The 57671-nt window shown below is 40.0% G+C and carries 54 protein-coding genes and 1 pseudogene (1 of these 55 running past the window's edge); 28 read left to right on the top strand and 27 right to left on the bottom strand.

What is annotated here, in order from left to right:
- On the top strand, positions 1-182 hold the end of the coding sequence (locus V6C71_12835; GenBank protein ID HEY9769358.1) for an iron uptake porin. 1522 nt of this gene lie to the left of the window's left edge; only the last 182 of its 1704 coding nucleotides appear in the window; the start codon falls outside the window, past its left edge; the stop codon is at positions 180-182.
- A gap of 73 nt (positions 183-255) precedes the next feature.
- Here the strand turns inward: V6C71_12835 and V6C71_12830 are convergent, their stop codons facing one another.
- From V6C71_12830 to trxA, 3 genes are all read right to left on the bottom strand, one after another.
- Complete coding sequence (locus V6C71_12830; GenBank protein ID HEY9769357.1) at positions 256-501, bottom strand: hypothetical protein; 246 nt, start codon at positions 499-501, stop codon at positions 256-258.
- Between the two features lie 36 nt (positions 502-537).
- Positions 538-1620, bottom strand: a complete 1083-nt coding sequence (gene aroB / locus V6C71_12825) for a 3-dehydroquinate synthase (protein HEY9769356.1) — start codon at positions 1618-1620, stop codon at positions 538-540.
- A gap of 147 nt (positions 1621-1767) precedes the next feature.
- Positions 1768-2085 (bottom strand): thioredoxin, encoded by a 318-nt coding sequence (gene trxA / locus V6C71_12820; protein ID HEY9769355.1) that lies wholly within the window; start codon positions 2083-2085, stop codon positions 1768-1770.
- Between the two features lie 143 nt (positions 2086-2228).
- On the opposite strand from trxA, the gene fabG reads away from it, so the two are divergent.
- Positions 2229-2993 carry a 3-oxoacyl-[acyl-carrier-protein] reductase gene (fabG, locus tag V6C71_12815; protein HEY9769354.1) on the top strand — a complete coding sequence of 255 codons (765 nt, stop codon included), beginning with the start codon at positions 2229-2231 and terminating at the stop codon, positions 2991-2993.
- A 221-nt stretch (positions 2994-3214) separates the two neighbouring features.
- On the opposite strand, the gene V6C71_12810 is transcribed toward fabG, so the two are convergent.
- Positions 3215-3688 (bottom strand): GNAT family N-acetyltransferase, encoded by a 474-nt coding sequence (locus V6C71_12810; GenBank protein ID HEY9769353.1) that lies wholly within the window; start codon positions 3686-3688, stop codon positions 3215-3217.
- 376 nt (positions 3689-4064) lie between these two features.
- On the opposite strand from V6C71_12810, the gene hisG reads away from it, so the two are divergent.
- The 3 genes from hisG to V6C71_12795 all read left to right on the top strand — a co-directional run bounded on the left by hisG (position 4065) and on the right by V6C71_12795 (position 6998).
- Positions 4065-4691, top strand: a complete 627-nt coding sequence (hisG, locus tag V6C71_12805) for an ATP phosphoribosyltransferase (GenBank protein ID HEY9769352.1) — start codon at positions 4065-4067, stop codon at positions 4689-4691.
- Positions 4692-4828: 137 nt separating this feature from the next.
- Positions 4829-6673, top strand: a complete 1845-nt coding sequence (locus tag V6C71_12800; protein ID HEY9769351.1) for an ABC transporter ATP-binding protein — start codon at positions 4829-4831, stop codon at positions 6671-6673.
- Between the two features lie 145 nt (positions 6674-6818).
- Positions 6819-6998 (top strand): hypothetical protein, encoded by a 180-nt coding sequence (locus tag V6C71_12795; protein HEY9769350.1) that lies wholly within the window; start codon positions 6819-6821, stop codon positions 6996-6998.
- A gap of 21 nt (positions 6999-7019) precedes the next feature.
- Here V6C71_12795 and rdgB read toward each other — a convergent pair whose 3' ends face one another.
- From rdgB to V6C71_12780, 3 genes are all read right to left on the bottom strand, one after another.
- Positions 7020-7604 carry an RdgB/HAM1 family non-canonical purine NTP pyrophosphatase gene (rdgB, locus tag V6C71_12790; protein HEY9769349.1) on the bottom strand — a complete coding sequence of 195 codons (585 nt, stop codon included), beginning with the start codon at positions 7602-7604 and terminating at the stop codon, positions 7020-7022.
- A gap of 97 nt (positions 7605-7701) precedes the next feature.
- Positions 7702-9141 carry a phosphoglucomutase/phosphomannomutase family protein gene (locus tag V6C71_12785; GenBank protein HEY9769348.1) on the bottom strand — a complete coding sequence of 480 codons (1440 nt, stop codon included), beginning with the start codon at positions 9139-9141 and terminating at the stop codon, positions 7702-7704.
- 110 nt (positions 9142-9251) lie between these two features.
- Positions 9252-9659: a hypothetical protein gene (locus tag V6C71_12780; protein HEY9769347.1), complete on the bottom strand. Its 408-nt coding sequence runs from the start codon at positions 9657-9659 to the stop codon at positions 9252-9254.
- A gap of 211 nt (positions 9660-9870) precedes the next feature.
- Here V6C71_12780 and V6C71_12775 point away from each other — a divergent pair, with 211 nt between their 5' ends.
- From V6C71_12775 to V6C71_12760, 4 genes are all read left to right on the top strand, one after another.
- Complete coding sequence (locus tag V6C71_12775) at positions 9871-10698, top strand: photosystem II manganese-stabilizing polypeptide (protein HEY9769346.1); 828 nt, start codon at positions 9871-9873, stop codon at positions 10696-10698.
- A 746-nt stretch (positions 10699-11444) separates the two neighbouring features.
- Positions 11445-12221: an RNA polymerase sigma factor SigF gene (locus V6C71_12770; protein HEY9769345.1), complete on the top strand. Its 777-nt coding sequence runs from the start codon at positions 11445-11447 to the stop codon at positions 12219-12221.
- 104 nt (positions 12222-12325) lie between these two features.
- On the top strand, positions 12326-13093 hold the full coding sequence (locus tag V6C71_12765) for a hypothetical protein (GenBank protein HEY9769344.1): 768 nt from the start codon (positions 12326-12328) through the stop codon (positions 13091-13093).
- A 166-nt stretch (positions 13094-13259) separates the two neighbouring features.
- Complete coding sequence (locus V6C71_12760) at positions 13260-13856, top strand: PAP/fibrillin family protein (protein HEY9769343.1); 597 nt, start codon at positions 13260-13262, stop codon at positions 13854-13856.
- An 84-nt stretch (positions 13857-13940) separates the two neighbouring features.
- On the opposite strand, the gene pcrA is transcribed toward V6C71_12760, so the two are convergent.
- From pcrA to V6C71_12740, 4 genes and pseudogenes are all read right to left on the bottom strand, one after another.
- Positions 13941-16259 (bottom strand): DNA helicase PcrA, encoded by a 2319-nt coding sequence (gene pcrA / locus V6C71_12755; protein HEY9769342.1) that lies wholly within the window; start codon positions 16257-16259, stop codon positions 13941-13943.
- A 309-nt stretch (positions 16260-16568) separates the two neighbouring features.
- Positions 16569-16739, bottom strand: a complete 171-nt coding sequence (locus V6C71_12750) for a hypothetical protein (GenBank protein ID HEY9769341.1) — start codon at positions 16737-16739, stop codon at positions 16569-16571.
- Positions 16740-16857: 118 nt separating this feature from the next.
- A pseudogene (tnpA, locus tag V6C71_12745) lies at positions 16858-17139 on the bottom strand (IS200/IS605 family transposase).
- The gene (locus V6C71_12740) at positions 17121-17291 is read right to left on the bottom strand and encodes a hypothetical protein (protein HEY9769340.1); all 171 of its coding nucleotides are present in this window, start codon (positions 17289-17291) and stop codon (positions 17121-17123) included. The pseudogene tnpA (V6C71_12745) and the gene V6C71_12740 overlap by 19 nt, the downstream one beginning before the upstream one ends.
- 75 nt (positions 17292-17366) lie before the next feature.
- Between V6C71_12740 and V6C71_12735 the strand changes: the two genes are divergently transcribed.
- The gene (locus V6C71_12735) at positions 17367-18044 is read left to right on the top strand and encodes an SAM-dependent methyltransferase (protein HEY9769339.1); all 678 of its coding nucleotides are present in this window, start codon (positions 17367-17369) and stop codon (positions 18042-18044) included.
- 199 nt (positions 18045-18243) lie between these two features.
- A complete protein-coding gene (locus V6C71_12730) occupies positions 18244-18678 on the top strand; it encodes a DUF29 domain-containing protein (GenBank protein HEY9769338.1) in 435 nt (144 codons plus the stop codon).
- 62 nt (positions 18679-18740) lie between these two features.
- Here the strand turns inward: V6C71_12730 and V6C71_12725 are convergent, their stop codons facing one another.
- Entirely contained in the window at positions 18741-18893 is a 153-nt protein-coding gene (locus tag V6C71_12725; protein HEY9769337.1) for a hypothetical protein, read from the bottom strand.
- Between the two features lie 440 nt (positions 18894-19333).
- Here V6C71_12725 and V6C71_12720 point away from each other — a divergent pair, with 440 nt between their 5' ends.
- From V6C71_12720 to V6C71_12695, 6 genes are all read left to right on the top strand, one after another.
- Positions 19334-20068 (top strand): 15,16-dihydrobiliverdin:ferredoxin oxidoreductase, encoded by a 735-nt coding sequence (locus tag V6C71_12720; GenBank protein HEY9769336.1) that lies wholly within the window; start codon positions 19334-19336, stop codon positions 20066-20068.
- Between the two features lie 152 nt (positions 20069-20220).
- Positions 20221-20967 (top strand): phycoerythrobilin:ferredoxin oxidoreductase, encoded by a 747-nt coding sequence (locus V6C71_12715; protein HEY9769335.1) that lies wholly within the window; start codon positions 20221-20223, stop codon positions 20965-20967.
- 775 nt (positions 20968-21742) lie between these two features.
- Positions 21743-22261, top strand: a complete 519-nt coding sequence (locus tag V6C71_12710; GenBank protein HEY9769334.1) for a phycocyanin subunit beta — start codon at positions 21743-21745, stop codon at positions 22259-22261.
- An 87-nt stretch (positions 22262-22348) separates the two neighbouring features.
- Positions 22349-22837: a phycocyanin subunit alpha gene (cpcA, locus tag V6C71_12705; protein ID HEY9769333.1), complete on the top strand. Its 489-nt coding sequence runs from the start codon at positions 22349-22351 to the stop codon at positions 22835-22837.
- Between the two features lie 181 nt (positions 22838-23018).
- A complete protein-coding gene (locus V6C71_12700; GenBank protein HEY9769332.1) occupies positions 23019-23831 on the top strand; it encodes a HEAT repeat domain-containing protein in 813 nt (270 codons plus the stop codon).
- A gap of 110 nt (positions 23832-23941) precedes the next feature.
- Complete coding sequence (locus tag V6C71_12695; protein HEY9769331.1) at positions 23942-24586, top strand: HEAT repeat domain-containing protein; 645 nt, start codon at positions 23942-23944, stop codon at positions 24584-24586.
- A 14-nt stretch (positions 24587-24600) separates the two neighbouring features.
- Here V6C71_12695 and V6C71_12690 read toward each other — a convergent pair whose 3' ends face one another.
- Positions 24601-25803 (bottom strand): FAD-dependent monooxygenase, encoded by a 1203-nt coding sequence (locus tag V6C71_12690; GenBank protein HEY9769330.1) that lies wholly within the window; start codon positions 25801-25803, stop codon positions 24601-24603.
- Positions 25804-25958: 155 nt separating this feature from the next.
- On the opposite strand from V6C71_12690, the gene V6C71_12685 reads away from it, so the two are divergent.
- The 3 genes from V6C71_12685 to V6C71_12675 all read left to right on the top strand — a co-directional run bounded on the left by V6C71_12685 (position 25959) and on the right by V6C71_12675 (position 29192).
- Positions 25959-26468 (top strand): hypothetical protein, encoded by a 510-nt coding sequence (locus V6C71_12685; GenBank protein ID HEY9769329.1) that lies wholly within the window; start codon positions 25959-25961, stop codon positions 26466-26468.
- 227 nt (positions 26469-26695) lie between these two features.
- Positions 26696-28606, top strand: coding sequence for a penicillin-binding protein 2 (locus V6C71_12680; protein HEY9769328.1), 1911 nt, complete (start codon positions 26696-26698; stop codon positions 28604-28606).
- A 79-nt stretch (positions 28607-28685) separates the two neighbouring features.
- Positions 28686-29192 carry a GNAT family N-acetyltransferase gene (locus V6C71_12675; protein HEY9769327.1) on the top strand — a complete coding sequence of 169 codons (507 nt, stop codon included), beginning with the start codon at positions 28686-28688 and terminating at the stop codon, positions 29190-29192.
- A gap of 50 nt (positions 29193-29242) precedes the next feature.
- On the opposite strand, the gene V6C71_12670 is transcribed toward V6C71_12675, so the two are convergent.
- The gene (locus V6C71_12670) at positions 29243-30436 is read right to left on the bottom strand and encodes an RNA-guided endonuclease TnpB family protein (protein ID HEY9769326.1); all 1194 of its coding nucleotides are present in this window, start codon (positions 30434-30436) and stop codon (positions 29243-29245) included.
- A 51-nt stretch (positions 30437-30487) separates the two neighbouring features.
- Between V6C71_12670 and tnpA (V6C71_12665) the strand changes: the two genes are divergently transcribed.
- On the top strand, positions 30488-30889 hold the full coding sequence (gene tnpA, locus V6C71_12665) for an IS200/IS605 family transposase (GenBank protein ID HEY9769325.1): 402 nt from the start codon (positions 30488-30490) through the stop codon (positions 30887-30889).
- Between the two features lie 52 nt (positions 30890-30941).
- Here tnpA (V6C71_12665) and V6C71_12660 read toward each other — a convergent pair whose 3' ends face one another.
- From V6C71_12660 to V6C71_12650, 3 genes are read right to left on the bottom strand one after another with little or no spacing between them, the layout of a single operon-like run.
- Positions 30942-31094: a hypothetical protein gene (locus tag V6C71_12660; GenBank protein ID HEY9769324.1), complete on the bottom strand. Its 153-nt coding sequence runs from the start codon at positions 31092-31094 to the stop codon at positions 30942-30944.
- A gap of 8 nt (positions 31095-31102) precedes the next feature.
- Positions 31103-34225 carry a cyclic nucleotide-binding domain-containing protein gene (locus V6C71_12655; GenBank protein ID HEY9769323.1) on the bottom strand — a complete coding sequence of 1041 codons (3123 nt, stop codon included), beginning with the start codon at positions 34223-34225 and terminating at the stop codon, positions 31103-31105.
- On the bottom strand, positions 34222-35628 hold the full coding sequence (locus V6C71_12650; GenBank protein HEY9769322.1) for an MFS transporter: 1407 nt from the start codon (positions 35626-35628) through the stop codon (positions 34222-34224). Before V6C71_12650 ends, V6C71_12655 begins: the two co-directional genes overlap by 4 nt.
- Positions 35629-35977: 349 nt before the next feature.
- On the opposite strand from V6C71_12650, the gene V6C71_12645 reads away from it, so the two are divergent.
- A complete protein-coding gene (locus V6C71_12645; GenBank protein ID HEY9769321.1) occupies positions 35978-37165 on the top strand; it encodes a glycosyltransferase family 4 protein in 1188 nt (395 codons plus the stop codon).
- A gap of 97 nt (positions 37166-37262) precedes the next feature.
- Complete coding sequence (locus V6C71_12640; GenBank protein HEY9769320.1) at positions 37263-37802, top strand: NADPH-dependent FMN reductase; 540 nt, start codon at positions 37263-37265, stop codon at positions 37800-37802.
- A 183-nt stretch (positions 37803-37985) separates the two neighbouring features.
- Here the strand turns inward: V6C71_12640 and V6C71_12635 are convergent, their stop codons facing one another.
- From V6C71_12635 to V6C71_12595, 9 genes are all read right to left on the bottom strand, one after another.
- The gene (locus V6C71_12635; GenBank protein ID HEY9769319.1) at positions 37986-39371 is read right to left on the bottom strand and encodes a trypsin-like peptidase domain-containing protein; all 1386 of its coding nucleotides are present in this window, start codon (positions 39369-39371) and stop codon (positions 37986-37988) included.
- Positions 39372-39479: 108 nt separating this feature from the next.
- On the bottom strand, positions 39480-40280 hold the full coding sequence (locus V6C71_12630) for a serine protease (GenBank protein HEY9769318.1): 801 nt from the start codon (positions 40278-40280) through the stop codon (positions 39480-39482).
- 47 nt (positions 40281-40327) lie between these two features.
- Positions 40328-40852, bottom strand: coding sequence for a COP23 domain-containing protein (locus V6C71_12625; GenBank protein ID HEY9769317.1), 525 nt, complete (start codon positions 40850-40852; stop codon positions 40328-40330).
- 456 nt (positions 40853-41308) lie between these two features.
- Positions 41309-42664: a glutathione-disulfide reductase gene (gene gor, locus V6C71_12620; protein HEY9769316.1), complete on the bottom strand. Its 1356-nt coding sequence runs from the start codon at positions 42662-42664 to the stop codon at positions 41309-41311.
- A 188-nt stretch (positions 42665-42852) separates the two neighbouring features.
- Positions 42853-43356, bottom strand: coding sequence for a DNA starvation/stationary phase protection protein Dps (gene dps, locus V6C71_12615; GenBank protein HEY9769315.1), 504 nt, complete (start codon positions 43354-43356; stop codon positions 42853-42855).
- A gap of 100 nt (positions 43357-43456) precedes the next feature.
- A complete protein-coding gene (locus V6C71_12610; GenBank protein ID HEY9769314.1) occupies positions 43457-44230 on the bottom strand; it encodes a ZIP family metal transporter in 774 nt (257 codons plus the stop codon).
- 64 nt (positions 44231-44294) lie between these two features.
- Positions 44295-44822 carry a peroxiredoxin gene (locus tag V6C71_12605; protein HEY9769313.1) on the bottom strand — a complete coding sequence of 176 codons (528 nt, stop codon included), beginning with the start codon at positions 44820-44822 and terminating at the stop codon, positions 44295-44297.
- A 414-nt stretch (positions 44823-45236) separates the two neighbouring features.
- On the bottom strand, positions 45237-48740 hold the full coding sequence (locus V6C71_12600; GenBank protein ID HEY9769312.1) for an AAA-like domain-containing protein: 3504 nt from the start codon (positions 48738-48740) through the stop codon (positions 45237-45239).
- Positions 48741-48936: 196 nt separating this feature from the next.
- Positions 48937-49284, bottom strand: a complete 348-nt coding sequence (locus tag V6C71_12595) for a four-helix bundle copper-binding protein (GenBank protein HEY9769311.1) — start codon at positions 49282-49284, stop codon at positions 48937-48939.
- Between the two features lie 368 nt (positions 49285-49652).
- On the opposite strand from V6C71_12595, the gene V6C71_12590 reads away from it, so the two are divergent.
- A complete protein-coding gene (locus tag V6C71_12590; protein HEY9769310.1) occupies positions 49653-50234 on the top strand; it encodes an Npun_F5749 family FMN-dependent PPOX-type flavoprotein in 582 nt (193 codons plus the stop codon).
- 128 nt (positions 50235-50362) lie between these two features.
- Here V6C71_12590 and V6C71_12585 read toward each other — a convergent pair whose 3' ends face one another.
- The gene (locus V6C71_12585) at positions 50363-51469 is read right to left on the bottom strand and encodes an ATP-grasp domain-containing protein (GenBank protein HEY9769309.1); all 1107 of its coding nucleotides are present in this window, start codon (positions 51467-51469) and stop codon (positions 50363-50365) included.
- A gap of 128 nt (positions 51470-51597) precedes the next feature.
- On the opposite strand from V6C71_12585, the gene V6C71_12580 reads away from it, so the two are divergent.
- From V6C71_12580 to leuC, 4 genes are all read left to right on the top strand, one after another.
- A complete protein-coding gene (locus tag V6C71_12580; GenBank protein ID HEY9769308.1) occupies positions 51598-52038 on the top strand; it encodes a YraN family protein in 441 nt (146 codons plus the stop codon).
- Between the two features lie 804 nt (positions 52039-52842).
- On the top strand, positions 52843-53328 hold the full coding sequence (locus tag V6C71_12575) for a hypothetical protein (GenBank protein ID HEY9769307.1): 486 nt from the start codon (positions 52843-52845) through the stop codon (positions 53326-53328).
- A gap of 555 nt (positions 53329-53883) precedes the next feature.
- On the top strand, positions 53884-55734 hold the full coding sequence (ftsH3, locus tag V6C71_12570) for an ATP-dependent zinc metalloprotease FtsH3 (GenBank protein HEY9769306.1): 1851 nt from the start codon (positions 53884-53886) through the stop codon (positions 55732-55734).
- A gap of 211 nt (positions 55735-55945) precedes the next feature.
- Positions 55946-57349 carry a 3-isopropylmalate dehydratase large subunit gene (gene leuC, locus V6C71_12565; protein ID HEY9769305.1) on the top strand — a complete coding sequence of 468 codons (1404 nt, stop codon included), beginning with the start codon at positions 55946-55948 and terminating at the stop codon, positions 57347-57349.
- Positions 57350-57671 lie beyond the last annotated feature (322 nt).

Raw genomic sequence — 57671 nt, 5'->3', positions numbered from 1 at the left:
CTATTGATAATCTTCAAGAAGACAGCGAGCAATCTCTACATCTTGAGGCTTTTTATCAATATCAGGTCAACGACAATATTGCGATTACCCCTGGAGTAGTCTGGATTACTAAACCTGACGCCAATACTCGAGATCTTGATAATTTAGTGATGTGGACAATTCGGACTACCTTGAGTTTTTAGATAGTTTTCAAATAGTTTTTAAAACTGTCACGATCACAATCATTTGTCATTTGTTAGTAAGAATCACAATAGTTTAATGATCTTGAATTAAAGAAACTTCAGGTTGAGTTGGTGTCGGTGATTCGGGTTGAAACTGAAGCATAACCCAATTGATTATTCCTGATAAGAATGGCAGGGCAAAACAAACTACCAAAGCGATCGCTACCCAACGGAAAATAGCAGGTCTTTTTTTGCCTTCTGTAGGATAACCACAGCTAAGACATATTTCTGTTTCTGCTGCATTAAGAGTCCCGCAAACTTTACAAGGTTCTAGAGCCATAGATAACATTTAATATTTAACATTGAGCATTTAACATTATCCTAAAGCCTGTCTGATTATTTCTGGAGTTACTCGATCGCTAATAGTAACCTTGCCGATCGCTATAGGCAAAATAAAGCGAACTGTTCCTGCTTTTACTTTCTTGTCGCTTTTAATAGTTTCTAAAATATCTTCGATCTTTAACTCAGGCGGAATCTCTGTGGGCAATCCTGCTTTGGCAATCAAAGTATGTTGGTGATCGGCTTCTTGCTGAGTCCATAAATCCATTTCAACGGCAATTTTTCCGGCTGCCACCATACCAATAGCCACTGCCTCGCCGTGAACAAACTGCTTGTAGTGGGTTAAGCTTTCTACTGCATGACCAATAGTGTGTCCGTAATTAAGAATTGCCCGTAATCCTGCTTCTTTTTCGTCTTGGCTAACTACTTCGGCTTTTGCCTGACAAGAACGAGTAATGATGATCTCCAACAGTTCGTTACCGACATTATCTAAACTATCAAGGCGATCGCAGTGTTCTAGTTTGGTAAACAGATCCTCATCCCAAATCACTCCGTATTTAATTACCTCTGCCATTCCTGCCCGAAATTCTCTAACAGGCAAGGTTTTTAATAGATTTGGGTCGATCGCCACTAGTTTTGGCTGATAAAAAGCACCAATCAAATTTTTGCCTTGAGGATGGTTGACTCCTGTTTTCCCACCGACAGAAGCATCGACAATTGCTAACAAAGAGGTTGGTACTTGCACAAAATTTACGCCTCTCAACCAAGTTGCCGCCGCAAATCCCGTCATATCGCCAATAACCCCCCCGCCTAAAGCTATAAATGTAGACGAGCGTTCTAAATGATTAGCTTGTGCAGTGTCATACACCTGTTGAATCGACTCAAGGGTTTTATGTGTTTCCCCCGCGGGTATCAAATGAGTATAGGTTTCAAAGCCAGCCTCTTTTAGGGAATTGAGACAGGCATCACCGTAATGATTAAAGATTTCTGGGCTAGAAATAACTAATACTTTGTTGCCAATATTCAGTTGTTTGATTCGACTACCCAACTGCTTCAGGCTATTAGGGGCGATCGCGATCGCATAAGAATCTTGCGGTAAATCAACGGTTATATTAGGCATAATTGGCTGTCACTTATGAGTCAAAGATATTTAAACCAGTCTAAATTGGCAAGAGAAACAATTACAACTATCTCAGATTACTGTTTAAAGCGATATTAATAATTGACAAACAACAGTAGCAACTAATTACACCTAATGCCACTTTATTTAAACCAGGGTATTTAGATGCTGAATTAGCTGTTGTGCTTGCAATACACCTTCTATTCTTTCGGCTGGTTGACCGTCTTTAAAGAGAACTAAAGTTGGCAAAGCCTCTATTTGATACTTAGAAGCCAGATTTGGATATTTATCCGTATCAATTTTGACTACTTGAAGGCGATCGCGTAAATTAGCTCCTACCTGTTCTAAAATTGGAGTCATCATTTGACAAGGACCACACCAAGTTGCGTAGAAATCTACTAAAACAGGGATACTGGAATTTTCTAATAAATCTTCAAAACTGGAAAATTGCTTTTTAACTGCCATAGAGATCGCCTTGTATATAACTTATTGAGTTGCGAAGCGAAAATTAGTCTAAAGAGACTAGTTAGCCTATATGATAGCTAAGTCAGAAGGAAACTTTAGTAATTTTATTGAGTTTCTTAAGCATATGCAAGGAGGGGCAAGCTATGGAATTACTCCCGGAGAATTTACAGCATTTAAAAGAAAAGGTTGCAGTAGTTACGGGGGCTTCTAGAGGAATTGGTAAAGCAGCAGCTTTGGCGTTAGCTAATCAAGGGGCAAAAATTGTAGTTAACTATGCTCGCTCTAGTGATGCTGCCGAGGCTACGGTACAAGAAATTGCTCAGGCTGGAGGAGAAGCGATCGCTTTACAAGCGGATGTCTCCAAGAGTGATGAGGTAGACAATCTAATTAAAGCAACCCTTGATAAATTCGGACGCATTGACGTTCTCGTGAACAACGCTGGTATTACTAAAGATACTTTATTGCTGCGCATGAAGCCCGAACAATGGCAAGCAGTGATTGACCTCAATCTAACTGGGGTTTTCTTGTGTACCAAAGCCGTTAGTAAAACCATGCTCAAGCAACGCAGTGGCAGAATTATCAATATTGCTTCCGTTGCGGGACAAATGGGTAACCCAGGACAAGCTAACTATAGTGCAGCTAAAGCTGGGGTAATTGGTTTTACTAAAACTGTGGCAAAAGAATTAGCCAATCGTGGTATCACCGTTAATGCCGTTGCACCAGGATTTATTGAAACTGATATGACTAACGATCTTAAATCAGATGATATTATCAGCTTTATTCCCCTGGGTCGTTATGGCAAACCCGAAGAAGTTGCAGGAGCGATCCGCTTTTTAGCTGCCGATCCCGCAGCAGCCTATATTACAGGTCAGGTATTTAACGTTGACGGCGGTATGGTGATGGCTTAGATCGTTGTGGGTTTTATGGTTGGGAATAAATATGGTTCGTCCTAAAGGACAACGCGAAGCTTATACTGAAGTCACTCGCTTCGCGACGCGAAGGACGCGAAGCTAATCCTTTAGGGCTAGTCATGCACGGGCATCGTCCGAAGGTGTCCCTGAACGGATACACCATGCACGGGAATCATGCACGGGCTTTAGCTATTAGCTCTTGGCTTTTTAAGCAATTATCAATTGTCAATTGTTACTGGAAGTTGTTCTTGGATTCGTCGGGCTAAGTCTTCAGTAGATTTGGAGTTACATAACACCATAGTTGTGGTTTCGTTACGCTCAAAGCCAATCCGTTCGTAAAAGCTCTGTTGATGGGTGGTGGTCAAATAGACTCTTTCCACTTTGCTAACCAGAGGATGAGATAGGACTGTTTGCACCAGCTTTCGACCTAAACCCACTCCCTGATAATCTGGATCGATAACCACATCCCAAATAGCAGCGCGGTAAACACCATCAGAATTGGCTCTGGCAAAACCGATAAGGCGATCACCATCCCAGACAGTGACAACAGGATTGCTATTGGCGATCGCCAATTTGAGATCTTCTATGTTTCGTTCTCTTGCCCAAAAAGCCGCTTTAGCCAATAAATATTGCAATTGTCCGAAATCTACTTTCGATTGACCAGTACAGAACTGAATATGACTACAATCCATTGCAGTTGATACCTCCATCTAAATTCTTAAAGGAAAATACCCTAACGCTACACATTAAATAGGCTTAATTTGCTTTTATTGGGTGTGGTGCTAAACACAAATTATGTTTTCAGGGATTTTTCTATATTACTGCCATGATTGCCACATTTTAGCTAATTAGGCACGATTTGTATGGCTATTTCCTGACATTCGGTTTACTGTTGCTCGGAACAATTAACGTTAGAAACAATTACTTTTTTAATCTATATACACGATAAGCTATTTAAGGTGAAATCAAGTATTAGCAAAGAACACACTAGTTTAAGTTAAACTGACTACACCTCAAAAACTAGGAAAATAGCAATAAACAATTAACCATTAATAATTAATAATTCCTATGATTACTATTGCCTTACCTAAGGGCGCATTATTAAAAGACAGTATCGAATTATTTTGCAGCGTCGGCTTAGATTTTAGTGCCTTTTTGGATAAAACCAACCGCCAGCTACAGGTTGTCGAGCCGACTAATACTGCTAGAGCTTTGCTAGTAAGGGCGCAGGATGTACCCGTATACGTAGAGTATGGTCAAGCACAACTAGGAATCGTCGGCTATGATGTGCTGCGAGAAAAACAACCCGAAGTTGCTAATTTGACCGATCTTAAATTTGGCTATTGTCGCCTATCTGTAGCAGTACCTAAAACCAGCTCCTATCGACGCTCTGTTGAATTACCGCCCCATGGTAGAGTGGCATCTAAATTTGTCAACTGTGCTAAAGAACATTTTGATGGTATCGATCTCCCTGTAGAAATTGTCCCATTATCTGGCTCAGTAGAACTAGGACCAATTACGGGAATGTCTGAAGCTATTGTTGATTTAGTTTCTACAGGAAAAACTCTCAAAGAGAATGGCTTGATTGAAATCGATGTGCTGTATGAAAGCAGCGCGAGATTAATTGCTCATCCCTTAAGCTACCGTTTAAATCGCGATCATCTCAGCGGTTTATTAGAAAAGCTGAAAAATTAAATAGCTACTAAAACCGATAGATATAACATCCTCGCTACGATCAGTCATAATTTGTAATGAACGGTTTACTTAAATCAGCTAAGAGATAAGGGTCAAAACCCTATAGATATGCTCTGTCTCAGTTAAAAATAAATTTTATGACTGTCGCTTCTCCAAATCCAAAAACTAAAATTAAAAATCAAGACAATGACTGGCGATTATTTCTCAAGCTAATACCCTATGCTCGTGAAAGCAAAGGAACATTAATATTTTGTTTAATTTTATTAATACCGTTAGCAGTAGCAGGTTCAATTCAGCCTTTGATTATCGGTCAAGCTATATCATTGTTAAAAGATGAGCCAACCTGGAGTTTTATCGACGGAGTATCCAATGCGGAGGGTATTAATCTCTTAACTGGTTTGTTGTTATTAACAGTTTTAATCAGGCTAATGTTTGCTTCGGTTCAAGGCTACTTAGTCCAGAAAATTGGACAAGAAATTACTGCCGAAGTTCGACAAGATTTATTTACTCACGTGACTGCTTTAGCATCGAGCTTTTTTGATCGCACTCCCGTTGGTAGGCTGATTACCCGTATTGCTAGCGATGTAGAAGCTTTAGGAAATGTTTTTGCTAGTGGTGCAATTGGGATAGTGAGCGATTTTGTTTCTATTCTGGCAATTTTAGGGTTCATCTACGTCACTAACTGGAAACTAGCGTCTATTTTGGTTGCAATGCTGATTCCTGTCACGGTACTAATTATCTATTTTCAGCAGCAGTATCGCAAAGCCAACTACAAAGCTAGAGAAGAACTTTCAAAGCTCAATTCCATGCTGCAAGAAAATATTGCCGGAATTAATGTTGTTCAGTTATTTCGACGGGAAAAATATAACAGCGAAATGTACCGCTCAATTAATGAACGTTACCGCCTAGAGGTTGATAAAACTATATTTCATGATTCGGCTGTATCCGCAACGTTAGAATGGATTGCTCTAGTGGCAATCGCCGCAGTTCTTTGGGCTGGGGGTATTTTGGTGCTACAAGACACCATGACTTATGGAGCATTATCGGCGTTTATTCTGTATGCTCAACGGTTATTTAATCCTCTGCGTCAGTTTGCTGATAAATTCACCATGTTCCAGTCTGGATTTACGGCGATCGAACGGATTACTGAATTGTTAAACGAACCGATTGAAATTAGGGATAAAGTCATTTCTATCGCTGAAGGACACCGTACTTTATTAACAGAGACAGCTGATGATTCTGGGACAGCCAAAACTGGCGAAATTCGCTTTGAAAATGTTTGGTTTGGCTACAAAAGCGGTGAGTATATAATTAAAAATCTCGATTTCACGATCAAGCCTGGAGAAAAAGTAGCGTTAGTTGGTCCTACGGGTGCGGGAAAAAGCTCGATTATTCGTTTGTTGTGCCGTCTTTATGAACCTAGTCAAGGCAGAATTTTAGTAGATGGAATTGATATCAGAGACATTCCCCAAGCAGATTTACGACGCTATATTGGCGTAATCTTACAGGAAAGCTTTTTGTTTGCAGGAGATGTCAAACGAAATATCACCTTGGGCGATAATTATTCTCTTGAAGAAGTTAAACAGGCTGCTAAGTTAGTGAATATCGATCGCTTTATTGAAGATTTACCCGAGGGTTACAATACAATCTTGCGGGAGCGAGGCACAAACCTTTCTGGAGGACAAAAACAGCTTTTAGCTTTCGCACGGGTAGCCATTCGTAATCCACACGTCTTGATTTTGGATGAGGCTACTTCCAGCTTAGATGTCTCTACCGAAGCTTTGATTCAACAAGCTTTGGAACAGTTATTAATTAATCGTTCGGCAATTATTATCGCCCACCGCCTTTCGACAATCCGCAACGTAGATAAAATTTTGGTGTTAAAGCGAGGAGAACTAGTAGAATCTGGTAGTCACGATGAATTATTAGAAGCTGAAGGTTTGTATGCCAACCTTTATAAGTTACAGATGCTAGGTCAGTGATCGTATCAAGTTGAAGTCAGAAGTCAGAAGGGGCAAGGCAGTGCCTATGCCTTCTGCCGTTGCGTAGCTGCCGAAGGCATAGACATATCGCCCCTACAGGAGTTATTTAGACCAAACATGGAGTTAATCAAGAAAAGTTTTAATAATGCAAGGTAACATAATGATCGCCCTATCTTTATTATTTTGGTTTGCCCCTGTTGCTCTAACAATTCACCTGGCCATAAACCAAGCTGAATCTAATAGTTACAAGAAAAGACTGGGTTATATTTATGCTGGACTTTGGGCGATCGCTTTTCTCGGTTACGGCTGGCTATTTCTGAAGTAATCAGTAATAAATAATAAGTATTTATACTTGTTCGCTCAATTGTTTTAACTCAGGCATTAGTTGGGCAAATGCAACCCCCCGATGACTAACTTTTCCTTTGGTTGAAGCAGACATTTCGGCAAAAGTCTGTTGTTGCGCTGGGACAAAAAAGATTGGATCGTAACCAAAACCATTATCGCCACGAGGAGAATATAATATTTCACCTGGACATATCCCTTCAGTTTCTAAAACAATCTCACCATCAGGATTGGCGATCGCTACTGCACAGATAAATTTTGCCTGTCGGTTACTGGTATCATCTAATTCTTGCAATAAACGATTAATCCGAGCTTCGTCAGTCTGACCATAACGTGCCGAATAAATTCCTGGCGCACCATCAAGGGCATCTACCGCTAAACCCGAATCATCGGCGATCGCCCACTTTCCTACTGCCTTTGCTACTTCTGATGCTTTTAAACGAGCATTGGCGATAAAAGTAGTCTCCGTTTCTTCTATATCTATTACCGCAGGTTTTAATTCTAACTGCCAAGGCAAACCAGTTAGGTACTCCTGCATCTCTTGCAACTTACCAGGATTTCCTGTAGCAACCACCAGTTTTTTTGCCATGATTGATTTTGCTATTAATTAAAAAGACCATAAATATTGTAGGGGTAAGGCATTGCTTACCCCTACTGTTAAATGAGCGATCTTTGGAGATCGCCTATTAAGAGTTTGCCCAATCTTTCGCCCATTCTAAAACCTTGTGTACTTCTGGCATAGTGGGAGCTTGACAATAAAGGCGTAATACTGGCTCTGTACCACTAAAGCGAATTAGCAACCAAGTATTATCATCCAGCCTAAATTTATAGCCATCAACATCGAGACAATCGCTCACAGGCATTCCTGCAACTTCCTTGGGAGTCGCATTTTGCAAACGCTTCAATAACTTAGCGCGGACATCCATACTAGCTAGGGGAAGATCGATGCGATCGTAGTAAGCCGTAAAATTGGTTTTCTGCTGTAGCCGAGCATATATAGCCCCTAAATCTTCTCCAGACTCGACAACTGCTTCTAAGACATAAAGAGCTGATAACAAAGCATCCCGTTCGGGAATATGCGTACCGTAACCAATCCCCCCAGATTCTTCTCCACCGATCATCACTTCGGCGTTGAGCATTCTGTCGCCGATGTATTTATAGCCAATAGGTGTCTCATAGACAGAACGTCCATATATTTGAGCCAAACGAGGAATTAAATCTGAACCGCTGACAGTCTTGACAATTTCTCCTGTAAAGCCTTTACGTTCTGCTAGATGCTCGATCAAAATGGGAATCAATACTTGGGAACTCAGGAAATTACCTTCTGCGTCTGCACCAGCAATACGATCGCTATCTCCATCAAATACCAGCCCAACTCTGATGCTATCAGGATATTGGCTTGCTCCTGATTTAATCGCCTTAAAAAAGTCAGGGAGATATTTCGGCAGAGGTTCGGGCGCGCCTCCGTTAAACAGCGGATCTCGATCGCTATTGATCTCTTCTACCGCACAGCCTAAAAGACGTTCCAAACCAGTAGCTGCTGCGCCGTGCATTACGTCTACGTATACTTTTAATTTTCCTGAAGCGATCGCATTTTTAATGGCTGCAATATCTACTTTTTGCTGCAATCCTTGACAATAACTCGTCCAAGGATCGAATTTTTCTAGTTTTCCTGGTTTTTCAGCTTTGGGTACAGGCTGACCAATTTTCGCCTCAATCTGTTCGGTAATTTCTGGCGGCACAGAACCACCAAAAGCACTTTTAACTTTTAATCCTAAATATGCAGCAGGGTTATGAGATGCGGTCATCACAATTGCTCCAAGAGCATTATGAGCTTTTGCTGCCCAACTAAATGCGGGGGTAGGAGCAAAACACTCAGATAATAATACATCAAATCCCGCTTCTTGTAGTGCTTCTGCGGTCAGTTGGGCAAAATCTTCTGCCATAAAACGGCGATCATAGCCAACAATCACGGTACGATTATTAGCGGTATCTCCATAATTATCTGCTAAGACTTGAGCTGCTATCGGTGCTAGCATAGCTACTCGCTCAAAGGTAAAGTCAGCAGCAATTACCCCACGCCAACCGTCTGTACCAAATTTAATTGGATTAACAGTAAAAGCCATATAACCAAAAATTTAACAATTAAGAATAACACCTTCCAGATTAACCGTTTCTCTGAAGTTTGAACACTAAAAAAGAGTTACCGCCAAATTATCGATCTTCAACTCATTTTCTAAAGTTCTTCTGATTCAGTTTGCTGCGGGAAGCTAGCCTTTTTTTGAGGGTAATCAACTTTAGATTTGATGATTTCTATGTTTTGTAACAAATCTTTTAATTTCATTCTTTCTATGTACGGCCAGCCACCTTTTTCTTCTATATCTTTAACAAATTGATATAAATCGTTGCGAGTTTGAGGCAGTGCAGATTCAAAATACCTCACTCTAATTTGGCGATGGATTTGTTCTAAATCGCGTAACAAAGACAACAAAAATAAACTATCGTTCTGATGTTTCTCTGCCAAGGCACATAGATCTTTTGCGGTTTCTTTTAGAAGGCTATCTGAATCAATCGAGTTTATATCTTGGTCTTGAGTCATTTGCCATGTAAGAGTAAAAATGAACTTTTTGTCTACTTTAGCCAAAATTTACCATAATCATAAACCGATTAGCGAATACTTGTTGCTAAGTTAAGCACGTTGTTAAAAAGATATTTTTGAGCGATCGAATTATTGGTAGTCCTTATTTGGTAGAGTAGATAGCATCTATAAAAATGGCTAATTTCTTAAGAAGAGCCTATTTTCAACATCTTTCGCGCTCGATGTTAAATCTAAAATTGACAAAATGAAGTTGACTATGAGATACCGTACAATTATTGCCAGTCTTCTAGCATTATGCTTAGGAGTACTGAGTGCCTGTAGTAATTCTAGTGACGTAGGTAGAAACGAACTTACGTACGATGATATTGTAAATACTGGAATTGCTAATACTTGCCTAGAACTACCTAATAGCAGTCGTGGCACTATTCCTGTTAAAGCAGGTGAAAAATATACTATCCGAGACTTATGTCTGGAACCTAGGGAATACTTTGTTAAAGAAGAACCAGTTAGCAAACGCCAAAAAGCTGAGTTTATTCAAGGCAAATTATTAACTAGATACACCTCTACCCTCGATCAGATCCAAGGCATTATTGACGCCAACGATGATGGAACTTTAACCTTTACTGAAATTGATGGTATTGATTTTCAGCCTGCTACTGTTTTGTTACCTGGAGGCAAAGAAGTTCCCTTCCTCTTCACGATGAAACAATTTCAAGGTACTACCGTAGCAAATGCTAACAGTATCAATACCTCGACTGACTTTGAAGGTGAGTTTAAGGTACCTTCTTATCGCGGACAGGTATTTTTAGATCCTAAAGGTCGTAGTCTTGCTAGTGGTTATGATAATGCCGTGGCTTTGCCTGGACTAGCTGATGACGCAAGATTTTCTAACGCTAACGTAAAAGAATTTGTTTCTCGTAAAGGAAAAATGTCTCTTAACGTTACTAAGATAGATAGCGAAACGGGAGAAATTGCTGGGGTATTTGAAAGCGAACAGCCTTCTGCAACTGACTTAGGAGCAGAAGAACCAGAAGAAGTAAAAGTTCGCGGTATTTTCTATGGCAGAATTGAATCCAATGCTTAATAATCAATTAAATAAATATATGCTATTTAATTAAGCAGTCAATTCTAAATAAATTAGCAATTATTGGGGGCAAATGCCCCTTTTTTTATGCCTTTGAAAAGACACAGACTGTTCAATAAAAATTCAGGGTAAATCAAGCAAATAGATACCAAGAGTAAACTTAAAAATAATTTTTGCTCGATTTAGCGCTCAATTTAATCAAGCATATTACTCTATATTTGTCAGACTATTTTTTCAGCTTACTAGTTGAAAATTTTGTGTTCTAAGTGCCATAAAAGTAACATTTTAAATAAAATCAATAGTCAGTTTTTTTCTATATATAGCACTACGTATAAAAGTTAGGATAATTTTATTTGATTGCTACTTACTACTTACGAGCCAATAGTTGAGGACACGTCTTTTGAGGTTTCCTCAAAAGCTCGTGATGTCCGTTTTCTATCCTAATCTAATTTTCTACGGCTATAGTTCGATATTCTTCTCAAATTACATAGCTATCTACTATATATCTTTATATAATCTCAAATTACTATTAGTAAATCTACTTAGAATAGTGAGTGTTCTTACATAAAACTAAGTGTAATTCTGGTCTAGATTTAAACCTTATTAAATAAAAATAGTATAAATGCTGTTGTTTTATAGACCAAAGAAACAATAAGCTGTAATTGTTTCTGAACCAGCTTTATTCAAATCAAGTAAATTAGTAACTTTAAAATTATAAATTATTCTCTATCTAGGGACTAAATTTGATGACAACTTGTGTTAATAAAAATATAAAACTAGACAGTCTTTATCTATTCCAGCAATACCAAAAAACACCATTGACCAAGGTAAGAAATGAGATTATGGAGCTGAATTTTGGTCTAGTTAAAAAAGAAGCGTATCATTGGATAAGTCAATGTAATGAGAGCTTTGAAGACCTATTACAAGTTGGTTCAATAGGATTAATTAGAGCGATAGAACGTTTTAATGTCGAGAAAGGAAATGCTTTTAGTTCTTTTGCTATACCCTACATACGAGGCGAAATTCAACACTATTTGAGAGATAAAAGTTGTACTTTAAGGATTCCGCGACGTTGGTTAGAATTACGGCAACAATCGATCGCTTTTGTCCATGATTTTCGCGAAGAACATCATCGTCAGCCTACTAATTTGGAAATTGCTCAGTACTTAGAAGTATCTGTCAAAGAATGGCAAGATATTAAATTAGCGTATCAAAATCGTAAACCTTTGAGTTTAGATGTTTCGGTTAATAACGACTTAAATAGTCAGATCAGTTTATGCGATCTTGTTGCCGATCCTAAACATCGCAGCTTTCATTTAGTTTATGAAGATCGGGTTCGTCTTCAGCAAAGTTTGGCTGAATTAGAAGACCGTACTAGAAATGTTTTGGAGTTTGTTTTTTTACATGACTTGACTCAGAAGGAAACCGCAAAAATGCTTGGTATTAGCGTGGTAACCGTTTCTCGTCAATTAAAAAAAGGTTTGAATTTACTAAAGAAGTCTATGACACAAGAAACCCCTTAATTTTTAGGCTCTAGCTGATTTGAAAATCAACTATTATCTTGAAGTCGGAATTGTTTGGTTACAGATTAAATTAGGTAATCTTAATCGATACTTAGATAATTATTATGAATAAAGCTGTATTGTTGATATTAACAGGAACGTTAGCTTTGCTAACTCAAAGCTGTTCTTTTTTCGCTGACTTTGCTGATTCTAAAAAAGAACTAGATGAAAATACAGCTAAGCCTATTCCTTCGGAGATAAATGCCTCACAACAGGCTGAGAATCAAGAAGTGGAAGCAGAATTTACTGATTTAGAAGAGGAAGTTGAGCCTACTCAAGAAATTGTTAATCTAATTCCGGCAACTAATCCTGATGTTAGAGTTAGAAGTATTATTCGTGGTAGGAATGATCCTTTCTCCGTAGTCACTTTAAATCCACGCATCAAAATTGAGCCAAAAGAAGAAAAGCCTGCAAGTTCTCCAACAGTTCCTACCAATACGCCAAGCCAACCTGCTCAACAGACGAACCAGGACAACAATACAAATGCAGATTTGCCCCAACCCAAACCGCCAGTAGAGCCAACTTTGGCACAAAATGTCGTTGTTTCAGGGCTGTATCAAGCTAATGGTAGAACAAGATTAATTGTTCAAGCACCAGAAGAAAGCACGAGTCGTTATGTTGAGGTTGGGGAATACTTATCTAATGGTCAAGTATTAGTTAAGAGAATCGTTCAAAATCAGTTATCTTTACCCTTAGTTATTTTGGAGCAATCGGGGATAGAGGTATCTAAAACAATTGGTGAAACTTCAGAAGCGGCCAACGGAGATCTTAGTTCTTTGCCTGAAAAAACTCTGAGCAACAAAACTTGGGTATCTAGTATTTCTTTAAACTAGAATTGAGCCAACAGCAAGCATCTGGTTGAATTATTTAAAAACAAGCGATCGCGGAATCTTAATTTCCCTGGTCGTTTTTCTGTTTTTAAGATAATCATAAACTTAAATAAGTCGATAAAATATTATAGTTAGTCGGATTAGAATTGTTGATTTGGGACAAGGGATTATGAGTAAAAAAGCAGAATTGTTAGAAGCGATCGCTGGAAAGAATCGTGGTTTGCTGGTTAACGAAATTGATAATGTTCGAGTTCTCTCGGCAATTCAACGGTTAGAAGATGATAATCCGACTCAAAAACCTTTAGAAGCTAAGGATTTGCTTAATGGTGACTGGCGTTTGTTATATACTACGAGCAAAGGTCTTCTTGGTTTAGACCGTTTTCCCCTGTTTAAGTTGGGACAAATCTATCAATGTATTCGCGTCTCAGAAGCCAAAGTTTATAATATTGCGGAAATTATCGGCTTACCAATGCTAGAGGGATTAGTCAGCGTTGCTGCAACTTTTGAACCCGTTTCCGAAAACCGAGTTAACGTAATGTTTGAACGCTCGATTGTTGGCTTACAGCGTCTACTTAGCTACAACAGTCCAGCTAAACTTATTCAGCAAATTGAGTCTGGCAAAAAGTTTTTTCCCTTTGACTTCAAAATTGACCGTGGAGACCAAAAAGGCTGGCTAGATATTACCTACTTAGATGAGGATATGCGAATTGGTCGAGGAAATGAAGGGAATGTTTTTGTTCTTACCAAAGAAACTTTTCTTGACTAATTTTGCAGCAAGTAAGCAAAGAAAAACCCTTTGCCTTTTAATTCGTAACTAGGCAGAACCTAAAAATCTGCTATTTGAAGTCTATTAATCTTCCACTTTCTCCATCGGGGCGACTTTAGGAATGATCTTAGTTACTCCCATGCTCAGAAATTTGACGGCTAAAGTGGCTTTCTTGCCGCTTCCCAGAACATGAGTAATTTCTCCAGCGCCAAACTCAGAATGCAAAATGCGATCGCCCACACTCCAATCAATTTCTTGACCAGGGAGTGTTTTTTGAGCGCGAGTACGGCGGCGATAGGTACTAGCTACATTGATATTACTATTAATTAACTCCCCTGGAAGTTCCATTAAAAATTGGGAAGATACGGCAAGTTCTCTAGTTCCCCAAAGACGGCGTTCTCTGGTGTAAGTGAGAAATAGCTGTTCTTGAGCGCGGGTAACTCCCACGTAGCATAAACGACGTTCTTCTTCTATTTCTAAAGGATCGTTTAAAGTTCGGTTGTGGGGTAATAAACCCTGTTCCATACCTACTAGAAAAACTACAGGAAATTCTAAACCTTTAGCCGAATGAAGCGTCATCATCGAGACTTTTTGCTGTTCTTGGTCTAAACCATCTAAATCTGACGCAAGAGAGGCACTGGAGAGAAATGCATCTAAGCTAGTTTCTTCATTGTCTTCCTGAAACTGCTGCACTGCATTATATAGCTCATAAATGTTAGCAATACGGTTATCGGCTTCGTCTGTTCCCTGCTGCTGTAACTCTTTGACGTAACCCGACTGTTCGATGATATGACTCAATACTTCTGCCGCCGTCAGATTTTCTAGCTGATCTCTAGTCTCTTGAATCATCTGTGCAAACTGATTCAAGGATTTAGCAGCGCGTCCCCCCATAGTATTAACGGAGGTTTGATCGTTAACTATTTCCCAGAGGGGAATACCCATCTGTTGAGACGCATCCATCAGCCTGTCCATGGTTGTTTTACCGATACCCCGACGAGGACTATTGATAATTCGCAGCAGACTAACCGTATCTTCAGGGTTAACAATAATGCGCAGATAAGCGATCGCATCTTTAATTTCTTTACGGTCATAGAATTTCAAACCCCCCACAATATTGTAGGGAATATTATTGTGCAGCAGTAAATCTTCAAAAGGGCGAGACTGAGCGTTAGTACGATATAAAATCGCAAAATCGCCCCAGTCTATTTCAGGATTGTTTTCCTTAATTTGCTGCATCTGCTGCACGACAAACCGCGCCTCTTCTTGTTCTTCATCCGCTTTATACAGATATATTTGTTCTCCGACTCCTCGCGTAGGCTTAAGAACTTTATCAATCCTTTGGCTATTGTGAGCAATCAAGTGGTTGGCTGCTTGCAATATATTCTCGCGGGAACGATAGTTTTCTTCCAGCTTAATCATGGTGCGGGTATCTTCATCAGGTAAACCATCACCAAAATCTTTTTGAAAATCTAGCAAAATCGTAAAGTCAGCTAGACGGAAAGAGTAAATAGACTGATCCGCATCTCCGACCACAAAAAGCGATCGCCTATTCCAATTCCACTCACTTTTATTAGTCTCGCCATTAGTCGCCAGCAACCGAATTAAATCATACTGAATACGGTTGGTGTCCTGATATTCATCGACGAGAATATGCTGAAATTGCATATGCCAATAGCCCAGAATAGACTCATTCTGCTGAAATAACTTGACAGGAACCCAGATTAAATCATCAAAATCCAAAGCATTATTCGCAGCTAGCCGAGACTGATATTCATTATAAATTTCTGAGACGACTCGCCCGCGATAACCAGGCTCTTGTTTGGCAAAATCTTCGGGAGTCAAACCCTGGTTTTTGGCATTACTCACTGTGTAGCGAATCTTGCGGGGGTCAAACTTCTTGTTATCTAAATTTAATTCTTTAGTAACAATGTTCTTGAATAAACTCTGAACATCCGATTCGTCAAAGATCGAAAAATTGCGTTTCCAAGTACGTCCCCGCTCATCCTGATACTTATTAATATCGAAGCGTAATAGCTTGGCAAAAAGACTATGGAAAGTACCAATCCACAGCTTCTTAGTCGTTCTTTTATATACCCTGGACTTTAACGCCTTTTGTTCGTACTCAGTTAAAAACTCCAGCCGTTGTCCATGTTGTTGTAGGGCCAACTCTGTGGCAAAAATATACTCAATCCTTTCACGCATCTCCCGCGCAGCTTTATTGGTAAAAGTCACTGCCAAAATATGTTCTGGATCGACACCACGATTACGAATCAAATTAGCAATACGATAGGTTAAAGCTCTAGTTTTACCCGATCCTGCCCCTGCCACTACCAACATTGGGCCACAGTAATGTTCTACAGCAAGGCGTTGTGAAGGATTGAGATGGCTCAGAAAGTCAGTCATGGTGCAAGGATGTCCTAAAGGATTAGCTTCGCGTCAGGAATGAAATAGTTTATTCTACCTACGTTGTTTATGTTATCAACTATTCCCCACCCGATCTTAAAACTATTATCAGGTAAAAAAATTTATTAATGCTCAATCTAATCCCCAAATTAAATCCACCTCATAAAGGCGAAACTGCTCATCTGCACTCATCAAATAAATATTTTCGGCGATTACGCTCCAAGCGCTTGCCCTAAAGGATATGCCCGTGCATGATTTGCCAATCACGGATTCACGGATAAACCGCACTCCGCCCTTCGGTCTCGTAGCTTATCCTTTAGGACTAGCTGAGTCTTTAGGACTAGCCTCGCGTCGCACCCGAATGGGTGTAGCCGAAGGCATCGCCGTTGCTATTAAAATGCGGTCAAAAGGATCGCGATGATGTAATGGCAGTCGGTAGACTATAAATATGTGATAGTTGTTTGACCAACGGTCAGGCATATGCGAAGCGGTATCCTTTAGGAAGCCCTGTCGTTTTATATGCCCTAAAGGACGACGCGAAGCTAGTCCTTTAGGACGGCAGGGAACCTGACCAAAACTTTGGGATACAAGCCTCGCCCTACGCTACGCTGAAGGGCGACTTTCTTTTTCTAATATACTTTATTAAAACTTCGATGGGCGCACCTCCTACCGACACTGCAAAGTAGCTAGGACTCCATAATGCTTTTCCGCCTCTAGGTTTGGTAAATCCCGCTTGTCCATATCTACGACTGGATACACCTTTTAGAGCATTAACTATTTTAGAAACAGATAGCTTAGGTGGATACTCAATCAGGGCGTGGAGATCTTCTTTCTCTACATTCATCTCCAAAATTTGCATATTCATCTTTTTTGCCACATCATGAAACACTTGAAATAAGAAACCCGATAACCTGGATATTCTTGAGAATCTAAATGCTGATAGTCTAACCAGTTAGCTTCATTAATAGTCAATATTTGGTCATTTTGAGCAAATTTATGGCGATCAATTGGTAAATTCGACCAAATAAGCATAATAAATGCTGATTTGATCATTATGACTGTAATCACTAGTATAGAAATTTATCAGGCATGGAGAAGTAATACATTATGGTGATGAAACTAGACAAGGTAGTTCCCTTCGGGCGATCGCTTGATGAATATACTAAGATGTTCGATCTATCTTCTGAAGATCTGCAAAAAGGTATTTTAGGAGTGGGAGATGGTCCTGCTAGCTTTAACGCCGAAGGTACGGTAAAGGGATACAAAATTACTTCCATCGATCCGATTTATCAGTTTGATGGTGCAGAAATCAAACAAAGATTTGATGCAGTAGTAGACAATATTATCGAGCAGATAATTGCTACGCCCAACAATTGGGTGTGGAGCTATCACAAAAACCCTCAAGAGTTGAAGGTTAGCCGAATTAAAACCCTAGAAACTTTTCTTCAAGATTATCAACTGGGTAAGCAAGAAAATAGATATCAAGCTCAAGAATTACCTAATTTAGATTTTGCCGCTCAAAGTTACGATTTAGCATTGTGTTCCCATTTTTTGTTTTTATATTCCGAACAATGCGATTGCGATTTTCATGTAGCTGCGATCGAGGAAATGCTAAGAGTCAGCCAAGAAGTCAGAATATTTCCTTTATTAACCTTAATGCAGGAAACTTCTCCCTATTTGGATTTTGTCATCAACAAATTTAGTAATTTGGGATATTCAGCTTCAATAGTAAAAGTATCTTACGAACTTCAACCAGGAGCAAACAAAATGTTGGTAATTAAGTAGGTGGGTATAATTAAATAGAAAATAGTGATGATCGAGGTTAGGGTTTAAAGAAAAAATTGAAGGTTCGAGTTTTATCCTAAAGGATACACTTCGTTATAAATTATTTCGCCTACCTACTTAAACAAAGATAAATTAGAGTTTGCGAACTGTTTATGATTACTAAATACTTATATATTTGATTTAAAAAAATATTTTAAAAATGTTACAGAATAAAAATGATATTGATCGAGAATATGATTCTTGGTTGCTAGAGCAAGTCGAAATACTGCGCCAGAGAGATTTTGAAAATTTAGATGTGAACAACCTAATTGAGGAGTTAGAAGCTTTGGTAAGGGGTGAAAAATCATCAATAGAGCAGTTTGCTTATCTAATCATGCTTCATCTTTTATTGGTTGATTATTGGCACGAACAAGCTGAATGGACTCGCGATCGCTGGGAGGCAGAAATCACAGGATTTCGTTTACAGCTAAATAATAAATTAACAACTAATCTACACAAACATCTTAGTGATCGCCTTGATTTTCTCTATGATAAAGCACGTAAAGCTGCAATCAAAAAAACTAAAAGTAGTATCCAAGGCGATCGCTTTCCTCTAGCTAGAAAATACAGTTTAGAAGATATTTTGAATGATTAAATATTCTAGCCTAATCTATTATTAACGAGTATTTAGTTATCTCAATCGAAGTGCTGAGCGATTCATTCCTCAATTGTTTGTTGTGGACAGTAAATAATAGTATTTTCATTTGCTTGTGGTAAAGCAAAAGTTTTTTTCATTTCTTTAATAATCTCTTGCTTTACCTGATTTCTTGTTTGAGCTTGGTTATTTGCTACGATTCTTTTTCGTCCCAACTAATATCATTCAGTACTATTGTTTGTCCTGGTGGAACTATAATTTTTTTTACTTCTAGTAGCATAGTTATTTAAATGGCGATCGCCTAATTAATTTAATGCTCATAAGGATCGTAATCAAAGTAAGGTTTTGCATTGCTATTGCTGACCAACGGTCCATGCCGTTTCCGTCGTGTCTTGGCGAGCATTCACGGTTAAACCGCACCGAGGTCCTTGCCCTAAAGGACTAACTTCGTGTCGCACCCAATGCGGTGGGTGCTTGTCCTTACCGCAATGAGGATAAACGCCTTACGTCGATATGCCCTAAAGGATATGCGGCGGAGTAATCTGTGACTTACGGTTTTCGTAAAGCTTTGTTGCTTTGTCCTCATAAAAAGAGACTAATAGCCAACTCCTTTTTTATTCTGGTACGGAGGCATACTGTATATAGCAATAATTATATGTTCGCGCCCTTTAAAGAATATTTAGAAGAAGAACTTTTTAAACGCTTTGATTTACGTAGTCGCTCTATTCCCGCAGGATTAGAATCTAACGTTAGTGCTAGGGGCAAAAACTCCGCCACTATTCAGAGTTGGTGCTATCAGTCGGAGCAACTGAGGAAGATCCGCTATTCATATATAGATGCAGGAGAAACTGCTCAAGTATTTAATAGCGTTATTTATCCTGCTCATCATTACGATATTCCTCTATTAGGGGTGGATTTTCTTTCCTTTGGCAAGAAGAAAATTTTAGTGGTAATGGACTTTCAACCATTATTTCGCGATCGCGCTTACATCGACAAGTATATTGAGCCAATGCGGGATATTCGGGATAAATATAATGAATTAGCCCAAGATCTAGAAATGAAATTCTATGATGCTAATCAATATTTCTCTAAATATTTACTGTTTGCCAAACTTGATTCGGAAGCCGTAGTTAATCGACTGTTTCCCGCTTTCCAAGAATATCTTGATTTATATTGGCAGATGCTGGCAGATGCTGAACCTTTAACTAATCCAGAAGATATCCAGCGTATCGTTACAGCGCAAAAAGAATACGATCAGTATAGTGCTGAAAGAGATCCTGCTCATGGCTTGTTTAGCAGCTATTTTGGCGCAGAATGGTCAGAAAAATTCTTGTATAAATTTTTGTTTGAATATGCTTCTCCTTTGGCAGTATCATCTGCTAGAAAATAGTTACCTAATAAATCTAAACATTGAACATAGTTAATCAAAAGCTAAGAGCTATATGCGTAGCGGTATGCTAAAGCACTAGCCCTAAAGGATTAGCGCCTGGAGGCGCGTCCTTTGCGTCGTCCTTATAGGAAAAGCTAAAAGCTTTGAACAATATGACCTTATATCAGCCTTTTATCGATCATGCGATCGCTACTTTACAATCTAGATTAGACTTACAGCCTTATCCCATTCCCGCTGGGTTTGAACACAAAGAAGGAGTGATGGGCAAAGGCAAAAAGCAAGAGTCTGTAATCACAACTAGTCACGGCTTTAAATCTGACAAACTAAGACAAATCAGGGCAGCTCATGTTCAAGGAGGAAGCTCGCTTCAGGTGCTAAATTTGGTAATTTTTCCGAAGCTTAACTATGATTTACCATTCTTTGGCGCAGATTTAGTTACCCTGCCTGGGGGACATTTGATTGCGATCGATATGCAGCCTTTATTTAGTCAAAATGAAGCTTATCAGGCTAAATATACTGAGCCGATTCTGCCAATGTTCCATAAATACCAACAAGATTTACCTTGGGGTGGAGATTTTCCCCAAGAAGCTCAACAATACTTTTCGCCTGCTTTTTTGTGGACTCGTCCTTCAGAAACCGAAGTAGTTGAAACTAAGGTATTTAAGGCTTTCAGCGATTATCTAGATGCCTATATAAACTTTGTAGAACAAGCTGAAGAAGTGCAGGACCGACAGCAATTATCAGCGATTCTTCAGGCTCAAAAAAGCTACACCAACTATCGAGCTGAAAAAGATCCGGCTAGGGGGATGTTAACTCGTTTATATGGCTCACAATGGACAGAAGAATATATTCATGGTTTTCTGTTTGACTTGGAGCGAACTTTAGCTATAGCTAGCTAAATGTCTCGAATAAACTATTTAAACTAAGCTAATTTACTGGTAATGCCATAATTAGCCTAATTTTTTCTGATTAAATATTTAATTGCTATGGTGGCAGCCAATCAGCTAATTGTTGATAAAAGTAACAGTCGATTGCTTTAAATTACAAAAGGCTAAGATAATAAACTATGACAATACTTGTTTCTTATAAGTCTTTACCTTATCTAGTCGATTATATTTGTTCTCAACAGGTTAGCTATTTGCTAAACAGTAAAGAATTGAAGCTTTGTCTTTGATTTTGAGTCAACAAATAATTAATCATTCAACGTAATAAGAAACAAAAGCTGGCTAAAAACTTAACAAAAATGAATTTTTGTTAAAATATATTCAGTCAGAGAAAGTCTGTGACCGTTGGTCAAACTAGGAAAATTAACAAGATGTAACAAATAATGGTTCGTTGTCGTTGTATAAAAGTTATCTGAGGGGGAAATGCCTGTTGGCGAAGCCTAAGTAGGAATCGTACAGTGCAGGTTCAGTACCATCAAGGTTGGCGAAATGCTATGAGCGAGCGCGGTAAATTTATCACTTTTAGGGTTTTTTATTAAGAGTGTAAAGTTTTATTAGGTGACTTAATAAACTCTTGCTGGGTGGCTAGAGAATAGTAATTTAGCACCTTCGACAACTGACCGCTTTCTCTAAGCTAGCTTTAGCTAGTGGCCGAAAGTAGTTTTTAAGTTAAGATTCCTTTTTGAAGTTCAACTAAACCAAATTTAATTCGAGTAGGAGATTATTTATAATGTTCGACGCATTTACTAGAGTAGTGTCTCAAGCTGATGCTCGTGGTGAGTTTCTATCCACTAGCCAATTAGATGCTCTAAGTGCAATGGTTGCAGCAAGCAACAAACGTATGGATTCAGTTAACCGCATTACTGGTAACGCTTCCGCTCTTGTGACAAACGCAGCTCGCGCTTTATTTGCTGAGCAACCTCAGTTAATTTCTCCTGGTGGTAATGCTTACACTAGTCGCCGTAATGCAGCCTGCTTACGTGACATGGAAATCATTTTGCGCTATATCACTTACGCTGTCTTCACTGGTGACGCAAGTGTTTTAGAAGATCGTTGTCTAAATGGGCTACGTGAAACTTATTTAGCTTTGGGTACTCCTGGTGCTTCCGTAGCAGTTGGCGTTCAAAAAATGAAAGAAGCAGCTTTAGCAATTATTAACGATCCCAACAACATCACCACTGGCGACTGTAGTGCTATTTCTTCGGAAATTGCTGGCTACTTTGACCGTGCTGCTTCCTCAGTAGCCTAGTGAAGAAGAGCAATTGCTCTTTTGGACAACGCAAATCAACTTTTGGTTGTTTAGAAAAAATTAGTAAAATAAGGTAACATCACAACTATGAAAACTCCTCTAACTGAAGCAGTATCTTCTGCTGATTCCCAGGGTCGTTTCTTAAGCAGCACTGAAATTCAAACCGCTTTTGGTCGTTTTAAACAGGCTAATGCTTCTTTAGAAGCAGCTAAAGCGTTGACTAGCAATTCTCAAAAATTGATTGATGGTGCAGCCAACGCAGTGTATTCCAAATTCCCTTACACTACTAGTACTCCTGGTCCTCAATATGCTTCTACACCTGAAGGTAAAGCAAAATGTTCTCGTGACATCGGCTACTACATCAGAATGGTAACTTACTGCCTAGTTTCTGGTGGTACTGGTCCTCTGGATGAATACTTAGTAGCTGGTCTAGACGAAATCAATCGCGCTTACGAACTTTCTCCTAGCTGGTATATTGAAGCTCTTAAATATATTAAGAGTAATCATGGTTTGAGTGGAGATGCTGCTACTGAAGCAGAGAGTTACTTAGACTACGCGATTAACACACTAAGCTAGAATTGGCTAAATTTTAGCTACAGGTTATTAGTCTGTCCTAAAGAAGATAGACACCCAACAAAAATCAAAATATTTGATTAGATGAAGCGATACTCAGAGGAGTATGCGAATGCCAGCATTGAGGCTAGTATTTGTTTACTTTTCTGAGTATTGTCATGTTTGAAGCAAAGAGAGATAAAAGATGAAAAATGAGGAAAAAAATGACGCGGAACAGCTAACGGTAGAGCAAGCGATCGCCAACCTGAAACAAAAAGAAGATTTAGGTGCGCGATATTATGCTGCATGGTGGCTGGGAAAATTTAGAGTGCGAGAAAGCGAGGCGATCGCAGCTTTATTGATGGCATTGGAAGATGAACAAGACCGCGCTCCCGATGGGGGGTATCCCTTGCGCCGCAATGCTGCTAGAGCTTTAGGTAAACTGGGAGACAAAAATGCTGTAGAGCCGTTAACTCGTTGTTTAAAGTTTCCTGATTTTTACGTCAGAGAAGCTGCTGCTCAAGCTTTAGAAATGTTGAATGATGGTCAATGTATTCCTTCGTTGATCGAGCTATTAAATGGAGGAGTAGCAGCAGCTACTAGAGTGACCGGTAGACCCCATTTAGTCCAGCCTTATGAAGCAGTAATTGAAGCCTTGGGAACATTAGGAGCAACCGAGGCAATTGAGCTTATCGAGCCATTTACGCAGCACCCGACCGAAAAGGTAAAATATGCTGCTGCCAGGGCGATGTATCAGCTAACTAGAAAAGACAGGTATGGAGAGATGTTGATTGAAGCATTATCTGGAGATGATTTGCAGCTGCGTCGTTCAGCTTTAATGGATCTGGGTGCTGTGGGCTATCTCAAAGCGGGTCAGGCGATCGCTGATACTTTAGCTGAAAATAGCATGAAGTTGATTGCGCTTAAAGGATTATTAGAAACCAATTTATCAAATCAGGAGCTAGAAATATCTACCGAGAGTATTAACATAATGAACTTAATGGATTCGCTTCTGTGATTGATGGTTATCGCAGTAAAAGCGATCGCATTTTGCCTAACAAATAAAAAGTAGTAAAATTATCTTTGACTGCAATATATTTCAGACGTTTAACCGGTTACAAATTGTCAATGTCCGATGTTCAAGAATTAATTGAGGCAGTAAACCAAGCCGACTCTGCCGATTTACTATTAAAAACTGTAGAAGATCTAGCAGAAGCCAGCGATCGAGATGCAATACCTACCTTAGTAGAGGTTTTAGGATTCAATAATCCTGGTGCTGCGGTAGCTGCGGTTGATGGTTTAATTAAAATTGGCGAACCTGTTGTTCCTTATTTGCTAGAGAACCTAGACAGCTACAACTACGGTGCAAGAGCCTGGGCTACGCGAGTATTTGCAGGTATTGGCGATCCTGCTGCTTTAGATTTGTTATTAAAAGCTGCGGTTTCGGACTTTTCTCAAAGTGTGCGGCGTGCAGCAGCCAAGGGATTAGGTAGTATTATCTGGTCTAAGCTACCAGTCGATGAAGTTGTCTCAGCACAGCAGAAAGTATTAAAAACTCTCTTACTGGCAACAGAAGACGGAGAATGGGTAGTTCGTTATGCTGCTATAGTTGGGCTGGAAGCATTAGGTAATACTTTAGTAGATACTCAGCCCCAATTATTGTCAGAAATTACGACTAGATTTCAAGAATTGATCGATCGTGAACCAGAAGCAGTTATTCAGGCTCGAATTAAATACGCGATGGACAATGGGCAGTCGATTGTAGACAATTAATCACTATTTTTGCTCTATACAATTAGGTGAACATCCGTCACACCCTGACGTAACTGCTTTTGTCTCCTTAACCATGATGCTCGAATGCCAGGACGAATAATGGGAGTAAAAGTTTTAGCACCCCAACGAACAAAAGCACTGTTATGTAATAATTCAGCTTGACCCATTTCTTGCGCCTGTAACTTTTGGATACGGACAATTTCAGGTTCTCTTTCCTGTTGAATTATAGGTAGTGCTGCATCAATTTGGCTTAAATTAAATTCTGTTTGACTCAATAACGGGACTAAATGGTTAACCGCCACGATCGCATCACGAAACGCCATATTTATACCCTGAGCGCGGATTGGCGACATTGGATGAACTGCATCTCCTAGCAAAAGTAGTCCAGGAATTGACCAGCGCTCGCAACGTCCCACAACTACAGATAAGTGCATGGGCTTAGTTAAACTGTCCTGATGATTTAAGATATGTTCGGCTAGCCCGGGAGGAGAAGTTGCCGCCAGTTTGGCTGCCCAGTCAAGCTCTTGAACAGCATAATTATCATCCGCGTGTAGTCCCCAACCAATATGTAGCTTACCTGATGAGCCTCTAAATAGACCAAATCCCTCTCTTCCTTGCAGAATTGAATAAAAAATATTCTGGGATGGCGATCGCGCCCCAGAATCGAGCTGAAACCACAAAATATCAACATTATTTTGCAACTTAGTCAAATTTATACCAGCTTTTTTTCTGATTACAGAATTACGCCCATCACCAGCTATTACGAGAGCGGCACTAATTTCTACTCCAGAACTTAATTTAACGCCGCAAACTCTTCCAGACTTGCGGACAAGATCTTGTACAGACTCACCTTGAATAAATTCAAACTGAGAATATGCCTCAGCTTGCTTAATAATCGCTTCTAATAAGTCAGGTTGAGAAACTGTCGTGCAGTGCCTTCCGTTAGTTTCTATCGGTTCATCAACCCGAAACAAACTTTGATTAGATAATAAAAACTCCCAGGCATCAATAGTCTGATGGGGAATATCTGTTAATAATTCCAGCAATCCCATTTGTTCTAAAGCATCTAACCCACTAGGCATTAATCCTTCTCCGCGAAACAACCGTTTAAAATCGCGAGATGCCTCAATCAGCTTTACTTTAATACCCCTTTGTACTAATAATAGTGCTGTTACTGCACCAGTAGGACCTGCTCCAACAATTACCACCTGCGCCATTGTTAAAATATTTATGCCAAATTAAATTTACTATTACCAAAACATTAAAGGAGAAAAAGCGATCGGGTTAATTTTTGCCGTCTCCTCTTATCATTTTTCCAAATATGAGTTAAAATTCGCCCAACGACTTCCTGATAAAATATGGAGATTATTAAATGTCTGCTCTTCGCCAGCCTGATTTTTATCCTAATTATTCTCCTCAAACACAACCAGAAAAAACTGGTAATCAACGTCAATTAGTTAGACAAACCCCAGCCAAACCAACAAAATTAGTCAAGCCTAAGAGTTTTTCGTCACCAAATACTCTATCTAATAATCTTAAAACACTCTCATTATTGCAACAGGGTTCGTTTGCTTTAGCCATAGTTTCTATGTCAGCTAGCATTGGTCTTTATATATCTACGGTGCATATTCCTAAGATTTGGAGTCAAGAATATCGGCATCTAGAAAACTTACAACGTCAAGAGCGTCAGTTAATAGCATTCAACGAGACTATAAAATATCAACTTGCTCAAGAAGCTAGCCAAGATAAGCATTTATCTGTATCAAAACCAGAATCAGCAGTATTTATTCCTCCTGCAAAAATTGGAGTCAAAAACAAGTCCAATATTAGCAAAAACCAAGCAGAAATAGTCGAGCTGGAGCTTAATAGTTTGGGATATTAAGCTTCAGCAATTTGACCATCTTAGCTATTATTTGTAACCATCAATAAGGTGTCTTTTTAACGGACATATAAGTTAAGTTCGTTTAAGTTAAATTGAAAATATGTTTGATTTTGGCAATATTATGTTTGCTAAAAATCATTTATTTAAAAGATATGCGCTAAATTTGCTTTTATGTCTAAAATAGCCAGTAGCTAGTTTTCCAAGTCGGATAGCTTAAAGCTTAATTTATGTCCAAATCTAGGTTTCAACTTCTCAGATTGCCTAACCGCAATTCGATCCAACCAACTCAGAGCAAGCGGCCGTATAATCGCCATACTGTTAATCATGCTTCTGAGAATCATCGCCAAAGAAAACCTATATTCAAGCTGTTTTTGGTATGGGGCATATTAGTTATCGGTGCTCTGGGTTTAGGCTCAAGACTTTACTATCTCCAAATTGTCGATCCTGTGATTGTATATGAACAAGCTCCACAGGGGAAAAGATTAACCCAGATAGCTCAAGATCAGCAAACCACTAGGCTAAATTTCTATATTCCTCGCCGTCAGATTGTTGACCGTCAACAAAATGTTTTAGCCACAGATCGAATTACCTATACTCTCTACGTTCATCCTCATTTATTCAAACGAAATTCGCAGCCAGTACCAGCCGAAGAAATCGCCGAAAAGCTGTCAGAAATCTTAGGCAATAAAACCCCTGAAGAATTATTACAAATTTTTGCTCAACAAGATTGGGGTATTCTTTTGGCGGAAGATTTACCTGAATCTGTCCAAGAAAAAATCACGGCACTACAAATTGACGGTTTAGATCTCAAGCAAAACTACACCCGTTTCTACCCTCATCAAAAAATGGCAGCAGAAGTGACAGGGTATGTTAATCGTGATAGCAGTCGTGTTCCTCAGGCTGGAGTTGAGTATACTCAAAACAAACTCCTCGAACGCCAGCCAATTAGCTGGAAAATGAAGCGCAGCTTTGAGCGAGAAGAAGCCATATTTCATCCAGGTGATTTAGATCGATCGCAACAGCTATTTAACTTTGACGATCTACGGTTACAGTTGACCATCGATCTGCGTTTACAACAAATTGCCCGTAATGCCTTAAAGCAGCAGATGGACAAGTATCAGGCGAAACAGGGTACTGTGATTGTCATGGATGTTCGCGATGGCGCGATCGCTGCTTTGGTATCCGAGCCGACTTACGATCCCAACACCTACTATGAAACTACTGATTTTCGACTGTTTAAAAATTGGGCAATTACGGATCTTTACGAGCCTGGTTCTACTTTTAAGCCAATTAATATTGCTCTTGCTTTAGATGCGGGCGTTATTTCGCCCCAGGATACTTTTGATGATACGGGAGAAATTCAGATCGAAGATGCTTTGGTGCGTAACCATGATTTTGAAAAAAAAGGGGCGCGAGGAGAATTAACTTTGTCAGAAATTCTCCAGTACTCTAGTAACGTGGGGATGATTAAGATCATGCGTCGGATGAAACCTCTCGACTACTATCAAGATCTACAGAAATTGGGCATTGAGGATGAGGTGGAATTTGATATCCCAGGATATACTACGGGTAGATTAAAAAACGAAGTAGAATTTACCGTTAGGGAAATTGAACCTGCCACCACAGCCTTTGGTCAAGGTTTTTCTTTAACACCCCTCAAGCTAATTCAACTTCATGCAGCATTAGCCAACAAAGGTAAATTAATTACGCCTCATGTAGTTAGGGGTTTGTCAGATTATCAAGGCTATCTCCACTATTTTCAGCCCTCCAATAGTAAGCAAATATTTTCTCCTGAAACTGCCAGTACTGTTTTAGAAATGATGGAAACGGTAGTTGAAGAAGGTAGTGGTTATGCAGCCAAAATTCCAGGCTACAGAATTGCTGGAAAAACAGGAACTTCTCAAAAGGCGGTTAATCAAGGTGGATATGATGAAACAGCTAAGATGACCAGCTTTGTCGCTTTATTTCCAGTTGAAGCTCCTCGTTATGCAGTTTTAGCCGTAGTTGATGAACCTCATGGAGAATATACTTATGGCTCTACCGTTGCTGCACCGATAGTAGGCTCAGTCATTCAAGGCATAATTAATCTTGAAGGAATACCACCTAGTAGCAAAATAGATACTAACGAGGTTAATTAATCGTGTGGCTAATTAATTTTCAAAGTATAATTGCTATCTGTTGTTAATATTGGCTTTACTCTATATTGAGTGACTATTGATGAAGATCATCGAGACTTCTAGATTAACCCTTAGATACATTACCATTAGGGATCGAGAAGCTTTGATACCAATTTTGAGTGATGCTGAAGTGATGCGATATTCCATTATTGGAGTACATAATCGCCAGCAAATTAGGCAGTTTATCGAACAGAGATTGCTATCTTATCTTGAACCTGGGTTTGGTTTATATGCTTTAATTCATAAGCAAACTCAGGAGTTGATTGGCTACTGCGGTTTTTTTATTCAATCGGTGGAGCAGCAGCAAGAAGTAGAAATTGGCTATCGTTTGGCAAAAAAATATTGGGGACAGGGATTGGCTACCGAAGCAGCTAAAGCAGTCTTAGAATATGGTCAGCAAAGATTTAATTTTCAACGTTTTATCTGTTTAATCGATCCTGAAAATATTCGGTCGGTTAAAGTAGCTAAAAAGTTAGGCATGAAGCTAGAAAAAAAGCTAATTTATCATGGCTTAAATGTAGAAATGTATAGTTTAAACTCTGAGTAACATTTATCATTGACATCCTCCCCCGATTGAAAATACGGGGGATTCCAAATCTAGAATAGTTTCAATTGAACTATATCTAATTTACGAGTTGACGTTTCGTTGCAACTTGCCGACAAGTCGGTCTTACTGTGGCTCACCGTCCGTTTTGTGTCGTGGATATGCCCTACCCCGACATTATTTATAACTTTAGCTGCATTAATATCGCGACAATGTGATACCTTGCATCCTGAGCAAACCACCTCCCGCACAGACAAATTCAACTTGCCCCATTTGTATCCGCAGCTAGAACAAACTTGAGATGTAGGTTGCCACCTATCTATTACCCGCACTTCTCTATCTTGGTATTGATTAGCTTTTGCCTGGCACATAGTCCGAAACATACTCCAACCCTGTTGGGATATAACACGAGCCAATCTTCGGTTTTTAACCATATTAGAGACAGCCAAGTCCTCTAAAACTACTAACTTGTTGTCCCGTACCAAACGAGTAGATAGTTTGTGCAAAAAGTCTTTTCTTGTATCAGCTAATTTTGCATGAAGTTGAGCTAGTTTGAGCCTGACTTTATCTCTTCTGTTGCTACCTTTGATACATCTAGCTAGTTGCTTTTGGGTGCATCTAATCTTACGGTCTAGCTGTTTGAGACACGGTGCATATATTTTTTCTCCATTACTCAATGCAGCAAATATCTTGATGCCCAAATCAGCCCCAATTGATTCTTTTGGCGTGGGCTTGGATATCAGTTCAATCTCAACTACAAAGCTTAGGAAATAACGATTAGCGCAGTCTTTAATAACTGTTACAGAGGATGGCGGTGATGGTAATTCTCTAGACCATTTGGTTTTAAGCTGTCCTATTTTGGCTAAATATACTGAATCGCCTTTGATAGAAAAAACGCCTTTTGTAAATCTCGCACTTTGCTTGTTACTGCGTTTTTTAAATTTAGGATAGCCTATTTTTCTGTTCTTATTTAAACCAGAAAAGAAGTTTTTGAATGCTACTCCTAAATCGTTAATTGATTGCTGCAACGGTATAGCCGAAACATCTTTTAGCCATGCCCTATCTTGGGTTTTCTTGGCTAACGTGATAAACAGCTTTTGTAGTGCTGAGGTCTTAGGTAGTTTGCTACTCATACGACACAAAGCTAGAGAATCATTCCAAACCGTCCGCACACAACCAAACAACCGAGCCAATGCTCGTTGCTGCGGTGAGGTAGGGTAAATTCTGTATGCGTATCTAACTTTCATACTTTAATGATCCCATATTTGTAGAAGAGAATATGGTATCTACAGAAGGAAATGAGTGAATATCGCCACTATAATCACGCACTGGGAAGATGTACGGTTCATTTGGTTTGGATTCCTTGCCGTAGGAAAAGAATATTTACGGCTAAAAATGAAGCTATCAAATCTAGATGTATTGATTTATTTAATAGCGTGGCTAAAGATAAACAATGGATAATTAAAGCCTTAGAAGTAGCACCCGATCATGTGCATCTACTAGTAGAATACGATCCAAAACATTCAATCTCTCAAGTAGTCAAAGCTTTCAAAGGCAGATCGTCGCGATATCTAAGAAAAGAATTTCCCGTATTGATGAAGCTTCCTAGCCTTTGGACTCACTCTTATATGTTCGATACAACAGGCAAGGTTAGCACCGCTAAAATAACAGAATATATCAACGATCCTCATCACGGATAATATTTTACTGCCAAATAAATTTGGCTCGACAGATACTCTATCTGTCGCTCGCTTATATCCGTGTGACTAAAGTCACACGGATATAAGCTCCTTTCCGTAAATCTAGAAGAGCGATCGCCATAAAATGTTGCCATAAAATGTCGCTCAGTCCAGAGGCATTATACACGTAGGTAATAATGAAGCTAATAGCTAAAAATAGTCTCATTCTCAGAATCAACAGGGTCTTTTCGCAGACATATATTTATCAGTTTCCCGTAATCTCTGACTTAAAAATCGACAGATTTCTAAAATAATATGAGGGCGTTGAGTAATCAGGCTAATAAAACGTTTCTTTTCTAGACAGAATAATACAGTGTCTTCAATTGCGATCGCACTATCCCAACGAGGAGCTTCATCAAACAGGGCAATCTCGCCAAAATACTGTCCTGTAATCAACTGTTTAATCTCTTGTGGTTCGCCATCAAGCTCTTTGACAATTTGTACTTTGCCTGTGGCAATAATATATAGATGCCCGCCCCAACTTCCTTCTGTGTAGATAGTTTCTCCAGCTAGCACTTGTCTTTGTTCTAAAGCCTGGTCGATTGGAAATAGTTCATCAAGAGTTAAATTTTTAAATAAAGCAACGTTGCGTAGTAAAAGTAATCGATTCATAGAAGTGCTAACGGAACAGCTAAGCGGCTGTACAGGAATAATTTCTGGTGCAACTGATTGTACGATGGGATGAGGATCTTTGATTAGAGCCTTAGGTACAGTCGCCAGGGCTAAAGACGCGCCAGTTCTAATCCAGCGATCGCTCGAATTTAACGCCTCTAAAAGTATTTTATAGCCTTTATTTTGCAGCCATTGAGGAGTAGGCTCTATCTTGGTTTGGGGTTGTTGTTCTGATACTGTCTGTTCTAGTAAAGGCATCAGGGGTTGAACAAAGCGACGATGATTGATTGAAGCGAGAACCTCCACTGCATTAGCTAAATCACGGCGATCGCCAGTTGCTAAAATACGTTTGACTAAGTTAACGGTGCGGGAATATCCCAAACAAGACAAAATATACAACACCTTTTGCAATAACCGCTGCTGATAATCTTCAATTGCCACTGCCAATAATCGCCAGCTAGGATCTTGTCTTGGTATCTGTTGTTGCCACTTACGAACCAGGTTAAACTGTCTAAATTCTGGGGTAAGGTGCTTGAAGAGAATTTCGTTAGCTTGTTTGCTTTTAAACAGCGCGATCGCGGCGATCGCTGTATTAACTACATTAGGATCTTCTGAGGTTAAATGTCCTTGAGCTATAGTTAAGCCTAATTTACCATAAGCGGATATAGTACTGGCTACCTGTTGCCGCACTCGTACATCATCATCATCAAATCCTTTAGTAACTTGCTGCAAAGCTTCAGAGCAATGGGTAATCTCTAATATTTTGAACGCGCCAACCCGAACTGCTGGATCGTGATGTTCAATTTCAGCCGCAGCAATTTTCGCTAAATTATGGTCTTGAGGAGAAGCCAGATTGACCAAAGCATTAAGTGCTTCTTGCTTTGCTTCGGGGCTAGCTTGGGGTAGTAAATATTCAATCAGAGTAATAAATTCTGGGTTTTTACTATGGCGCACAACTGAGGCGATCGCTTTTGCTGTAGTGTCGGTTAATTCTAACTGCCAAAACTGTTCGGCAATGCTGGAATCTAATACTTCGGCTGAGGTGGCTTGAAATGTAGCAACTAAACCCAACGCCTTTACTTCTTGGTTACTATCGGCAATCAAAACTTGGAGGTGGTCTGGCTCAAAAGTATATTGATTGGCAATTAAAACTTCAAGCGCAGCTGCCCTTACTGTAGAATTGGTATCACTTAATAAATTGGCAAACTGCTGTAGAGTTGCGCGATCGCTGCTTCTAAACAACTTTAAAATTCCCTCACGCACGGAACTATCTGCTTCGGGTAATAAAGCCTTAACTTCGTTAAAAAACTGACTCGGATTGCCAACATTAGCAGCCAATTCTAAACCCTTAATTTGGGTAAAGCGATCGCTATCAATTAAAAATTCTCGGATCGCCTTGCTGGACTGAGAAGGTAGCTGAGTACTTTTCAAGTCTAAATCATCCAGATTAATTGTATCAGCGCGAATCATCTCTTCTAAACCTTGGGTATAAAACCTGCCCATCGGTAAGCGTACTAGCAGCAGCACTACGGTTAAGGCAATTGCCAATAAGGTAATTTGTGGCAGGCTGAGATAAAGATGGCACAGCCACAACACTATTCCTGCCAAAGTTAGTCCCAAAGAATAGATCAAGCCATCGCTTAAGGCTCTAATTCTGCCCACATATTGATGAGGAATGCCGTTGTAGTTTAACTGATGAACGGGGAGGTTAATCGACTTATACAGTGCGTCTGCGTTGATTTGCAAACCAATAGCTGCGGGTAGTTGGAAATTGAGTAATAGTCCGACCAAGCTTAAAAGAGTGGTCACAGGATAGACTGCGTTCAGCCTCGCTACCCCTACCCATTTGAGTAGTGGGCGAGTAATCCCGTAGAGAAACATCACCTGGATCAAAGAGATCACCATCCGCATCAGTCCCAAGAAACTTGTTAGTTCAGATTCATTAAAGCGCTGTCCATAAATATTAAACCAAAGGAACTCGGAGCAAATATAAATTATTACTAGTAAAAAGCTGCTGGTCGCTAAAAATAACACCAGAGGATAGCGTTTCCCCAAATCGAGCAGAGTTTTTCCAGATTCTCTGATGCTAAAATTAGTTTTTTGAACTGAGATTTCGAGACGACGCTGAGAACTTTCCAAATAAACCAGTTGTCCAAAGGCGATCGCCATTAATAAAGGCAAACTCCATAATAACTCTCGACTAGGAAAATAATGGGACAGTAGAATCGTTGCCCCACCGCCTACCAAAGTTCCCACCGCCTGAGCAATGCCGATTAAGGGAGCGTATTGCTTGTATTCTATAGTGGTGAAATAGTCCGTCAGTAGCCCAGGATAAAGCAGGTTATTATTAAAATCCCACTGAAAAAAAATTACAATCAGCAACACATAATAAACCCAGACTACATCTAAATTGACTAGTAGCCTTAACCCCAGCATCGCTAACATGGACACCAACATTACATAGCGAAACATTTGAGGACGACTATAGCGATCGGCAATCTGAGAAAAAAGACCATAAACAGGCAGAGAACATAACCCAATCAAGATGAAGGCTATGGGCAGTTTTCCTGCACCCACCTGAGTGACAAACAAAGAATTGGCGATCGCCATGGCGATAACGTTATAAGTCAACACCGTTACGGCTAACAGTGCCAGTTGCGGTAAGCGACCAAGTTGATTAATCATGATACTTTTTGCTCACCTGCTTTAGTTTCTGTCAGTTTAGAAGTCTCATTTTCTCTAGTTGCCATCTCTGTGTTCAAATTACTGCTAGAGGTCTGAATAAATAAAGTCAAGCCTGCGGCAATAATTAGGCATACTCCCCCCATCACTACCCCCAACAGACGATCTTCATGGAGTAAATGCTGCATAATCCAGCCAAAACCCAAAGAGGCGACGATTTCTGGTAGCACTACAAAAAAATTAAATATTCCCTGATAAATTCCCCTTCGTTGCGGCGGAATTGAATCGCTTAACATAGCGTAAGGCATAATTAGCGAGCTTGTCCAAGCTATGCCTAATCCCACCATTGCCAGGAGCAAAATATATTGATTGCTAATTCTTAACAATGAAACTAAACTGATCCCACCACAGAGTAAACATAGACTATGAGTTGTGGGACCACCCAAGTATTGAGCAATACGCGGTAGCACAAGTGAAAAACCAATGCAAACAGCATTGTAAACAGCAAAACAAATTCCTGCCCATTCTATACCGTCGCTATAGAGTACTGAATTTTGATTAGTTGCCCCAAAAATATTACGCGCCACCGCGGGAGGAAAATAAAGAATAAAGCAAAATATTCCCAACCAGGTAAAAAACTGTACCCTAGCTAACTGCTGCATTATCTGAGGCATTTGTCCTAGAGTTTGCCAAGACTCTTTTAGGCTGCTAACAATACCGCCCCGATCGGCCTTTAGCTGCTTAAACTGAGCCAAATTTACAGGTGGAGATTCGGGAGTGGTCACGATTGTCCACAATACAGTACCTAAAAATAATATCCCGCCAACATAAAAAGACACTTCTACCGTCAGGGGGATCTTATGCACCGCATCGCCAACATTGCTGACGTGGAAAATATTATTCAAGATCCAAGGCAAAGCCGAAGCGAAAACCGCACCCAAACCTAGCATAATGCTTTGCATTGCAAAACCCTTCGTTAGTTGCTCCTTAGGTAATAAATCTCCTACGAAAGCGCGAAACGGTACCATGCTGATATTGGCACTAGTGTCTAAAATCCAGAGTAACCCTGCTGCCATCCACAGACTAGAAGAGCAAGGCATCAACACCAAGGCAATAAATGCTAGAATTGCCCCTGCTAAAAAATAAGGCCGTCTTCTACCCAAAAAATTCCAGGTATAGTCACTTAAATTGCCGATGATTGGCTGTACCAATAAACCAGTCAAAGGTGCAGCTAACCAAAGAATTGGTAATTGAGCGGCATCTGCTCCTAAATGCTCGAAAATAGCACTCATATTGGCCATCTGTAGTCCCCAGCCAAACTGAATACCCAAAAAGCCCAAATTCATATTCCAAAGTTCACGAAAATTGAATAAAGATTTGGCAGTAGATTGTGGGGTGATTGACATAAAAAGAGAATTGAATAGACACTGAGGCAACTTTGAAAGCTTAGTAATAATGTGAACTTAGTGCAACCTTATTGATAACTAATAACTAATAACTAATAACTAATAGCTCGTTTTATAAATAATGTCCTAATCTATAGTTCACTTGCCATGGTTGTGAAACGATCGCATTTATCTCGCTCGAGCTGGAAATAAGCTAAGTCCACCGCTTTACTGGACAGTTGTGTATTATTAGCAAATAATTAAGCCAAAATAAAAAGAAATTTAAAGTAAATTTTAAAACCTGCTATAAAGTCATAAGTTAGGTAGAGTTATAGCTGTCAATAAGGCGATCGAGTGAGGATTCAAAAAGATGAAAATTTTAGCACTAGCTTGGGAATTCCCACCTCGTATAGTTGGAGGAATCGCTCGCCACGTAGCGGAATTATACCCAGAAATAGTCAAACTAGGATACGAAGTTCATCTGCTCACCGTCGAATTTGGTTCTGCCCCGAAATATGAAATAGTAGAAGGGATTCATCTCTATCGTTGTTCTGTTGCCCATGGCAATGATTTTTTTCACTGGGTAGCTAATATGAATGATAGTATGGGTAGCCTCGGCGGAGAACTGCTGCAAAAGCATGGCGACTTTGATTTGATTCATGCTCATGATTGGCTAGTAGGAGATGCTGCGATCGCCCTCAAGCACTGCTTTAAACTTCCTATAGCTGCGACTATTCATGCCACCGAATATGGTCGCTATAACGGAATACACAACACGAGTCAACAATATATTAATGGCAAAGAAAAGTTATTAGCTCACGAAGCCTGGAGAGTAATTGTCTGTAGTCAATATATGCACGACGAAATTCAGCGTGTTTTTCAATCTCCGATAAATAAGATTGATGTGATTTATAACGGTATTCGTCCTGAAAAAAAACACCACAGTAACAACTTTGATCGGGTCAAATTTCGCCGTCGCTTTGCCAATGATAAAGAAAAAATTATTTACTATGTAGGGCGCATGACTTACGAAAAAGGAGTTTCGGTTTTGCTTAATGCAGCTCCAATGGTACTACAAGAAATGGGGGGTAATGTTAAATTTGTCATTATTGGTGGAGGCAATACTGGCTATCTCAAACATCAGGCGAGTATGCTTAATATCTGGCAACAATGCTACTTTACAGGCTTTATGTCCGATGCCGATTTGGATAAGTTTCAGACCATTGCCGACTGTGCGGTTTTTCCTAGTTTATACGAACCTTTTGGCATAGTTGCCTTAGAAAGCTTTGCTGCTCGTGTTCCCGTGGTTGTATCTGATACGGGCGGACTTCCAGAAGTAGTGCAACATAACCATACAGGTATTGTGACTCGTACCAACGATCCTTATTCTTTGACTTGGGGAATTTTGGAAGTGTTAAAAAACCCCAAACGTTCTCAACAGTTAGTTAATAATGCCTACAAGTCCATAGCCGAAAATTTTAACTGGGATGATCTGGCTAAACAAACGATCGCCGTTTATGGTCAAATTGCTTTCGAGCGATCGCGCATTACCTGGTAATAACTGAATAACGATCGCTGATTTGGCAATAAACCAAAAAATTTGTTAGCTTATACGTAATCGTAATGAGTATGAGTTGATCAAAGAGGAATAATAAATGGTCAAAGTTGTTGGTATCTTAGGCAGTCTTCGCACTGATTCTTACAGTGCTTTAGCGTTACAGCAAGCACTAGATAGAGTTCAAGCACTGGGTGCAGAAGCAGAAATGCTCGATCTCAAAGAAATGAAGTTACCTTTTTGTGATGGCGGTAGTGAATATCCTGACTATCCTGATGTAGAGTTATTGCGGTCAAAAGTGAAGGCTGCGGATGGTCTAATTTTGGCAACTCCTGAGTATCATGGTAGCGTTAGCGGGGTGCTAAAAAATGCTTTGGATTTGATGAGCTTTGAGCATCTATCGGACAAAGTAACAGGATTGATTAGTGTTTTAGGTGGACAGCCTAATAGCAATGCTCTCAACGATTTGAGGATTATCGTGCGTTGGGTACATGGTTGGGTAATTCCCGAACAAATTGCGATCGGACAAGCATGGCAGGCTTTTGACCCCGAAGGAAAATTAAAAGATGAAAAACTAGCCCAAAGATTTGATAGTTTTGCTCAAAGCTTGGTAGAGAATTCGGTTAAATTGAAAAATTAAATTATCTAGAGTGCGATCGCGCAATATACTACAGTAAGTCAGAAGTCAGGGACAAGGCAGTGCCTTGTACGAGTCTTTATCAATCCGATTTACTGTTACTAATAGTAAATATTAAACTATGTTTAACCTATGTTTAATTTTGGCGATCGCCTTAAGCAGGAATACACCTAACCTTAGATAACCTTATTGAGAATTTTGCAGAGCTTGCTGAGCTTTATTCAGACCATCAATCGCCACGTTGTAGCTTTCGGTATCTCCATCCTGCATAAAAATTTCTGAGGCTTTTTTAAAATCAGCACTTGCTGCTTCAAAGTCTCTACGGGAATATAAAATTGCGCCACGGTTATGGTATGGCTTGCCATAGTCTGGAGCAATGCGAATGGCACGATTATAATCAGCTAATGCTCCTGTTAAATCATTTAGCTCCTCTTTGATTAGTCCTCGGTTTAAATATGACCAGGGATCTGTGGGATTAATTTGAATCGAGCTATTGTAATCTGATAAAGCCTGGGGTTTATTTCCCTGACGGTAGTGAGCTAATCCGCGACTAAAATATGCCAAAGCGAAATTAGGATTATTCTTAATTGCCCGATCGTAATTAGCGATCGCTGCAGCCATGTCTCGTTCAGTATAATCAATTAAGCCCTGATAATATACTGCTAGTACGTTGTTCGGATTTTTGTCGGCTGCTTCAATTAGATAATCATTTGCCCTGGTAATATCTCCTTTGGCAAGTAGTTCAATCCCCTCAACGTAGTCCTTGGTTGCCTCACCATCTATATCGCTATCTTCTGACTCTGGCTGAGCGCCATCGACAATTAAAGCCGACTCACTCAAACCTATATTCTTTAAAGATTCGGTAAAGTTCTGAGTCGGTATCGCTGCATTAAATCCTGTTTTCAGAGATTCAGGAATACTAGAAGATTCATTTTTAACGCTGCCGATTACGTCCCCTTGACCATGAATTCCCACCAGATGACCGTTGGTATCAAACACCGCACCGCCACTCATTCCCCGACGAGTCAGAGCCTGATAACGCATAGAATAGCCTTCAGAGGCAGCTTCACGAATGCTAGTAATTGTGCCAGTCGTAAACTCCCAGTGACGCTCTTGGTTAACTTCGGCAGTTAAAGGATAACCAGAGACAAAAATAGAAGCACCTGGGGTAGCATATTCAGAATTACCGATGGTTACAACCGAATAAGGATTAGTACTTTTAAAAGTAATGTAAGCCAAATCCAAGCCGTTTTGAGCCAGGGGTTTAACGTTAATTACTTTATGCTGTTGATTGTCAGGAGTATTGACTAAATAGCCGATATTAACGTTTTTGACTACGTGATTTGCCGTTAAAACTGTATAAATATTATTTTCTCGGGCAACAATTACTCCTGAACCTCCTGGAATACCAAGATTATTTTCAACTTTGACCGTAACGGTTTCAGCGATCGCAGCTATCTCCGTGGGACTTTTAGCGATCGCCCTTGAAGGAGTAATAATTATAGCTACTGCTACTGTACCTGTAATTGCAGTAGCCAGATAAGCATTGAGTAATCGATGATTAATCAGCATTTTATCAGTGAGATTTGGTATAGGTTAATTTGCGTGATGTTTGAAATGGCTTTTAGCTTTAAATAACTTTTATTGTCATGTTTATTTTTGAAATTAGACCTTAAATAACTAATTAAATAACTCGGAATAATTACCGATTGGAATTCCCCAGCTAGATTTAACCATTTGTTCCAGCTGTTCTGCTGGGGGTTCACTACCGTCTTCAAAAATATAAACTCCAAAACCAGGATCGCGATACTTGCCCCGTCCATGAATTGCCACCAACAATCCCTCGGCATTAAAAACTGGACTACCGCTCATGCCCATTTCTGTATCATTGGTATAGCCTAGCTGATAGCCTTGGGGGAAGGATTTAACAGGGATTATGGATACTTTTCCCTGGGTGAAACGGAATGCTTTATTACCTAAATCTAAGCTATTGGACTGAGCAATTTCTAGAGGAAACCCGGCAGCATAAACTGTATCTCCGATCTGAGGCATGGTTGTTTCTAGTTGGGCAGCAAAATATTCAATTTCACTATAAAATTGCAGCACGGCCAAATCTGCATTTGCGACTTGTTGAGGTGCTTCGACTAACTGATGCTGCTCATTATCGACAGTCAAAATTATGGGATTACTAGAATCTACTACGTGCCAATTGGTTAAAACTGAATAGATATTACCATTGCGATTGATAATTACCCCCGATCCAGCAGAATCGGCTTTGACAACTCGAACCGTAGCTGATTGAGATCGTTGATAAATTTCGCTGTGGCGACTAGCTTCAGGTAAAACATTAACAGTCGGCACTGACTGTGCTGATGTTGGAGCATGAGAATACCAGTTCAGATCCCTCGCCCAAAAGGCGATCGCTATTAGGCAAAACAAGCCGAGTTTAAGCAAAAATGAGCCAAGATTGCCGTCTTTCATAAGCAAGAACCAGAAAATTAATTACTAAAGGCTGCGGTCTAAAATAATTAATTATTTTCTGCTTGCATTAACTTTTCTTCTACATTAATATAAGGAACTTCAGTAGAGGATTCGTAATTAGAATCTAAGTTTTGTTGTCCGCTGCCCCAAGCAAACAAATTATTTAGTGCAGCAATCCCGTCTTGTTCTGGTCTGAGAGTGTAGACAACACCTTCACACGGACCATTATCACGACTGGCAACGCAAATTACCTGCTGGTTGTTTTGTATTCCTAAAGTAACGTATTTTAGTTTGCCATTAAGTCTATATTCTTCTAAGCGTTCGCTCACTGCTTGACAGCGAGATAGAGGAGTCCAGCTAGAGTCGGAAAAATGTTCGGAAATCCATTGAATCCAGGGTTCTTTGCTTCCTTGAGAATTATGATACATAGTAGTGGGAATAGTCGCACTATTATCGCATTTAAACCCTTTTGGTGTCTGAGCTTGAGCCGAATTAAAATTAAATGCCGTCCAGCTACTAGCGATCGCCAATACAGTTAGGCTTATTTGAGATTTTAAAGTTGGTATTTTCATGCAAAACTCAACTGAAAACAGTAAGGTTATGGTTAGGTATTACGTTTGTTAATTAATACTATGCAAACCAGGTAAATTTTTTAGTCAGATGCCAATATTTGAGTAAAACAAAAAAAGCGATCGCCATTTCACTGCGCTTTTCAACAGCGCGGGGGATGCTGAACCTGAGTCAGCATCCCCCGCGCTCAAATCAGTAGACCACAATAATAAAATTTAAAAAAGCTAATAGCGCAGCGCGTACGCGCTGCGCGTCGTCGTCGTAAGACGACTGGCAAAGCAAGGCTTTGCGCAGCTAATAGCTACAAACTAACTAGTTGAAAGCGAAGCAGCGGACGCGACGTAAGGAGCTAATCCTTTAGGGCGGTCTTGGGGGTTTCCACCAAACTAAGCGGTGCAAGCCCCATGAGCGACTGCTTCAAGAAAACGTAGTCTATTCAACTGAAAACGAATTTTTACCTATCTCATGGTGACAAATTCTTCGGCCGAACTAGGATGAATTCCGACAGTGGCATCAAAATTAGCTTTGGTTGCACCCATTTTTACGGCAATCGCCACTCCTTGAATAATTTCTGCGGCACTATCTCCCACCATGTGCGCGCCTACTACTTTGTCGGTATTAGTATCGACAATCAGCTTCATCAAGGTTTTTTCCTGTTTATCGGGTAGGGTGTAATACATGGAACGGAACTTACTACGGTAAACTTTGATCGCGTCGCCAAATTTTTCCCTAGCTTCGGCTTCGGTTAAACCTACCGTGGCAGCTTCGGGTGTGCTAAAGACAGCAGTAGGAATGTTTTCATAGCTCATGTGTCGAGATTGCCCACCAAAATGAGTATCAGCAAAAGCTCTACCCTCGTTAATAGCTACAGGAGTTAAATTAATGCGATCGGTACAGTCACCTACGGCATAAATATGATCTTCGGCAGTTTGGTTATATTCATCTACTGCTACCGCACCGTTGACTATTTCCACTTTAGTATTTTCTAGCCCCAGGTTGGCTAAATCTGGTTTTCTGCCTGTAGCTGCCAAGCTTGCAGCATCAGCTACAATGACCTCTTCTTGCCCGTCATGAGTCGGTATCGTAATTTCTAAACCATACTCTTTTTTGGCGATCGCCAGTTTGGGCTTATTAGCTAGAATACGAATACCGTGTCTTTCCATACCGTCTTGAATTTCATTACGCAAATCATCGTCAAAACCGCGCAAGATTTTATGGCCGCGAATCACCATGGTTACTTCTGTGCCTAAACCATTGAGAATACAGGCAAACTCAACGCCGATATATCCCCCGCCAATAATTACGATGCGCTTTGGTTGTTCTTTGACGTGAAATATTTCTCTGGAAGTAATTGCGTGTTCCACACCAGGAATATCGTCGGGCTTGACTGGTTTACCACCCACCGCAATCAAAATCTTTTCGGCGGTAACTTTTTGAGTGCCAATTTCAATTGTATGGGAGTCAATGAATTTACCATATCCTTTGTATAGCGTTACTTTAGAGTTATCTAACATTCGTTGATAAATACCATTAAGGCGATCGACTTCGTTATTTACCGCCGTAATCATCTTTAGCCAATCAAAGCTGGTTTCTCCCACTGTCCAACCATAACCTGCCGACTCCTCAAACCCATTAGGAAAATGAGAAGCATAGACCATTAGTTTTTTAGGGACACAGCCTCGGTTGACACAAGTACCACCAAGGCGATCGCTTTCTACTATCCCGACTTTTGCTCCATATTGTGCAGCACGTCTGGCGGTGGCAATTCCCCCTGAACCCGCACCAATGACAAATAAATCGAAATCATAACTCATGTTTGTATATCTCCTTAAGTAATAATATGCAGCTTAATTGATAAATTGTTTAAAGTTAAGACGAAAAATAGTTAAATATCGCGATTTTTAAACAGAAACCCGTATTGAGCAAATAAACGCTAATCAAACAACTGGCAATTGATAATTACCCGAGAGTTAACTATCAATTGCCGCTTATTCGCTGTCTACTATCCAACCAAATGTGCTTCTAAGAACCACAGACGCTTATCAATAGTGCGAGAAATTTCAGTGTAGAGATCTGCTGTATCAGCATCACCAAGCTCATCAGTTGCGTCAATTGACTCGCGCAGATGCTGGGCATAAATAGCATAGCGATCGGCTAAAGCAGCTACATGATCTGCACCCGCAACAGCATCTAAAGCATATTCAGGCAAGATTGACGATTCAGCAGCAAGACGGGCAGTTCCCATGGCGACGCCAGCCAAAGCAGTAACACGCTCAGCAACCATATCGGTATATTCTTCTAGTTCGGTTGCCATCTCATCAAACAGTTCATGTAGCTGATAAAAGTCCATCCCCTTAACGTTCCAATGAGCCTGTTTGGTCTGGGTTTTAAGATCTAGTGTTGCTGCCAGGGTTTGATTCAAAATCCCGACTACCTTAGCTCGAACATCTTCGGCAATATCGATCCGAGTTGCATAAAGCTTTTGCTTAAAAACAGTAGAAACCATAATTTAGCTCTCCTTTGTGTTTATTAAGTTTAGAAAATTCAGCCTTCAAGATTCAAGTAAATAATTACTGATAGTTAGTTACCGATAACCGAACGTTAATTTAGCCAAAGGCAATATCTAAAAACATCATGCCAACAAAGCCAGTCATAATACCTAAAGTGCCTTCTTGAGCAACGCTTTCTCGGTCAATTTCGGGAATAATTTCATCGACAATGATAAATAGCATTGAACCTGCGGCGATCGCCATTCCCCAAGGCAGAAAAGACTGACCAAAGTTGACGATACTCGCCCCAAAAAAACCACCGATTGGTTCGACTAAACCTGTCAGTAAAGATATTCCCAGTGCATAGTTGATGGAATACTTTAGTTCTCTTAATGCTAGTGCTACTACTAAACCTTCAGGTATATTTTGTAAGCCAATGCCCAGTGCTAATGGTAATCCATGGCTAATGCTGCCATCGCCAAAGCCTACACCCACTGCTAAACCTTCAGGAAAGTTGTGAATTGTAATCGCAATAATAAATAACCAGAGACGCTCAAAGTTTTCTGTGACTTTACCTTCTTTACCTTTTTGGAAATGTTCGTGAGGAAAATAATTGTGCATCAACCAGAGTAAGCTTGCCCCTACAACCATCCCTATACTAACTATTAGGGCAGATTCAGCCTGAGAATAACCCAACTCACCTGCTGCTTCTTTTCCTGGAATAATCAGAGAAAATGCGGTTGCAGCTAACATTACGCCACCACCTATGCCCAAAAGAATACCTTGCCATTTTTGGCTCAAATTATCGGTAAATAGAATCGGCAGTGCGCCCACTACGGTAGCCAAACCTGCAAATAGACTTGCGATAGTACCGAGATAGATTGTTCCCATAGTTTCAGGTTGAGAGGAACATTTTGTGGGATGTTCCTCGAGAATTCCTACATAATTAGGATGATTATTCCGTTCCTTTTAAATATGCCAGCATAGTATCGGCATCAGAAACTTCAAACGGATCGGTGGGGCAATTATCGCCAAAATCTGGTTCGATAAACATTTTTTCGATCTTCATGTCGTTAACCAACATTGAGTAACGCCAAGAACGCATCCCAAAGCCCAGGTTGCTTTTATCTACCAACATTCCCATTTTGCGGGTAAATTCAGCGCTGCCATCAGGAAGCAAGAATACGTTTTTAACTCCCTGCTGTTTGCCCCATTGGAACATAACAAAGGCATCGTTAACAGACACGCAAATAATTTGGTCAATTCCTAATGATTTAAACTCTTCGTAGTACTTTTCATATCCAGGTAAATGAGTGGAAGAACAAGTAGGAGTAAATGCACCAGGAAGGGAAAATATAATTACTTTTTTGCCTTTAAAAATTTCTTCCGTAGTAGTGTCTTGCCAACGGAAAGGATTTGGCCCTTCGACAGATTCATCACGTACTCTAGTTTTGAATACTACGTTTGGTACTGTATCTCTCATGTGAATATTAATTCCTTACTTAACTATCTCTTACTCATGGTGAATTCCATAAATAAATCATACTCATAACGACTATGAGTTGTCAAGTGTAATCAGGAAAAAAATATGTGGTTGGTAAGCAAATCAATCATCTGTGTTCATCTGTGTTTATCTGTGCGATATGCCCTAAAGGATATGCGGAGCGGTATCCTTTAGGGGACTTTTATACAGCCAGATCTAATACCGAATCCCGTGGAGATACACCTGGTTAAAATTGAGTCAAGGCAACAGGTTTTTAGCCAAGTCAGAGATTACTGACCGAAAGTGGGTTTTCCGAATCGGATTTAGGATCATAAAAGCGATCGCCCAATTTATATATACATCACTGTAACTGTAATGAATTAAAATTTAGCTAGCCAATCTGTATCCATAAGATTAACGGCAAACAATATCGTTAGTTTCAGTTTCTTGTCGTAACTCAGCATGATTCTTTAAATAGTCTTTGACCCAGGTACAGCCGTATTTTAGGGGATTCAAGGCTAAAATTTGCTTTAAATCCCAAAGTTTGACGAGCTTATCTTCGGATACGCTAACCAACTGTTCACTATTTGGGCTAAACGCCACATCCCAGACAGGACCATGATGACCCTGAAGCGTAGTCAATAATTGACCCTGCCGATTCCAAATTTTAATCGTATTGTCTGCGCTGGCAGAAGCTATTTTGGTGCCATCAGGACTAAATTCAAGGTCGAGAATAATTCCCTCATGACCTGCAATAGTTTTAATCAGTTCTCCCTTAAAATTCCATAGTTTGATCTTTTGCTTTTTGCCGCTAGTAGCAATTGTGCGATTATCGGGCGCGATCGCTACTGTTTTTAATCTTGTATTATTGATGTATATAGTTTGGATTAATTTACCATTAGACTGCCATAGTTTGAGATAGCGATCGTGACTGACAGAGACGAGCAAACTGCCATCTGAACTAGCGTCAAGATCGCTAATTGTCGCTTGGTGAGCAAAAATAGTTTTTCGAGGAATGGTTTGGCTTCCATCAGCGGGTTTTGGCAACTGCCAGAAGCGGATAGTTTTATCGAATCCAGCCGAAACAAACGATTCAGCACCAAAGAGAAAGTCTACACTAACAACTGAACCTTTATGACCCTTGAAAGTATCAACCAAGCTACCGTCAGGATGCCAGAGTTTGATGGTGCGATCGAGACTACTAGAAGCAACCAACTTTCCATCATTGCTAAAGGCTACATCGTAAGTTTCAGCATCATGGCCGGTAAAATTAGTTTTTAGAGTCCCATCAAGCTGCCATAATTTTACGGTGCGATCGTCAGATGAGGTAGCAATTAGTTGACCTTGAGGTTGGAACGCAACGCTGAGAACACTTGCTTTGTGTCCATAAAAAGTTTTGACCAAAGGGTTTTTAACCTGCCATAATTTCGCCACGTTATCCCAGCCAGCGGTAACCAAATGAGTGCCGTCAGGTGACCAAGATAATCCCCAAACTCGCTCTTGATGCCCTGCTAAATTAGAGTATAAAGTGCCGTTAGGATACCAAAGCTTGACCGTTTTATCCCAGCTAGTAGTGCCAATAATGCTGCCATCAGGAGAAAATTCTACCCCTGTAACAGGTGCATCATAGCCACGCAAAACTCGGAGTAATTTACCGTCTCGCTGCCAAATTTTAGCTAAGTTATCGTCACCCCCAGAAACCAATTGCTGACCATCGGGACTAAAATCAACACTACGAATCGGCAGACTACTCGCTAAAAAAATACCTAATATCTGCCCAGAACGATTCCAAAGTTTCAGAGTACCAGAGCGATCTCCTGTAGCAATTGTCTGACCATTAGGGGAAAAAGCAACGGCTAATACTTCCTTTTTCTGTAATGCCAGAACATTAACTAATTCACCTTGAAGATTCCAGAGCCTGACAGTTTTATCTTCCCCTGCTGAGGCAATAATGTCTCCCTGAGGACTAAACGCAATTTGACGTACGCTGCCTCGATGTCCATTCAAAGTATCCTTTAACTCACCTTCAATACTCCATAGATTGACTACACTGTCTTCTCCTGCTGAAGCGATGACGTTGCCTAAAGGACTGAAAGCCACATCAATTACCGAATCTTGGTGTCCTTTAAGAGTATGAAGTAGTTTACCGTCTCGTCGCCAAATTTTGACGGTGGTGTCGGCACTTGCCGAGGCAATCAGTTGACCATCAGGACTATAGCTAACGCTATTGACTACATCTTGATGTCCAGTCAGAGTATTTTTTTCAACAACATTATAAACTGCCTGCTGTAGTGCCAAATTTACGTCTAATCTGGTAGCTCGATTTACTTCATCTGTAATATTAGACATTTCTTCTTTGGCTTCGATGGCATGGATTAAAGAAGCAAAATGTTGTTCTGAATCAAACAAACTTTCGGCAGAGACAACGTGGGCTCTAAGACTATTCTTTTCGGCTGTAATTTGATTGTTTTTTGCCCGCTGATAGTTGCGGTAAGCAGCAATGCTGGAAAGAGAGGTAACCGCAAAAGCCATGCCAACTGTACTCAGTAAAAATCTTTGAATTTTGGCTAGCTTTTGCTCCTGAACTAAACGAATTTCCAACTCCTGAAGCCTTTTGAATTCTAGCCCTTGACGAATTGTTGATTGTTCTTGCTCCTGAGAAGCATTTAAAAACTGATATTCTTCTTGGCTAATATTATGACCATTTGCCCATGCCTGAGCATCTTGTAAAGCTCGACCACGAAGCAAACGAGAATTATCTTGACCCTTAGAAGCGAACCATAATTTCACCTCTCGACTGTAGGGACATAACTTATCTGATTGTTGATAGATCCAATCTAAATTAAAAATCTGTTGGTAGATGGGATTGCGAATAACTAGCCGATCGCGGTGTTTAATTACTAGATTAGTTAACAATAGCTGCCTTTGCTCTAAACTTTCATCCGCAGGAATTGAACCATTGCTGAGAATTTGTTCGGTCAGACCTAATAGACGGCTAACTGTCGATTCATTTCTTAATAGGCGATCGCGTATTGTCTTGAGATGTTCTGGTTCGTCTTGAGATTCCCAATTATCAATGATTTTTGCTTGAGCTAGTTTTTCAACCCACTCCGCTTCTTGACCAGGTAAAAGGCAGTTATTAGCTTGTTGAGACTCTGCTTCAGCCAGCTGACAGAGCTTTTGCGTCAGAAACGGTTGCCCACCTGTCCAGTTTAAAATTTCTGCTAAAACTAAGTCGGGACTTTCAAATCGACTATCTAACCCACCAACCAAAGGCTTGGCTTCATCTAGTTTAAATCCTGTTAATTCGATCGCTTTACCCACATTAAACGGAGTACGACTTGAATCTCTAATTAACTCGCCAGGAGTAGCTACTCCAAATAAAGCAAAACAAAGACGATTAAATTCGGGCTTTTCGGCTCTAGAATTGTAAAAATAGCGAATTAAGGCAAAAAAATCATCGGTAGCGAAATCTAAACTAAGAACACTATCAATCTCATCGATAAAGATAAATATTTTATCTGCTGCGATCGCTGACAAAACCACGTCGCTAATAAACAAATTAAGCTGTTGCAGGGGAGATAGTTCTGAATGTTGCTGCCACCATTTTTTTAGCGAGACTTGCCCCATCAAATTCAAACCACGCCAAATTTCTGAAGCAATACTTTTATACCATTGCCAGGGAGAAATCGCTTGACTGCCAATGTTGGTCATATCTAGAGATACACAGGCATATCCTTGATGTTCTAAACGATTTTTGACCTGGACTCGGAGACTAGATTTACCCATCTGACGACAGTTAAATATATAGCAAAACTCTCCTTGACATAATGCTTGATAAAGCTGAGTATCTGCCTTTCTGGTTACGTAAGTAGCAGCATCTACCCGAAGACTGCCTCCAACTTGATATTCAGACATTTAAATCATGACCATTTTGCCATAATCAATTTTAGTTGTTTTTTAACTAAACATTGAACATTGAACAAGTTGTTGATAAATGATGAATGTTAAATGCGATTAGGATATGAATGAAGAGTCGCAAATAATTAGTCTCCGAGTCTTTTAATCGACTTGAGTAATCTCACCAGCGGATGCACAACGCTCTAAAATTTATCTATGCTGCTGCCATTTGACGGCAAGACTCAGCACAACGACGGCAGGATTCGGCACAGCGTTTACAGTGGTCGCTGTCGTGACTGCTACACTCTTCAGCACAGCGATCGCAAACTTCAGCGCAAACACCGCACATTTGAGCATAAATACCCGATTGGCGCATCATCAAACGAGCGCATAGATCGCAAGTATCGGAACAGTCACGGCATAATTGAATACATTGGGACATCATTTGCACCATGTCGCTGTTTAGACAAGCCGTGGCGCAGTTTTCACAGTCTTTCAGGCACTCCAAACAAGCCTGAATACAAGTTTCCAAGTTAGATGATTGAGTTTGAGTAGCTGTCATAATTTTGATTCTCCTAATTATTTAGTTCAAAGTGATCTAGTTTGTAGTTGCCTACAATATTTAAGCTATAAGCCCTGAATATTCATCACATCTTGCTAATGAATGAACCGTAATTTATAACTAAAGCAGCAAAGCAATTTCATCCTGATTTCATTTTCATACTGTAAAGATTCAATCGATCATTTTGGCTCAGATCTATATGTTGTCTAAATTAAAGGCTCGCGATCGCAAGAAAAAATGACTGAGTTTAGCTTAAAAGTAAACCTCAAACTAGTTAATCTTTTTAATCGACAAAAAATAAATACACTGCCTAAAAAGTTTAAAATCAATCTTGTTGATTAACGCTCATCAATTATTAACAATTATTTATGCTTGCTCCCTGGCGATCGCCTTTATCCAGTGCCATACACCGCAACCGTTCTAAACCTCATTCGCGTTATTTTCAATTGGCTACCGTTACCCCTGAAGGCTATCCTGCTAACCGTACCGTAGTTTTTCGCGGATTCTTGGATGATGAGCAAAATCGCCTGAAAACAATTACCGATTCTCGCAGCGCGAAAATTCAAGACATCAAGTATCAGTCATTAGCCGAAGTCTGTTGGTACTTTACCAAAACTCGCGAACAGTTTAGGATTACAGGAAGTCTTCAGTTAGTCACCGTTATAGATGCAGATGACAGCCTACAGCAAGCACGTAAAACTACTTGGCAGAATCTTTCCGATTCAGCGCGATCGCAATTTGCTTGGCCCAACCCCGCCCAACCCGCAGCAGATAAGTCTGCCTTTGAGGTAGATCCTCCCGATGCCGATACTCCTTTGAACAATTTTTGCCTACTATTATTAACGCCTAAAAAAATCGATCATCTACAATTAAGCAGCAAGCCTCAGCAACGCTGCTGGTATATTTTGCAGAGCGATCAAACTTGGACAACTGAGCCAGTAAATCCCTAGTAAATTCCTAATTTAATAATTATCATAAGTCCGTTTGATACAAGTCACATTACAATTACAGGTCAAGAAATAAAGTTAGTCCCCCAGATTTAGGGGGCAATATGTCAGCAACTTACAGGAATCAATAATCAATTGAGCTTTTGTTTGAGTAATTGCCGAAGTTCTTCTTGTTGCTCAATTGAACCAGCCAAAAGAACTCCCAGCTTACCTACCAATACACTACCCCAATTAACTATAATCACTCCTGTTCCTGTAGAGGGAGTATATTCCAAATCTCCTAGCTTTATCTCAGCTAAAGAATGATACTTAGTACTAAAGTTATCGCTACACCAACGATTGATGTCCAGCTTTTGAGCTATGCCCGTAGGATATGAAGCTCCATTAAATCTAGGATTACATTCGATCGCAAAATAATCCATGCCAGTTTTTGTTTCTACGGTAGCTACATCAAAGGCAAAAATTCCTTTCATTCCTTTGTTGGTCATCCACTGTGCCAGAGGCTGAACTAATTCCCAAGGTTGATCGGCGGTTGGATAACGATTACCTTGATGGGCAAAGCCATCTAAGATTTGCTCGGTAGCAGCCAATGGTTCAGCTTTTTCTGCTTCTGCCTGATATTGTAGGTTGAGAAATTTGATAGCCGTTACTTCTTGCTGCAACTGTAGGGGAATATGTTCATCTAATTTAGCCAGTGCTTTGTTCAACTCCTCTGAATTAGCACAACGATATATCCCTACACCATCTACCGATACGGCAGGCTTAAGATAACAAGGATAAGGAATATCGGGATGATTTTTAAGTTGTGTTTGATTTTCTGCACAAAGAGTTCGAGGTACATTAACGCCTAACTCTTCTGCCAAACGGATAAAATTATTTTTGGAATTGATAAATTCAACTACATCTTGCCAATCTTGATTGCGCTCGCGAAACCAGTTGTCACCTTGACTGGAGTCATGAAGCGCGCCACAAAAAATAAACACTGATGGCTCATAGTCTGGATGTTGTCTCAATTGCTCAAAAGAAACATCCCAAATCGGATTTTGACTATGACTTAGACCTATATTATGATAATGAGCCGTAATTGCTGTCCATTGAGATTGAAGATCCCGATGCAATTGAATCGAGTCATCAGGTTCAGTCATACCTAATACCCTGCCAGAATACAAATAGTTACCGACTACCGCATCATGGGTACAGTGCATGATATCGTGATTGAAAATTCTCTTCCCACTCATGTTTGGTTTGCACTCAAAACTGTTGAACTACTCTTTCAACTTCTCTTAAATGGGTGTTCTTCACTGTAGCCAAACAGACAATGTTTCAAGTCACCATTCGGCGATTTTTTAGCTAAAGATTGTATTTAATGAAAGAGATCGGTACTTTAGGCGAACAGCTAATTGGGCGATGGTTACAGCTACAAAACTACGAATTATTACAGCAAAACTGGCGATGCCGTTGGGGAGAAATCGATTTGATAGCTCAAGATCGAGTAAAAGGCGCGATCGCTTTTGTCGAAGTAAAAACTCGCAGTCAAAATAATTGGGATGAAGATGGTTTACTCGCTATCGATTCGGTTAAACAGCATAAAATCCTGCAAACAGCAGCTTTGTATCTGGCTGAATATCCTCGTCTTGCAGATTTGCCCTGTCGCTTTGATGTTGCTTTAGTTAGTTACCAAATTTATTATGGTGTGCCTAACAGTATAAAACTTGAGAACCTCAATCAGCTTAAAATTGGTCAGCCAGTCTTGATCCAAAATTATCGATTTACGCTTAAAAATTACTTGCGGTCAGCTTTTGACTAGTTCAATTTTTGGCAAAATATGCGATCGCCAAGGCTTGATGCGGTTAATCCAATAAATTATCTAGTTTTGTATTCTTCTGCGTAATTGTTCTAACGTGAAAATACGCGATCGCCAAGTCTTGCTCAAGTGGAGTTACCATATTTAAGTTAATTTTGTTAAAAGATAAAATAATCAAATTTTGTGTCTCATCATAAATATTTATTTCTATGTTCCCACCTTTATTTTATTATCTTGGCTGTTTTTTGGATTTGCGCTCAACAATGTTATTCTAAAACTTAATTTTAGTATCCCATATTACCTTGAATGTATTTAAATCAAGTCATAGTCTTGGATCGTTTAGCCTTAACTCTCTAAACTTAAGCTACTTTAATCGAAATAAAATTAGGCTATTTTGTCTTAATCTGGATTAACTAAATTTAGTTTGTATATATAAACTAAGGCTTTAATTTTTTTTAATTAAGTGTGCCAACATTTTTATTAAATTTAATTAAAAATCAGTACAAATACGGATGAGTAAAATTGCGCAGATGAATACAATGGACAAGTCAATGCTTCTTTTGTTTCAAAGAGTTTATACTTAGAAAGTTCTTAAGTTGCGATTGTATAGTAATCAGGAAAATTGCTTGAGACGACCTTAACAGACCATTAAATTATTTTAAATTCTTTGGTAGCTACAAATCTCTTATCAAACAATCAAGATCGTAGTAGCCTCAAAGAAAAATTTTCCTGAAAATAATATTAACCGCTTTATATAAGAATACTTCTAGCCAATGTTCTTCTAATAGTGACAGAGCTTAATTAACTATGAAAAAGATTACCTATCAAGCTGCCCTTAAAGATCTGACTCTTCTTGTACCTACAAAGAATTATCACAATCCAGAATTAGCTAAAAGCCTCTTAGAATCTGGTGTAACCGATCCAATTATCTTTGCTACAGATGGTACAAAAAGTAGATTTGGCATGAAAAAACTTAATGTCAAGGATGGTATAAAAAGATTGAATTTAGCAGCTACTAATCAAGAGATAGGAGAGCTAGTTGCTCAAGTAGTTTTAGTAGAAGATTCAGCTCTTGAATTAATTCCTATGGTGGAAGCTTCGTCTTCCGTTAAACAGAGCGATTTGCATCTCGATCAAAACACCTACAGCTGGAAAAACGAGAAAAGAAATATTTTAGAGCATTGCACTGCCAAAGAGCTAGGTAATAAGTATGGCATCAGGCTACAGTACCTCAATACTGTTATTCAAGGTAAAGTTAAATGTAGCAGGGGATGGAGTTTAGTTCAATCTTAAACTGCTTTTTAATACTGTTGATCGACTGTAGTGAGTGTTTACTAGCTTATAGTTGTTTGTCGATTGGCAATGTAGTAGATAAAAGCGATGTGTAATATTCTTGCCATGCGTGGTTTTATGTGATTGGTCAACAGCAACATAAGCCACGCTTATTTTTTAAATATTAATAATTTGAATTTTTAATATTATTAATATTAGCTATGAAACAATTTTGCTAGTTTTTGAAAATTCTTTGGTAAATTTTTCCTGAGAAACGTTAACATAAGTTAACAACGTTAAAATGAAAAAGCGATAAATACTGGTATTCCTTTGTCTTTACATATCTTAAACTGTACTTAATCGGACTATTTTATGTGAACCGTACCCTGCCGTTTTGAGTAGGGCTGGCATTCACAAGGGGCAATGATGCTGAACTTAATTCAAAATTTTATCTGCCCTGCTTCGTTAGTGTAACCAGTCAGATTTAACTCCGCCAATCCATGGAGTTCGACAAGGTAACACTCGTTAAAATAAAAACAGAGATTCTTATATCTTCAGCTAAGGGAGGCTGTCAGAGTGAGCAAAGATAATAACAAAAAGTGGCGTAATGCAGGACTATATGTTCTGTTAGCCATAGTGGTAGTTGCGTTGGGTACTGCCTTTTTAGATAAACAACCCCAAGCTAGTCAAACCTGGCCTTATAGTCGGTTAATTGATGAAGTTCAAAACAGCAAAGTAGAAACCGTCAAAATTAGTGCAGACCGTACTAAAGCGCAGGTTATAGATCGAGAAGGCACACCCATTTTGGTTAACCTCCCCAACGATCCTCAGTTAATTGACATTTTGAGCGACAACGGCGTTGACATATCTGTGTTGCCGCAAAGTGATGAAGGATGGTTATTTAGAGCTTTGAGCAGCCTATTATTCCCAATCCTATTACTAGTTGGATTATTCTTCTTGCTTAGAAGAGCGCAAAGTGGACCTGGCTCTCAGGCAATGAACTTTGGTAAATCCAAAGCTAGAGTCCAAATGGAGCCAAAAACACAGGTAACTTTTGGTGATGTTGCTGGTATCGAACAGGCAAAGCTAGAACTTACCGAAGTAGTAGACTTTCTGAAAAACGCCGATCGCTTTACAGCAATTGGAGCCAAAATTCCTAAAGGGGTGCTGTTAGTTGGCCCTCCAGGGACAGGTAAAACTTTACTCGCTAAAGCAGTTGCTGGTGAAGCTGGCGTACCTTTCTTTAGTATTTCTGGTTCGGAATTTGTTGAAATGTTTGTCGGTGTCGGTGCTTCTCGCGTCCGTGACCTATTCGAGCAAGCAAAAGCTAACGCGCCCTGTATCGTGTTTATCGATGAGATCGATGCGGTGGGTCGTCAACGTGGTGCAGGTCTTGGCGGTGGTAACGATGAGCGCGAACAAACTCTCAACCAACTGCTAACTGAAATGGATGGTTTTGAAGGCAATACAGGCATTATCCTTATTGCTGCTACCAACCGTCCCGACGTATTGGACTCTGCCTTAATGCGTCCTGGTCGTTTCGACCGTCAGGTAGTAGTAGATCGTCCTGACTATTCAGGTCGTCAAGAAATTCTTAACGTTCACGCTCGTGGCAAAACCCTAGCCAAAGACGTAGACCTCAACAAAGTTGCTCGTCGTACTCCTGGCTTTACAGGTGCAGACTTGGCTAACTTGCTCAACGAAGCGGCAATCTTGGCTGCTCGTCGTAGTTTGACCGAAATCTCGATGGATGAGGTTAATGACGCAATCGATCGCGTTATGGCAGGACCTGAGAAGAAAAACCGCGTCATGAGCGAAAAACGCAAAGAGCTAGTTGCTTATCATGAGGCTGGTCATGCTTTAATTGGTGCTTTAATGCCCGACTACGACCCCGTACAAAAAATTAGCATTATCCCCCGTGGACGTGCTGGCGGTTTGACCTGGTTTACTCCTAGTGAAGAACGGATGGAGTCTGGTTTGTATTCTCGCTCTTATCTGCAAAACCAGATGGCGGTCGCTTTGGGTGGTCGTCTAGCAGAAGAAATTATCTACGGTGAAGAAGAAGTAACTACTGGTGCTTCTAATGACCTTCAGCAGGTAACTAGAGTAGCGCGTCAAATGGTAACTCGCTTTGGCATGAGCGATCGCTTAGGTCCTGTAGCTTTGGGTCGCCAGAACGGTAACGTTTTTATGGGTCGCGATATTGCTTCTGACCGCGATTTCTCGAATGAAACCGCAGCAGCGATCGACGAAGAAGTTCGTAACTATGTCGATCAGGCTTATAGTCGTGCGAAAAAAGTTTTGACTGAAAATCGCCATATCCTAGACCGTTTGGCAGAAATGCTAATCGAGAAGGAAACGGTAGAAGCAGACGAGTTACAAGATGTTTTAGCAAACAATGATGTGAAAATGGCATCTTTAGCTTAAATTAATTTAGTTCAAACTAAATATTTGTCAGCTCAACATTGGCAGTACTCAGTACCTGAGTACTGCCTTTTAACTATGGCTATTTCTAGTTTTGACCAGAAAAATTGTAATAAAAAGTGATATTCAGCTCTAAAATATTTGTGCTTCAGCTAAAAATTGTAAAATAGACGACAGATACTTTTAATATTGAGCATCAGCAGCCTTTAGTTATATGAGTCAGGGAACATTGTTTGATAAGGTTTGGGATTTGCATACCGTTGGTAGATTACCTTCTGGCCAAACTCAGCTATTTATTGGTTTGCATTTAATTCATGAAGTGACCAGCCCCCAAGCTTTTGCGATGCTGCGGGAGAGAAAGCTTAAGGTCTTATTTCCTAAAAGAACAGTCGCTACGGTAGATCATATTGTGCCAACCCAAAACCAGGATCGCCCTTTTGTTGACGTGCTAGCAGAAGAAATGATTCAGGCTCTGGAACAAAACACTAAAGATTACGGAATCCAATTTTACAATGTTGGTTCGGGAAACCAAGGTATCGTCCACGTTATTGCCCCCGAACAGGGTTTAACTCAACCAGGAATGACCGTAGCCTGTGGTGACTCTCATACTTCAACTCATGGCGCGTTTGGCGCGATCGCTTTTGGGATTGGAACTTCTCAGGTAAGAGATGTCCTGGCTTCTCAGACTCTGGCTCTAGCTAAGTTAAAAGTACGCAAAATTGAAATTAACGGCAAACTACCTCATGGTGTTTTTGCCAAAGATGTAATTCTCCATATTATTCGCAAGCTAGGTGTCAAAGGTGGTGTTGGCTTTGCCTATGAATTTGCAGGCTCTACCTTTGAAGCCATGAGTATGGAAGAACGAATGACCGTTTGCAATATGTCGATTGAAGGTGGTGCGCGCTGCGGCTATATAAACCCCGATGAAACTACCTTTTCTTATCTTAAAGGTCGAGATTTTGCTCCCCAAGGAGAAGCTTGGGAGAAGGCAGTACGGTGGTGGCGCAGTATTCGCAGTGATGACGCTGCTGTATATGACGATGTCGTGTCTTTTAACGCTGCTGAGATTGAACCTACTGTAACCTGGGGTATTACTCCAGGACAGGGATTAGGCATTAGCGAAACTATTCCCGTTGCTAATGAGTTACCTCCAAGCGATCAGGCGATCGCCCAAGAAGCCTATAGTTATATGAAACTAACTCCAGGTAAACCTCTCAAAGGAACTAAGGTGGACATTTGCTTTATCGGTAGCTGTACCAACGGCAGGATTAGCGATCTCAGGGAAGCAGCTAAAGTAGCTCAAGGGCATCATGTTGCATCAGAGGTTAAGGCGTTTGTGGTTCCTGGTTCGGAACGAGTTAAACAAGAAGCTGAAGCCGAAGGTTTGGACAAAATTTTTAAACAAGCTGGATTTGAATGGCGTGAACCAGGCTGCTCTATGTGTTTGGCAATGAATCCAGACAAGTTACAAGGCGATCAGATTAGTGCCTCTTCTTCTAATCGTAATTTTAAAGGCCGTCAAGGCTCATCTACAGGTAGAACCTTACTGATGAGTCCTGCAATGGTGGTAGCAGCAGCAGTAAAAGGTAAAGTTACTGATGTAAGAGAGTTAGTTTAGCTAATGTCTTTACTGTGTTTGTTGAAGCAATGGTCATTATTAAGCGTTCGTATAACTTTCGATGGAGATCGTCAAGAATTGTGTTACAAAACTTGACGAGTCTTTTAAAGTTAGCTAGTCTATATATATAGACAAAAGAGACACATTATTATCCCGTCTCAAGTCTAGTTCCTAAAAGAACGAACCTAGACAAATAAATAAAACGCAATCATAAAACAGATGACAACTACTTTACAGCAACGCGAAACCCGCGGAGCATGGGAGAACTTCTGTCAGTGGATTACTAGCACCAACAACCGAATCTATATCGGTTGGTTTGGCG

The organism is Coleofasciculaceae cyanobacterium, assembly GCA_036703275.1.
Classification (GTDB): Bacteria; Cyanobacteriota; Cyanobacteriia; order Cyanobacteriales; family Xenococcaceae; genus Waterburya.
Note: the sequence above shows the minus strand (reverse complement) of the source record. Positions and strands in the feature narration are given on the sequence as shown.

Coding starts and splice junctions, on each gene's coding strand:
- V6C71_12650 (HEY9769322.1), bottom strand. CDS start 35,628: ATGTCAATCACCCCACAATCTACTGCCAAATCTTTATTCAATTTTCGT.
- V6C71_12700 (HEY9769332.1), top strand. CDS start 23,019: ATGAAAAATGAGGAAAAAAATGACGCGGAACAGCTAACGGTAGAGCAA.
- dps (HEY9769315.1), bottom strand. CDS start 43,356: ATGGTTTCTACTGTTTTTAAGCAAAAGCTTTATGCAACTCGGATCGAT.
- V6C71_12695 (HEY9769331.1), top strand. CDS start 23,942: ATGTCCGATGTTCAAGAATTAATTGAGGCAGTAAACCAAGCCGACTCT.
- V6C71_12795 (HEY9769350.1), top strand. CDS start 6,819: ATGCAAGGTAACATAATGATCGCCCTATCTTTATTATTTTGGTTTGCC.
- fabG (HEY9769354.1), top strand. CDS start 2,229: ATGGAATTACTCCCGGAGAATTTACAGCATTTAAAAGAAAAGGTTGCA.
- rdgB (HEY9769349.1), bottom strand. CDS start 7,604: ATGGCAAAAAAACTGGTGGTTGCTACAGGAAATCCTGGTAAGTTGCAA.
- V6C71_12830 (HEY9769357.1), bottom strand. CDS start 501: ATGGCTCTAGAACCTTGTAAAGTTTGCGGGACTCTTAATGCAGCAGAA.
- V6C71_12670 (HEY9769326.1), bottom strand. CDS start 30,436: ATGAAAGTTAGATACGCATACAGAATTTACCCTACCTCACCGCAGCAA.
- V6C71_12600 (HEY9769312.1), bottom strand. CDS start 48,740: ATGTCTGAATATCAAGTTGGAGGCAGTCTTCGGGTAGATGCTGCTACT.
- V6C71_12750 (HEY9769341.1), bottom strand. CDS start 16,739: ATGCCTGACCGTTGGTCAAACAACTATCACATATTTATAGTCTACCGA.
- V6C71_12655 (HEY9769323.1), bottom strand. CDS start 34,225: ATGATTAATCAACTTGGTCGCTTACCGCAACTGGCACTGTTAGCCGTA.
- hisG (HEY9769352.1), top strand. CDS start 4,065: ATGATTACTATTGCCTTACCTAAGGGCGCATTATTAAAAGACAGTATC.
- V6C71_12645 (HEY9769321.1), top strand. CDS start 35,978: ATGAAAATTTTAGCACTAGCTTGGGAATTCCCACCTCGTATAGTTGGA.
- V6C71_12585 (HEY9769309.1), bottom strand. CDS start 51,469: ATGAGTGGGAAGAGAATTTTCAATCACGATATCATGCACTGTACCCAT.
- V6C71_12575 (HEY9769307.1), top strand. CDS start 52,843: ATGAAAAAGATTACCTATCAAGCTGCCCTTAAAGATCTGACTCTTCTT.
- V6C71_12675 (HEY9769327.1), top strand. CDS start 28,686: ATGAAGATCATCGAGACTTCTAGATTAACCCTTAGATACATTACCATT.
- V6C71_12720 (HEY9769336.1), top strand. CDS start 19,334: ATGTTCGCGCCCTTTAAAGAATATTTAGAAGAAGAACTTTTTAAACGC.
- V6C71_12625 (HEY9769317.1), bottom strand. CDS start 40,852: ATGAAAATACCAACTTTAAAATCTCAAATAAGCCTAACTGTATTGGCG.
- V6C71_12765 (HEY9769344.1), top strand. CDS start 12,326: ATGAATAAAGCTGTATTGTTGATATTAACAGGAACGTTAGCTTTGCTA.
- V6C71_12640 (HEY9769320.1), top strand. CDS start 37,263: ATGGTCAAAGTTGTTGGTATCTTAGGCAGTCTTCGCACTGATTCTTAC.
- V6C71_12690 (HEY9769330.1), bottom strand. CDS start 25,803: ATGGCGCAGGTGGTAATTGTTGGAGCAGGTCCTACTGGTGCAGTAACA.
- leuC (HEY9769305.1), top strand. CDS start 55,946: ATGAGTCAGGGAACATTGTTTGATAAGGTTTGGGATTTGCATACCGTT.
- V6C71_12770 (HEY9769345.1), top strand. CDS start 11,445: ATGACAACTTGTGTTAATAAAAATATAAAACTAGACAGTCTTTATCTA.
- V6C71_12610 (HEY9769314.1), bottom strand. CDS start 44,230: ATGGGAACAATCTATCTCGGTACTATCGCAAGTCTATTTGCAGGTTTG.
- V6C71_12785 (HEY9769348.1), bottom strand. CDS start 9,141: ATGGCTTTTACTGTTAATCCAATTAAATTTGGTACAGACGGTTGGCGT.
- V6C71_12810 (HEY9769353.1), bottom strand. CDS start 3,688: ATGGATTGTAGTCATATTCAGTTCTGTACTGGTCAATCGAAAGTAGAT.
- V6C71_12775 (HEY9769346.1), top strand. CDS start 9,871: ATGAGATACCGTACAATTATTGCCAGTCTTCTAGCATTATGCTTAGGA.
- V6C71_12800 (HEY9769351.1), top strand. CDS start 4,829: ATGACTGTCGCTTCTCCAAATCCAAAAACTAAAATTAAAAATCAAGAC.
- V6C71_12580 (HEY9769308.1), top strand. CDS start 51,598: ATGAAAGAGATCGGTACTTTAGGCGAACAGCTAATTGGGCGATGGTTA.
- gor (HEY9769316.1), bottom strand. CDS start 42,664: ATGAGTTATGATTTCGATTTATTTGTCATTGGTGCGGGTTCAGGGGGA.
- V6C71_12635 (HEY9769319.1), bottom strand. CDS start 39,371: ATGCTGATTAATCATCGATTACTCAATGCTTATCTGGCTACTGCAATT.
- trxA (HEY9769355.1), bottom strand. CDS start 2,085: ATGGCAGTTAAAAAGCAATTTTCCAGTTTTGAAGATTTATTAGAAAAT.
- pcrA (HEY9769342.1), bottom strand. CDS start 16,259: ATGACTGACTTTCTGAGCCATCTCAATCCTTCACAACGCCTTGCTGTA.
- V6C71_12735 (HEY9769339.1), top strand. CDS start 17,367: ATGGTGATGAAACTAGACAAGGTAGTTCCCTTCGGGCGATCGCTTGAT.
- V6C71_12660 (HEY9769324.1), bottom strand. CDS start 31,094: ATGAGACTATTTTTAGCTATTAGCTTCATTATTACCTACGTGTATAAT.
- V6C71_12710 (HEY9769334.1), top strand. CDS start 21,743: ATGTTCGACGCATTTACTAGAGTAGTGTCTCAAGCTGATGCTCGTGGT.
- V6C71_12595 (HEY9769311.1), bottom strand. CDS start 49,284: ATGACAGCTACTCAAACTCAATCATCTAACTTGGAAACTTGTATTCAG.
- V6C71_12590 (HEY9769310.1), top strand. CDS start 49,653: ATGCTTGCTCCCTGGCGATCGCCTTTATCCAGTGCCATACACCGCAAC.
- V6C71_12605 (HEY9769313.1), bottom strand. CDS start 44,822: ATGAGAGATACAGTACCAAACGTAGTATTCAAAACTAGAGTACGTGAT.
- V6C71_12715 (HEY9769335.1), top strand. CDS start 20,221: ATGACCTTATATCAGCCTTTTATCGATCATGCGATCGCTACTTTACAA.
- tnpA (HEY9769325.1), top strand. CDS start 30,488: ATGAGTGAATATCGCCACTATAATCACGCACTGGGAAGATGTACGGTT.
- V6C71_12730 (HEY9769338.1), top strand. CDS start 18,244: ATGTTACAGAATAAAAATGATATTGATCGAGAATATGATTCTTGGTTG.
- aroB (HEY9769356.1), bottom strand. CDS start 1,620: ATGCCTAATATAACCGTTGATTTACCGCAAGATTCTTATGCGATCGCG.
- V6C71_12740 (HEY9769340.1), bottom strand. CDS start 17,291: ATGCTTATTTGGTCGAATTTACCAATTGATCGCCATAAATTTGCTCAA.
- V6C71_12630 (HEY9769318.1), bottom strand. CDS start 40,280: ATGAAAGACGGCAATCTTGGCTCATTTTTGCTTAAACTCGGCTTGTTT.
- V6C71_12680 (HEY9769328.1), top strand. CDS start 26,696: ATGTCCAAATCTAGGTTTCAACTTCTCAGATTGCCTAACCGCAATTCG.
- cpcA (HEY9769333.1), top strand. CDS start 22,349: ATGAAAACTCCTCTAACTGAAGCAGTATCTTCTGCTGATTCCCAGGGT.
- V6C71_12760 (HEY9769343.1), top strand. CDS start 13,260: ATGAGTAAAAAAGCAGAATTGTTAGAAGCGATCGCTGGAAAGAATCGT.
- V6C71_12685 (HEY9769329.1), top strand. CDS start 25,959: ATGTCTGCTCTTCGCCAGCCTGATTTTTATCCTAATTATTCTCCTCAA.